This is a genomic window from Flavonifractor sp. An112, from assembly GCF_002161085.1.
GTDB lineage: Bacteria > Bacillota > Clostridia > Oscillospirales > Oscillospiraceae > Flavonifractor > Flavonifractor avicola.
In genome coordinates this window covers 1-55,908 of record NZ_NFLU01000008.1, presented here as the reverse complement: position 1 = coordinate 55,908, position 55,908 = coordinate 1, and the positions used below count along the sequence as shown (strand labels likewise).

The 55,908-nt window shown below is 60.9% G+C and carries 59 protein-coding genes, 1 other RNA gene, 1 riboswitch and 1 other annotated feature (1 of these 62 only partly in view); of the genes, 9 read left to right on the top strand and 51 right to left on the bottom strand.

Annotation, left to right across the window (positions count from 1 at the left end; genetic code table 11):
* Both rnpB and B5E56_RS08590 read left to right on the top strand, forming a co-directional pair.
* Positions 1-346: RNase P RNA component class A (gene rnpB / locus B5E56_RS08595), an RNA gene on the top strand (it extends 105 nt beyond the left edge of the window).
* A 107-nt stretch (positions 347-453) separates the two neighbouring features.
* Complete coding sequence (locus tag B5E56_RS08590; RefSeq protein ID WP_087389361.1) at positions 454-1,086, top strand: MerR family transcriptional regulator; 633 nt, start codon at positions 454-456, stop codon at positions 1,084-1,086.
* Positions 1,087-1,134: 48 nt separating this feature from the next.
* On the opposite strand, the gene B5E56_RS08585 is transcribed toward B5E56_RS08590, so the two are convergent.
* From B5E56_RS08585 to B5E56_RS08560, 6 genes are all read right to left on the bottom strand, one after another.
* The gene (locus B5E56_RS08585) at positions 1,135-1,863 is read right to left on the bottom strand and encodes a YebC/PmpR family DNA-binding transcriptional regulator (RefSeq protein WP_087269581.1); all 729 of its coding nucleotides are present in this window, start codon (positions 1,861-1,863) and stop codon (positions 1,135-1,137) included.
* 71 nt (positions 1,864-1,934) lie between these two features.
* Positions 1,935-2,732 (bottom strand): Nif3-like dinuclear metal center hexameric protein, encoded by a 798-nt coding sequence (locus B5E56_RS08580; RefSeq protein WP_087389360.1) that lies wholly within the window; start codon positions 2,730-2,732, stop codon positions 1,935-1,937.
* Positions 2,720-3,433, bottom strand: coding sequence for a tRNA (adenine(22)-N(1))-methyltransferase (locus B5E56_RS08575; RefSeq protein ID WP_087188763.1), 714 nt, complete (start codon positions 3,431-3,433; stop codon positions 2,720-2,722). The genes B5E56_RS08580 and B5E56_RS08575 overlap by 13 nt, the downstream gene beginning before the upstream one ends.
* 268 nt (positions 3,434-3,701) lie before the next feature.
* Positions 3,702-3,908 (bottom strand): DUF1858 domain-containing protein, encoded by a 207-nt coding sequence (locus tag B5E56_RS08570; protein WP_087188762.1) that lies wholly within the window; start codon positions 3,906-3,908, stop codon positions 3,702-3,704.
* 177 nt (positions 3,909-4,085) lie between these two features.
* On the bottom strand, positions 4,086-5,450 hold the full coding sequence (gene radA / locus B5E56_RS08565; protein WP_087389359.1) for a DNA repair protein RadA: 1,365 nt from the start codon (positions 5,448-5,450) through the stop codon (positions 4,086-4,088).
* A gap of 52 nt (positions 5,451-5,502) precedes the next feature.
* On the bottom strand, positions 5,503-6,210 hold the full coding sequence (locus tag B5E56_RS08560; protein WP_087389358.1) for an N-acetylmuramoyl-L-alanine amidase: 708 nt from the start codon (positions 6,208-6,210) through the stop codon (positions 5,503-5,505).
* A 161-nt stretch (positions 6,211-6,371) separates the two neighbouring features.
* On the opposite strand from B5E56_RS08560, the gene B5E56_RS08555 reads away from it, so the two are divergent.
* Positions 6,372-6,824 (top strand): YhcH/YjgK/YiaL family protein, encoded by a 453-nt coding sequence (locus tag B5E56_RS08555; RefSeq protein WP_242958864.1) that lies wholly within the window; start codon positions 6,372-6,374, stop codon positions 6,822-6,824.
* 188 nt (positions 6,825-7,012) lie between these two features.
* On the top strand, positions 7,013-9,226 hold the full coding sequence (locus B5E56_RS08550) for a C69 family dipeptidase (RefSeq protein ID WP_158098699.1): 2,214 nt from the start codon (positions 7,013-7,015) through the stop codon (positions 9,224-9,226).
* A gap of 49 nt (positions 9,227-9,275) precedes the next feature.
* Here B5E56_RS08550 and B5E56_RS08545 read toward each other — a convergent pair whose 3' ends face one another.
* From B5E56_RS08545 to trxA, 20 genes are all read right to left on the bottom strand, one after another.
* A complete protein-coding gene (locus B5E56_RS08545) occupies positions 9,276-9,881 on the bottom strand; it encodes a manganese catalase family protein (protein WP_087188757.1) in 606 nt (201 codons plus the stop codon).
* Positions 9,881-10,351 (bottom strand): spore coat protein CotJB, encoded by a 471-nt coding sequence (locus B5E56_RS08540; RefSeq protein ID WP_087188756.1) that lies wholly within the window; start codon positions 10,349-10,351, stop codon positions 9,881-9,883. The genes B5E56_RS08545 and B5E56_RS08540 overlap by 1 nt, the downstream gene beginning before the upstream one ends.
* A 137-nt stretch (positions 10,352-10,488) precedes the next feature.
* On the bottom strand, positions 10,489-10,770 hold the full coding sequence (locus B5E56_RS08535; RefSeq protein WP_087188755.1) for a zinc-ribbon domain containing protein: 282 nt from the start codon (positions 10,768-10,770) through the stop codon (positions 10,489-10,491).
* A gap of 71 nt (positions 10,771-10,841) precedes the next feature.
* Positions 10,842-11,477 carry a sigma-70 family RNA polymerase sigma factor gene (locus B5E56_RS08530; RefSeq protein ID WP_087269563.1) on the bottom strand — a complete coding sequence of 212 codons (636 nt, stop codon included), beginning with the start codon at positions 11,475-11,477 and terminating at the stop codon, positions 10,842-10,844.
* 71 nt (positions 11,478-11,548) lie between these two features.
* Positions 11,549-12,904 (bottom strand): phosphoglucosamine mutase, encoded by a 1,356-nt coding sequence (gene glmM / locus B5E56_RS08525; RefSeq protein ID WP_087389355.1) that lies wholly within the window; start codon positions 12,902-12,904, stop codon positions 11,549-11,551.
* Between the two features lie 154 nt (positions 12,905-13,058).
* The gene (gene ruvB, locus B5E56_RS08520) at positions 13,059-14,114 is read right to left on the bottom strand and encodes a Holliday junction branch migration DNA helicase RuvB (protein WP_087269557.1); all 1,056 of its coding nucleotides are present in this window, start codon (positions 14,112-14,114) and stop codon (positions 13,059-13,061) included.
* Between the two features lie 12 nt (positions 14,115-14,126).
* Entirely contained in the window at positions 14,127-14,465 is a 339-nt protein-coding gene (locus B5E56_RS08515) for a DUF6054 family protein (protein ID WP_087389354.1), read from the bottom strand.
* Positions 14,466-14,487: 22 nt separating this feature from the next.
* Complete coding sequence (ruvA, locus tag B5E56_RS08510) at positions 14,488-15,093, bottom strand: Holliday junction branch migration protein RuvA (RefSeq protein WP_087188750.1); 606 nt, start codon at positions 15,091-15,093, stop codon at positions 14,488-14,490.
* 12 nt (positions 15,094-15,105) lie between these two features.
* Complete coding sequence (gene ruvC, locus B5E56_RS08505) at positions 15,106-15,636, bottom strand: crossover junction endodeoxyribonuclease RuvC (protein WP_087389353.1); 531 nt, start codon at positions 15,634-15,636, stop codon at positions 15,106-15,108.
* A 286-nt stretch (positions 15,637-15,922) separates the two neighbouring features.
* The gene (xerD, locus tag B5E56_RS08500; RefSeq protein ID WP_087188748.1) at positions 15,923-16,801 is read right to left on the bottom strand and encodes a site-specific tyrosine recombinase XerD; all 879 of its coding nucleotides are present in this window, start codon (positions 16,799-16,801) and stop codon (positions 15,923-15,925) included.
* A 25-nt stretch (positions 16,802-16,826) separates the two neighbouring features.
* Positions 16,827-17,468, bottom strand: a complete 642-nt coding sequence (locus B5E56_RS08495) for a stage II sporulation protein M (RefSeq protein ID WP_242958862.1) — start codon at positions 17,466-17,468, stop codon at positions 16,827-16,829.
* Positions 17,469-17,913: 445 nt separating this feature from the next.
* Entirely contained in the window at positions 17,914-19,293 is a 1,380-nt protein-coding gene (scfB, locus tag B5E56_RS08490) for a thioether cross-link-forming SCIFF peptide maturase (protein WP_087389351.1), read from the bottom strand.
* A gap of 69 nt (positions 19,294-19,362) precedes the next feature.
* The gene (scfA, locus tag B5E56_RS08485; protein ID WP_087188745.1) at positions 19,363-19,503 is read right to left on the bottom strand and encodes a six-cysteine ranthipeptide SCIFF; all 141 of its coding nucleotides are present in this window, start codon (positions 19,501-19,503) and stop codon (positions 19,363-19,365) included.
* Between the two features lie 58 nt (positions 19,504-19,561).
* Positions 19,562-19,987 carry a TIGR04086 family membrane protein gene (locus B5E56_RS08480; protein ID WP_242955424.1) on the bottom strand — a complete coding sequence of 142 codons (426 nt, stop codon included), beginning with the start codon at positions 19,985-19,987 and terminating at the stop codon, positions 19,562-19,564.
* Between the two features lie 60 nt (positions 19,988-20,047).
* Positions 20,048-20,419: a preprotein translocase subunit YajC gene (gene yajC, locus B5E56_RS08475; RefSeq protein WP_242958861.1), complete on the bottom strand. Its 372-nt coding sequence runs from the start codon at positions 20,417-20,419 to the stop codon at positions 20,048-20,050.
* A gap of 107 nt (positions 20,420-20,526) precedes the next feature.
* The gene (gene tgt / locus B5E56_RS08470) at positions 20,527-21,657 is read right to left on the bottom strand and encodes a tRNA guanosine(34) transglycosylase Tgt (RefSeq protein WP_087188743.1); all 1,131 of its coding nucleotides are present in this window, start codon (positions 21,655-21,657) and stop codon (positions 20,527-20,529) included.
* Positions 21,658-21,763: 106 nt separating this feature from the next.
* On the bottom strand, positions 21,764-23,062 hold the full coding sequence (locus B5E56_RS08465; RefSeq protein ID WP_087389350.1) for a cytochrome c biogenesis protein CcdA: 1,299 nt from the start codon (positions 23,060-23,062) through the stop codon (positions 21,764-21,766).
* Positions 23,059-23,493, bottom strand: a complete 435-nt coding sequence (locus tag B5E56_RS08460) for an RrF2 family transcriptional regulator (RefSeq protein ID WP_087269533.1) — start codon at positions 23,491-23,493, stop codon at positions 23,059-23,061. The genes B5E56_RS08465 and B5E56_RS08460 overlap by 4 nt, the downstream gene beginning before the upstream one ends.
* A 16-nt stretch (positions 23,494-23,509) precedes the next feature.
* Positions 23,510-24,427, bottom strand: coding sequence for a thioredoxin-disulfide reductase (gene trxB, locus B5E56_RS08455; RefSeq protein WP_087389349.1), 918 nt, complete (start codon positions 24,425-24,427; stop codon positions 23,510-23,512).
* Between the two features lie 15 nt (positions 24,428-24,442).
* Positions 24,443-24,757, bottom strand: coding sequence for a thioredoxin (gene trxA / locus B5E56_RS08450; RefSeq protein WP_087188739.1), 315 nt, complete (start codon positions 24,755-24,757; stop codon positions 24,443-24,445).
* Positions 24,758-24,990: 233 nt separating this feature from the next.
* On the opposite strand from trxA, the gene B5E56_RS08445 reads away from it, so the two are divergent.
* Complete coding sequence (locus tag B5E56_RS08445; RefSeq protein WP_087389348.1) at positions 24,991-25,635, top strand: hypothetical protein; 645 nt, start codon at positions 24,991-24,993, stop codon at positions 25,633-25,635.
* Positions 25,636-25,692: 57 nt separating this feature from the next.
* On the top strand, positions 25,693-26,766 hold the full coding sequence (locus B5E56_RS08440) for a tetratricopeptide repeat-containing glycosyltransferase (RefSeq protein ID WP_087389347.1): 1,074 nt from the start codon (positions 25,693-25,695) through the stop codon (positions 26,764-26,766).
* A 93-nt stretch (positions 26,767-26,859) separates the two neighbouring features.
* Here B5E56_RS08440 and B5E56_RS08435 read toward each other — a convergent pair whose 3' ends face one another.
* From B5E56_RS08435 to B5E56_RS08425, 3 genes are all read right to left on the bottom strand, one after another.
* Entirely contained in the window at positions 26,860-29,523 is a 2,664-nt protein-coding gene (locus tag B5E56_RS08435) for an S-layer homology domain-containing protein (RefSeq protein WP_242958859.1), read from the bottom strand.
* A gap of 1,499 nt (positions 29,524-31,022) precedes the next feature.
* Positions 31,023-32,048: a tRNA preQ1(34) S-adenosylmethionine ribosyltransferase-isomerase QueA gene (gene queA, locus B5E56_RS08430; RefSeq protein WP_087389437.1), complete on the bottom strand. Its 1,026-nt coding sequence runs from the start codon at positions 32,046-32,048 to the stop codon at positions 31,023-31,025.
* Complete coding sequence (locus tag B5E56_RS08425; RefSeq protein ID WP_087389436.1) at positions 32,045-33,730, bottom strand: SpoIID/LytB domain-containing protein; 1,686 nt, start codon at positions 33,728-33,730, stop codon at positions 32,045-32,047. Before B5E56_RS08425 ends, queA begins: the two co-directional genes overlap by 4 nt.
* A gap of 98 nt (positions 33,731-33,828) precedes the next feature.
* Positions 33,829-34,001, top strand: a riboswitch (Lysine riboswitch).
* A 152-nt stretch (positions 34,002-34,153) separates the two neighbouring features.
* Here B5E56_RS08425 and asd point away from each other — a divergent pair.
* From asd to dapB, 3 genes are read left to right on the top strand one after another with little or no spacing between them, the layout of a single operon-like run.
* Entirely contained in the window at positions 34,154-35,239 is a 1,086-nt protein-coding gene (asd, locus tag B5E56_RS08420) for an aspartate-semialdehyde dehydrogenase (protein ID WP_087188058.1), read from the top strand.
* 8 nt (positions 35,240-35,247) lie between these two features.
* Positions 35,248-36,141 carry a 4-hydroxy-tetrahydrodipicolinate synthase gene (gene dapA / locus B5E56_RS08415; protein WP_087188057.1) on the top strand — a complete coding sequence of 298 codons (894 nt, stop codon included), beginning with the start codon at positions 35,248-35,250 and terminating at the stop codon, positions 36,139-36,141.
* A gap of 23 nt (positions 36,142-36,164) precedes the next feature.
* Positions 36,165-36,932: a 4-hydroxy-tetrahydrodipicolinate reductase gene (dapB, locus tag B5E56_RS08410; protein WP_087389345.1), complete on the top strand. Its 768-nt coding sequence runs from the start codon at positions 36,165-36,167 to the stop codon at positions 36,930-36,932.
* Positions 36,933-36,967: 35 nt separating this feature from the next.
* Here dapB and B5E56_RS08405 read toward each other — a convergent pair whose 3' ends face one another.
* The 22 genes from B5E56_RS08405 to B5E56_RS08300 all read right to left on the bottom strand — a co-directional run bounded on the left by B5E56_RS08405 (position 36,968) and on the right by B5E56_RS08300 (position 55,620).
* Positions 36,968-38,161, bottom strand: a complete 1,194-nt coding sequence (locus B5E56_RS08405; protein WP_242958856.1) for an AI-2E family transporter — start codon at positions 38,159-38,161, stop codon at positions 36,968-36,970.
* Between the two features lie 149 nt (positions 38,162-38,310).
* Entirely contained in the window at positions 38,311-39,540 is a 1,230-nt protein-coding gene (gene tyrS / locus B5E56_RS08400) for a tyrosine--tRNA ligase (RefSeq protein ID WP_087266440.1), read from the bottom strand.
* A 372-nt stretch (positions 39,541-39,912) separates the two neighbouring features.
* Positions 39,913-40,155: a binding site (T-box leader), on the bottom strand.
* 66 nt (positions 40,156-40,221) lie between these two features.
* The gene (gene recN, locus B5E56_RS08395; protein WP_087389344.1) at positions 40,222-41,919 is read right to left on the bottom strand and encodes a DNA repair protein RecN; all 1,698 of its coding nucleotides are present in this window, start codon (positions 41,917-41,919) and stop codon (positions 40,222-40,224) included.
* Positions 41,920-41,935: 16 nt separating this feature from the next.
* Positions 41,936-42,388: an arginine repressor gene (locus tag B5E56_RS08390; protein WP_087188051.1), complete on the bottom strand. Its 453-nt coding sequence runs from the start codon at positions 42,386-42,388 to the stop codon at positions 41,936-41,938.
* 3 nt (positions 42,389-42,391) lie between these two features.
* Positions 42,392-43,255 (bottom strand): NAD(+)/NADH kinase, encoded by an 864-nt coding sequence (locus tag B5E56_RS08385; protein WP_087389343.1) that lies wholly within the window; start codon positions 43,253-43,255, stop codon positions 42,392-42,394.
* The gene (locus B5E56_RS08380; protein ID WP_087266448.1) at positions 43,252-44,073 is read right to left on the bottom strand and encodes a TlyA family RNA methyltransferase; all 822 of its coding nucleotides are present in this window, start codon (positions 44,071-44,073) and stop codon (positions 43,252-43,254) included. Before B5E56_RS08380 ends, B5E56_RS08385 begins: the two co-directional genes overlap by 4 nt.
* Positions 44,060-45,904: a 1-deoxy-D-xylulose-5-phosphate synthase gene (dxs, locus tag B5E56_RS08375; protein WP_087389342.1), complete on the bottom strand. Its 1,845-nt coding sequence runs from the start codon at positions 45,902-45,904 to the stop codon at positions 44,060-44,062. The genes B5E56_RS08380 and dxs overlap by 14 nt, the downstream gene beginning before the upstream one ends.
* Before the next feature lie 56 nt (positions 45,905-45,960).
* Entirely contained in the window at positions 45,961-46,422 is a 462-nt protein-coding gene (locus tag B5E56_RS08370; RefSeq protein ID WP_087389341.1) for a divergent PAP2 family protein, read from the bottom strand.
* A gap of 8 nt (positions 46,423-46,430) precedes the next feature.
* Positions 46,431-47,312 (bottom strand): polyprenyl synthetase family protein, encoded by an 882-nt coding sequence (locus B5E56_RS08365; protein ID WP_087389340.1) that lies wholly within the window; start codon positions 47,310-47,312, stop codon positions 46,431-46,433.
* A complete protein-coding gene (xseB, locus tag B5E56_RS08360; protein WP_087188045.1) occupies positions 47,309-47,545 on the bottom strand; it encodes an exodeoxyribonuclease VII small subunit in 237 nt (78 codons plus the stop codon). Before xseB ends, B5E56_RS08365 begins: the two co-directional genes overlap by 4 nt.
* Positions 47,546-47,575: 30 nt before the next feature.
* A complete protein-coding gene (gene xseA / locus B5E56_RS08355; RefSeq protein WP_087389339.1) occupies positions 47,576-48,763 on the bottom strand; it encodes an exodeoxyribonuclease VII large subunit in 1,188 nt (395 codons plus the stop codon).
* Positions 48,760-49,692: a DNA-binding protein gene (locus B5E56_RS08350; protein ID WP_087389338.1), complete on the bottom strand. Its 933-nt coding sequence runs from the start codon at positions 49,690-49,692 to the stop codon at positions 48,760-48,762. Before B5E56_RS08350 ends, xseA begins: the two co-directional genes overlap by 4 nt.
* On the bottom strand, positions 49,692-50,180 hold the full coding sequence (gene nusB / locus B5E56_RS08345) for a transcription antitermination factor NusB (RefSeq protein ID WP_087188042.1): 489 nt from the start codon (positions 50,178-50,180) through the stop codon (positions 49,692-49,694). The genes B5E56_RS08350 and nusB overlap by 1 nt, the downstream gene beginning before the upstream one ends.
* A 197-nt stretch (positions 50,181-50,377) precedes the next feature.
* Positions 50,378-50,758, bottom strand: coding sequence for an Asp23/Gls24 family envelope stress response protein (locus B5E56_RS08340; protein ID WP_087188041.1), 381 nt, complete (start codon positions 50,756-50,758; stop codon positions 50,378-50,380).
* Between the two features lie 87 nt (positions 50,759-50,845).
* Positions 50,846-51,430: a SpoIIIAH-like family protein gene (locus tag B5E56_RS08335; protein WP_087389337.1), complete on the bottom strand. Its 585-nt coding sequence runs from the start codon at positions 51,428-51,430 to the stop codon at positions 50,846-50,848.
* Positions 51,431-51,442: 12 nt separating this feature from the next.
* Positions 51,443-51,988 carry a stage III sporulation protein AG gene (locus B5E56_RS08330; protein ID WP_087389336.1) on the bottom strand — a complete coding sequence of 182 codons (546 nt, stop codon included), beginning with the start codon at positions 51,986-51,988 and terminating at the stop codon, positions 51,443-51,445.
* The gene (locus B5E56_RS08325; RefSeq protein WP_087266461.1) at positions 51,985-52,476 is read right to left on the bottom strand and encodes a stage III sporulation protein AF; all 492 of its coding nucleotides are present in this window, start codon (positions 52,474-52,476) and stop codon (positions 51,985-51,987) included. Before B5E56_RS08325 ends, B5E56_RS08330 begins: the two co-directional genes overlap by 4 nt.
* Before the next feature lie 4 nt (positions 52,477-52,480).
* A complete protein-coding gene (locus B5E56_RS08320; protein WP_087389335.1) occupies positions 52,481-53,572 on the bottom strand; it encodes a stage III sporulation protein AE in 1,092 nt (363 codons plus the stop codon).
* Between the two features lie 30 nt (positions 53,573-53,602).
* Complete coding sequence (locus B5E56_RS08315; protein WP_087188036.1) at positions 53,603-53,989, bottom strand: SpoIIIAC/SpoIIIAD family protein; 387 nt, start codon at positions 53,987-53,989, stop codon at positions 53,603-53,605.
* A 2-nt stretch (positions 53,990-53,991) separates the two neighbouring features.
* Positions 53,992-54,186 (bottom strand): stage III sporulation protein AC, encoded by a 195-nt coding sequence (gene spoIIIAC, locus B5E56_RS08310; protein ID WP_087188035.1) that lies wholly within the window; start codon positions 54,184-54,186, stop codon positions 53,992-53,994.
* Between the two features lie 13 nt (positions 54,187-54,199).
* Entirely contained in the window at positions 54,200-54,712 is a 513-nt protein-coding gene (locus B5E56_RS08305; RefSeq protein ID WP_087389334.1) for a stage III sporulation protein AB, read from the bottom strand.
* Positions 54,709-55,620: a stage III sporulation protein AB gene (locus B5E56_RS08300; RefSeq protein ID WP_087389333.1), complete on the bottom strand. Its 912-nt coding sequence runs from the start codon at positions 55,618-55,620 to the stop codon at positions 54,709-54,711. The genes B5E56_RS08305 and B5E56_RS08300 overlap by 4 nt, the downstream gene beginning before the upstream one ends.
* Positions 55,621-55,908: the final 288 nt, after the last annotated feature.

Sequence of the window (55,908 nt, the reverse complement as noted above, 5' to 3'; positions counted from 1 at the left end):
TAGGAAAAGTGCAACAGAAATAGACCGCTGGCCGGTTGCCTCCATGTGGAGGCGGATGCATCACGGCGGCCGCAGGCCGACGTGATACACCCATTTTCCGAAACTAGGAACAGGACCGCCTTCAGATGGAGGCGACCGGCCAGTAAGGGTGGAAAGGCGAGGTAAGAGCTCACCCGATGGCGTGCCAAGCGTCCATCGCTGTAAACTCTATCCGGAGCAACGCCGTGGAGGGACAACAGGCCGGCCCGGCCGTCCCGGGGAGGCGGCTTGAGCGTACCGGCAACGGTGCGTCGAGATAGATGGCTGTCTTAAAGGACAGAACCCGGCTTACAGGCTTACTTGCAGATATGATGGACCGGAGCGTGCAGCTCCGGTCCATCTTTTTTTGCAAAATCCCTTGACTCTTCCCTTACGTCAGATGGTACACTGTCCTTACCCAGGGAGGGATGGCCCATGAAAATGAAGGAAGTATGCGCCCAGACCGGGCTGACAGAGCGTGCGGTGCGGTTCTATGTGCAGGAAAAACTGGTGGTTCCCCTGGCCCAGCGCCGGGGCGGACGGACCTGGCTGGACTTCTCCCCTAACCACGTGGACCGGCTGAAAGCCATCTCCACCCTGCGGAAGGCGGGCTTCACCCTGGAGGAGATCCGCGCCATGATCGAGGATTTTCAGAAGAACGCCTCCGGGGCGGCCTTTTCCCTCCGGCAGCGGCTCCAGGCGGCCATAGACGCCTACGACAAGCTGCGCTTCACCGACACCGCCCAGGCCAGCGGCCTGGAGGATTACGCCGCCCTGCTGGAGCGGGAGGTCAAGGGCCGTCCCATCCCGGAGTCCGACCGGGTCCACACCGGAATGGACAGTTCCAAGCTGGAGGCCTTCTGCATGGTGTGGGCGGTATATTTCATGTTTCGGTTTTACGTCTTTTTGCTGGAACACTTCTCCGACTACTCCGTCCTGCTGCAAGCCGCTGCCTGGAATCCGCTGGTCTTTGTCCTGCTCTTTGTTGTGATCCCCCTGCCCATCGCTCTGGTGCTGGGCAGCAAGGCGGGTAAATGGATCTGCCGCCATATTGAGTATATTCCATGAGAAAGGGAGCCTGCCGTATTTGCGGCAGGCTCCCTCTTTTTCGTAAACTCAGCCCTGATCCCAGTTGTGCCAGACGTTCTGAACGTCGTCGTTGTCCTCCAGCAGGTCAATGAGCTTCTCCATGTTCTTGATGTCGTCCTCATTTTCCAGCTTGACGTAGTTCTGGGGCACCATCTCCACGGCAGCCTGAACGAAGGTGTAGCCCTTCTCCTCCATGGCGGCCAGCACGGTGCCGAAGGAATCGGGGTCGGTGTACACCTCAAAGACCTCGTCCTCCACCTGCATATCGTCGGCGCCGCAGTCCAGGGCGTCCATCATGACGGTGTCCTCGTCCAGGTCCTCTTTCTCGATAATGATGACGCCCTTGCGGTCGAAGGACCAGGACACGCAGCCGGTGGCGCCCAGGCCCTTGCCGTACTTGTCCAGCAGGTGACGGACCTCGGGGGCGGTGCGGTTGCGGTTGTCGGTGAGGGCGTCCACGATGACGGCCACGCCGGAGGGGCCGTAGCCCTCGTACACCACGTTCTCGTAGCTGTCGGTGTTGCCGGAGCCCAGAGCCTTATCGATGGTGCGCTTGATGTTGTCGTTGGGCATATTGGCCGCCTTGGCCTTGGCGATGACGGTGGCCAGGCGGGAGTTATTGTTGGGGTCGCCGCTGCCGCCGGTCTTGACGGCCACGATCATCTCGCGGGCGATCTTGGTGAAGATCTGGGAGCGCTTGGCGTCGGCCGCGCCCTTGGTCTTCTGAATATTATGCCACTTGGAATGTCCTGACATTGGTACTCGTTCCCTTCTCGTCGAAAATCAGCGCATCTAGTTTATCACTTTTTCTGTGGCTTGACAAGCCCTCACAGGTAGGAAAACACCTCTTTATGGGCCTGGGTGGTAAGCACCTCCACCTTGGGGAAGCCGTCGGTCAGCCACTTGGCCAGCACAGGCACCACCACCTGCTCGGTGGGATAGTGACCGGCGTCGATGAGGTTGACCCCCAGAGCCTTGGCGTCCAGGAAGCCGTTGTACTTCACATCGGCGGTGACAAAGGTGTCGCAGCCCAGGGCCAGAGCGTCCTTGAGCATATCGGCGCAGGCGCCGCCTCCCACGGCCACCCGGCGCACCGGGCGGCGGGCATCCACAAAGCGCACCCCGTTTGCCCCCAGCGTCTCCTTCACGAAGGCGGCGAAGGCGGGGGCGTACATGGGCACCCCGGCGGTGTTGCCCACCCGGCCGATGCCGTAGGGCCGGCCGGAGGCATCCACCCCGTCCTGCTTGAGCTGCTCAATGTTGGTAAGACCCAGCTTGCGGGCCAGAGCGTCGTTGACGCCCCCACACACCGCGTCCAGGTTGGTGTGGGCGCACACGGCGGCGATGTTGTGCTCCACCAGGGAGAGTAGGATACGCCCGTCAGGGGTGGCGTCGGTCACCGACTTGGCGGGGAAAAAGATCACCGGATGGTGGGACACAATGAGCTGGCACCCCAGCTGGGCGGCCTCAGCCACCACCTCTTCGGTGATGTCCAGGCTCACCAGCACCTTGTCCACGGCCCGGTCCCCCCGGCCCACCAGAAAGCCCGCGTTGTCAAAGTCCATCTGGAGGGAAAAAGGGGCCAGCCCATCCAAGTATTGATAAATCTCTCTTACGGTTGCCATGACAGCCACTCCTCTCGCAGTTCCAGCAGGCCCCGGTGGGCCCGCTCCATTTCGTCCAGACGCCCGGCGTCGGCGCTCCGGGTGGAGCGGCGCAGCCCCTCCACCGCCCGGCCGGTCTGGTCAATGAGCCGGTTTAAGTATTCGCTCCGCAGAGGGTCGGCCTCCCCCCTGCTCTGCCGGCCCGCCCACAGCTCACCGGCGGTGAGCTCCGGCATGGGTCCGGCCTTTACCTGGAAGGTCGTATAAATGGTATCCCCTTCCCGGGTCAGGATTTCCCGGGCAATGGTGTAGCCGTGCTCCTGGAGCCACAGCCGCAGCTGGGGCTGGGCGCTCATGGGCTGGAGGAGCAGCAGGCAGTCCTCCCGCCACGTCCAGGGCGCGGCGGACAGGATGGCGGCGATGGTCTCGCCCCCCATGCCGGCGATGGCGATGGTGTCGGCCTCGCCGGGGCGCACCCCCGCCAGGCCGTCGCACAGCCGGAAGTCCATCTGCTCGGTCAGGCCGTATTTCTCCGCCGTGGCCCGTGCTCGGTCCAGAGGCCCCTGCCGCAGATCGCAGGCCAGGGCTTTTGTGATGATCCCCCGCTGAAGGAGCCACACCGGCAGATAGGCGTGGTCGGTGCCGATGTCGGCAAATTTGGCCCCCTGGGGCACCAGCTGGGCCACCGAGCGCAGCCGGGGAGTCAGTTCCATGGGACGCATCCCTTCACCTCCTACGAAAAAAGGAGCGGTCTGACCGCTCCTTTTTTCAGTTTATCAAAAGAGCCTCGCAGAGTTCGCGCCCGCAGGCGCGAAAAAAGTCCAAATCTGTTTTCGGCCGCGACAAGTGCGTGGACGAAAACACTGCTCAGCCCGCAAGTGTGGACTCTGTCCGCGCGCGGCGGGCTGCAGCCTTCTCGAAAAAGCGGCTTTGCCGGTTTTTCGAAGCTTTCAAAAAAGGAGCGGTCTGACCGCTCCTTTTTTACGGTTGTTACTGAGCAGCGCCCACGCTGGCGTTGATCTTGGCCAGCAGCTCGTCCACGTCCACGCCGTGGACCATGCAGGCCTCCTCCACGGTCTCGCCGCGGGAAGAGGGGCAGCCCAGGCAGTGCATACCGATGGACAGGAAGATGGGAGCGGTCTCGGGAGCGATGTCCAGGATATCGCCGATGATGGTATCTTTGGTGATCTGAGCCATAAAGGGAATACCTCCAAATTTCTAGGATATTGGTAGTATATCCGATTTTCTCCCTTTTTGCAAGAGAGACTTGCTTTTTCAGAGAAAATTCTGAGAGATGGTTCGATACTCACCCGGCCTTCCCCTCATCCGTCATTTGCTCCGCAAATGCCACCTTCCCCCAGGGGAAGGCTTCCTTTATAAAAAGGCCAGGGCCTCCCGGATGTTGCGCACCTTGATGAGCTGGAGCCCATCGGGGACCTCCAGCTTGGCCCCGGTGCGCTGGGGCACCAGGCATTTGGTGAAGCCCAGTCGGTGGACCTCGCTGAGCCGCTGACCCAGGGCGTTTACCGACCGCAGCTCACCGGTGAGGCCCACCTCCCCGATGGCGGCCAGGTCGCCGGGCACCGGCCGGTCCCGGAAGGAGGAGGCCAGAGCCACCACCATAGCCAGGTCTGCGGCGGGCTCGTCCAGGTTGAGGCCGCCGATGACGTTGATGTAGGCGTCGCAGGAGCTGACCATCAGCCCGCCCCGCTTCTCCAGCACTGCCAGCAGCAGGTTGGCCCGGTTGAAGTCGAAGCCGTTGCAGGTGCGCCGGGGCACGTTGAAGCTGGTGGGGGCCAGCAGGGCCTGGACCTCCGCCAGCACCGGCCGCACTCCCTCCATAACGCAGGTGACGCAGGTGCCGGGGGTGTCCTGGGGCCGCCCGGCCAGCAGCATCTCCGAGGGGTTGGGTACCTCAGTGAGACCGGCGTCCCCCATTTCGAAGACCCCGATCTCGTTGGTGGCGCCGAAGCGGTTCTTGGCCGCCCGGAGGATGCGGTAGGAGTTCTGCTGCTCGCCCTCGAAGTAGAGCACGCAGTCCACCATGTGCTCCAGCACCTTGGGTCCGGCAATGGAGCCCTCCTTGTTGACGTGGCCGATGACAAACACCGTCACCCCCCTGCCCTTGGCCAGATTCATCAGGGCCATGGTGCAGTCCTTCACCTGGCCGATGCTGCCGGGGGCGGCGGACAGCTCTCCGTTGTACATGGTCTGGATGGAGTCCACGATGAGCACGTCGGGCTGGAGGGCGGTCACCGCCTCCACCACGTCGTCCAGGTTGGTTTCCGCCAGCAGATAGAGCTCCTGCCCCCGCACCCCCAGCCGCTCGGCCCGCAGCTTGATCTGCCGCTCGGACTCCTCGCCGGAGACATAGAGCACCTTGGCAAACCGGCATAGGTTCTGGCAGATCTGGAGCATGAGGGTGGACTTGCCGATGCCCGGGGCGCCGCCCACCAGAACCAGGGAGCCCTGGACGGCGCCGCCGCCCAGCACCCGGTCCAGCTCGTTCATGCCGGTCTGGAACCGCAGCTCCCGGGTGGTCTCCACCTCGTCCATGAGCCGGGGTTTGATGCTGCCCCGCCGCTCCCCTGCCGTGGCCACGGCCGCGGAGCTCTTCCGCTTGGTCTCGGCGGGCTGCTCCACAATGGTGTTCCACGCCTTGCAGGCGGGGCACTGGCCCGCCCACTTGGGCAGCTCGTTGCCGCATTCGGTACAGTAAAACATGGTCTTTGCTTTCATGGGTGGATGATCCTCCCTTTATTCTTTGGTGTAGCCGCCCTGTACGGCGGCGTTACGATGTAAAATTGCCCTCATATTGCAGCCACGCCCCGGTGAGAGCGGCGGCCAGCTGGAGCTGATAACCCTCCGAGCGCAGCTTGCCCTCCTCCTCCGGGTTGGACAGAAAGCCGCACTCTACCAGAATGGCAGGGCGTGTAATGTGGTTCATGAGGTAGACCGTGTCCGGAATGGGCTTGGCCTGGCGCTCATTGGTTTGGTCCACCGTCTGCCGCAGCACCTCCTGGGTGTGGACGGCAAACTCCTGGCTTCCCTGGGTGGGGGCGTAAAACACCTGTGCCCCGTGGTACTTGGCGTTGGTGAACATATTCTGATGGATGCTCAGCAGCACCCCGTTTTCCGTCCCCTCCACCATCGCTACCCGGTTTTTCAGGTCAGAGACCTTCTTTTCTCTTAGTGTATCCGCCGACGGGTCGTGGAGAGATATATCCTCCTGCCGCAGCACCACCGGCGATTGGCCGCACAGCCCCAGCAGCAGATCCAGCTTCTGCACGATGGCCAGATTGATCTGGCTCTCCGGTACGCCGGTCAGGGATACAGCGCCCCCGTCCTCCCCGCCGTGGCCTGCGTCCAGCACCAGAACGGGTCGTCCGCTGTCCATAGGCCCCGCGGTCTGTACCGTGCCTCCCGGCCAGAACACCAGATAACCGGCGGTGGCCAGAGCCAGCACCCACAGCAGGGCCCACTGTCCGATCCGCTTCATACCGCTCCCCCCCTTTTCAAGGAAGAATATGCGGCGGCGGGGCGGGATAGAAGAAACCGTCCCTGCTATTCTACCATGAAGCGCCCCGCTTGTCCAAATTTCTGTTGCCTTTTTGCCGCCCTGGGACTAAGATGGAAGCAACAACCATGGAGGTGAGCCCAATGGTCATTGATAAAATGAAAAACGCGCCCCTGTATTACGGTCTGGGCCAGCGGTTCCAGCAGGCCCTGGAGTGGCTGGCCAAGGTGGACCCGGATACCCTGACCCCCGGCCAGAGAGTTGACATCGATGGCGACAACGTGTACGCCACCCGGTTTGACGTGGACACCAAGCTCCCCGCCGACTGCAAGCTGGAGTGCCACCGGGATTACGCCGATATTCAGTATGTGGTATCCGGCACCGAGGGCATGGGCTACTCCCTGCCCGACGCCCCCTTGACACAGCTCAGCGAGTACACCCCCGATATCCAGTTCTTCACCACCGACTGGGACACCCTCACCGTCCGGCCCGGCACCTTCTACATCGTCTGGCCCCAGGATCTCCACGCCCCCCGTGTGGCGCTGGAGTCCCCCGTGCCTGTGAAGGTCATTGTGGCCAAGGTAAAGCTCTCCTGACCGGCAAAAAAGACCGCCCTCATCACCTGGGCGGCCTTTTTTTATGCCTCAGCTGATAAACGCCCTGGATGGGTTGTGAAATTTTATGCAATATTCAATGAAATAATATTTGATTTATGCAGCGGGTGGTGCTATACTCAGAAACGCGTCCAAGAGACGACGGCAAATCTGTAAAAGGGATGAAGCAAATGAAACAGAAACGGTTGAAACAGCTTGGAGCGGCACTGCTGGCCGGTTCCCTGGTGGTAAGCAGCGGCGTCAGCGCCAGTGCCTGCTGTGGTCTGTATGTAGGCAGCCAGCAGTCAGAAAACGGCTCTACCTATGTGGGCCGCTCGGAAGACATCGGCAAGCTGTACGATAAAGTGTTTGAGGTGCGCCCGGCGGCCGATCACGCCGAGGGCGAGATGTATGAAGATACATACGGCTTCTCTATGCCCTATCCCTCCCATACCTATCGCTATACCGTGCTGCGGGACTCCATCGAGCAGGGCGAGTCTGTGGTGGATGAGGACGGCAACCTGGTGCGTGAGGCCTACGGCGAGGTGGGCATGAACGAAAAGGGCGTCTCCGTCAGCGCCACCGTGTCCACTTCCTATAACGCCAATGCCAAAGCCGCCGATCCCCTGGTGGATACCGGCATCTGCGAGATCTCCCTCACCTCCGTGATCCTGATGTCGGCAGACTCCGCCCGGGACGGCGTGGAGAAGCTGGCCGAGATCATCGATACCTACGGCTCCGGCGAGTGCAACTCCTTCACCATCAGCGATGCCAACGAGGTGTGGGACTTTGAGACCCTGTCCGGCCACCAGTATGTGGCCATGAAGATGCCCGACGACAAGGTGTCCGTCAACCCTAACATGGTGGTGATGAACGAGATCGACGTCTCCGACACCGAGAACGTGGTGGCCTCCGCCAATCTGATCTCCCTGCCTCTGGAGAACGGCTTCCTGGTGTCCTCTCAGCAGGGCAAGGTGGCCGATGACCAGATCACCAAGATCGACATCCAGAAGACCTACGGCTCCGAGGACTTCGGCAACGGCCAGTACTTCCGTTACTGGCAGGGCGTCAACTACCTGAACGAAGAGCTGTCCCAGTCCGTTTCCGTGGAGCGGGACGGTGAGGCTGCCCCCGAGGGCCCCTTCAATATGCTCTTTGAGGCCGATCATCAGCTGACCACCTACGAGGTGCTGCGGCTGCTGGCCTGCCGCGGCGAGGGTACTGAGTATGCCGCCGACAATAACCCGGAGAAGAATCCCAACGGCACCGCCATCGGCAACGAGCGCCAGGCCGAGTGCCATGTGTTCGAGATCCGCAGCGATATGCCCGAGGCTCTGGCCACCATCCAGTGGCAGACCATGTCCCGGGCTGAGTTCTCCGTCTACCTGCCCTACTACAGCAACCTGCTGACCGACACCTCCGACATCTTCCAGACCGAGTACAGCCCCAGCATCAAGGACATCGAGGAAGTGCTGGATGATGAGGACTTCCCTGCTGAGACTTCCGCCTACTGGGTATTTACCGCCATCAACGACCTGTGCGACAATGACCGGGAGCGCTATGGCGCCAACGTGAAGCTCTACTGGGAGAACTACCAGAAGGCCCTCATCGAGCAGCAGGAGGCGGTGGATGAGGATATGGAGCGCATCTACGCCTACAGCCCTGAGCTGGCCGAGGAAAAGGCCACCGCTCTGGCCAAGGCTGTCTCTGAGGAGGCCTTTGAGAACGCCAAGATCATCCTCACCGAGCTGCGTGCCTTCATCGCCGCCGACCAGGCCGGTGAGCTGACCGAGGAGGACGTGTTTACCCCCTCTGTTCTGACCGAGAACAAAATGCCCACCTACTCCATGGATATGGCCTACAGCTTTGACGATGTGGACTCCTCCGCCTGGTACGCCGACGCGGTGTCCTATGTGGCAGAAAACGGCATCATGAACGGCGCCGGCAACGGCACCTTCGCTCCCGACACCGTGATGTCCCGGGCCATGCTGGTACAGGTACTGTACAACCTGGAGGGCAAGCCTGAGGCTGCCGACTGCACCTTCACCGACGTTGCGGCGGATGCCTGGTATGCCGATGCTGTGGCCTGGGCTGCCGACGCCGGTATCGTCACCGGTGTGTCCGACACCACCTTTGCCCCCGATCAGATGATGACCCGGGAGCAGATCGCCACCATCCTCTATCGCTATGCCGCCTACAAGAACTATGATGTGACGGCGTCCAACGATCTGAGCAGCTACACCGACGCCGGCCAGATCGGCTCCTATGCCGTTGAGGCCATGCAGTGGGCCAACGGCGCGGGCCTGATCACCGGCAGCACCGCTACCACCCTCAATCCCCTGGGCAGCGCCACCCGGGCGGAAGTGGCTACCATTCTCATGCGCTTCCTGGAGAGCGTGGGCTAATCACCCTTCCTATGACAAGAGGCCGACCCTGATGGGTCGGCCTCTTGTGTTATTTCTTGGCGGTATCGAAGGCGGGGTTGGTGAAGTAGACGTTCTTCTGGTCCATCTTCTCCTTGGCCAGGCGCACCGCCTCGCCGAAGCGCTGGAAGTGGACGATCTCCCGCTCCCGCAGGAAGCGGATCACGTCGCTGACGTCGGGATCGTCACTGAGGCGCAGGATGTTGTCATAGGTGACCCGGGCCTTCTGCTCGGCGGCCATATCCTCGGTGAGGTCGCAGATCACATCCCCCTTGACGCCGATGCTGGCGGCGTTCCAGGGGGCGCCGGAGGCGGCGGTGGGATAGATGCCGGTGGTATGGTCCACAAAATAGGGAGCGAAGCCGCCCTCTCTCAGCTGCTCCTGGGTCAGTCCCCGGGTAAGCTGATGGACGATGGCACCGATCATTTCCAGGTGGCCCAGTTCTTCGGTACCGATGTCGGTGAGCAGGCCCTTGAGCTCGGGATAGGGCATGGCGTACCGCTGGGACAGATAGCGCAGAGAGGCGCCCAGCTCGCCGTCAGGTCCGCCGTACTGGCTGATGACCCAGGCGGCCAGCTTGGGGTTGGGGGTCTTGATGCGCACGGGGTATTGCAGCTTCTTCTCGTACTGGAACATTACTTGGCCCCTCCTTCCGCGGTGTAGTTCCAGGGCCAGTCGCCCTCCAGCCAGGCGGCCCAGCTGTCGGCGCTGGCGGCGGCATTCTGGGTCAGGGGGCCGTGGGCGGCCTCATACTTTTTGCGGGCCTCGGCCTCCAGGGCGGCGTACTTCCGGAAGAGCTGGAAGGCCTCGGCGTCGTCCTGGTGGGTGTCCAGGTAGAGGCCCAGCTCCTGGAGCATGAACTCCAGGGCCTGGAGCTCCGCCAGCTGGGTGCCCAGCACCTTCACCGCCTCCGCCTTGATGCGGAAGGGCAGGTTCAGGCCGGGAAACAGGGTGCCGTTGGCCAGGGCCTCCTGCTGGGAGTAGCGCTTGGGGTTATTGGGCTGAAACGGCACATAGGGGACGGCCAGGGGGGCGCACTCAGGGAGCGTGCCGCAGCTGTCGTCACAGATGCCGGGATTGTTCTGAGGGTTGTTCTCAGGATACAAGGGGTGTCCCTCCTCCTATGGATTGGGACGGGACGGGAGCCCCGTCCAGAACATCCTATGCGGAGGTTGGAAAAAAGGCACCATTCAGTCAATAGAAAAAGGCCGTCCCGAACGGGACGGCCTTTGGGGTATGCAGATTAGTGCTGCTCGCCGCGCATACGGGCGAAGCAATCGCTGCAGTAAACAGGACGGTCGGACTTGGGCTCGAAGGGCACCTTGGCCTCGCCGCCGCAGGAAGCGCAGGTAGCGGTGAAGTACTCGCGGGGGCCGCGGGAGGCAGCCTTGCGGGCGTCACGGCAGGCCTTGCAGCGCTGGGGCTCGTTCTGGAAGCCGCGCTCGGCGTAGAACTCCTGCTCACCGGCGGTGAACACGAACTCCTGGCCACATTCCTTACATACCAGAGTCTTGTCTTCGTACATGATGTTACCCTCTCTTTGCTTCTTTGCCCAGGTCCGGATGATCCATGTGCTGGGTCAGTGTAATATTGCGATCAGCCTTTGCTGATGTCGCCGGAAGAAGTTTGCTGCGCCAGCTTGCGCCGGATACGCTGCACCGCGTTGTCCACCGATTTGGGGGACTTGTTTACCTCGGCTGCAATCTCGGAGTAGGACAGACCGTTCAGATACAACCGAAGTACGCTTGCCTCGAAGCCGGACAGCTGACCGATCAGCGCCTCCAGACGTTCCCGGAAGGATTCCCGGCTGAGGAAGATCTCCTCCGGGTCTGTTCCCTGTCCGTCAGGTGCGCTGAACGCCAATGGATCGCCGTTCCCACTAAAAAGAGGGGTTCCGAACGAGACGGAGTTGTTCAGCGGTATGTGCTTATCTCTTGCTGCTGCTTTGATAACGGAGAACAAACGGTTTTTGATGCACACCTCCGCATAGGTGCGGAAGGAGGCGGCCTTTTCCGGGTCATATTCCCGGATAGCGGCCAGCAGCCCCACCATTCCCTCCTGGATCAGGTCCTCGCTGTCTCCGCCGGCCAGAAAATAGGGCCGGGCGCAGATGCGGACCAGTCGGTTATAGCGCACCACCAGGTCCTCTTCGGCCTGACGATCGCCGGAAGCGGCCAGGGCACACAGGGCCTCATCACTGGGCTCCTGCGGTTGGAAATAGTCCTCTTTCATGCCGTTTCTCCTTGCACATTATAAGCGTTGATACCTGAATTTGTCAAGTGTTTGCCAGAAATATTTCAGTTTCAGCCCCGATTTTTTATGACATTTGCCAAGAGCTCTGCAACTTTCTCTGCATCCTCCTGGCTCTGGGCCTCCACCATCACCCGCACCAGGGCCTCGGTGCCGGAAGGACGGACCAAAATCCGTCCGGTGCCCGCCAGCAGCTTCTCCTGCTCTGCCACGGCGTCCATAATGGAGGGGTCGTTCATGATGGCCTGCTTGGCGGCATTGTCGGCCACCGGCACATTGATGAGAGTCTGGGGGTAGCGCTTGCAGCCCTCCACCAACTGGGAGGCCTTCTTGCCGGAGCGGCGCAGCAGAGCCAGGAACTGCAGGGCGGTAAGCTGGCCGTCGCCGGTGGTGGCGTATTTGCGGAAGATGGTGTGGCCGGACTGCTCGCCGCCCAGGACCCAGCCTTCCTCCTCCATCTTCTCCAGCACGTTCCGGTCACCCACAGCGGTGCAGAACAGCTCCATGTTGTGCTCCCGGCAGAAGACGTGCAGGCCCAGGTTGCTCATGACAGTGCCCACGATGGCGTTGCCGGGCAGCTTTCCCTGCTCCAGCAGCTCCAGGCCGCAGGCGGCGATGACCTGATCGCCGTCGATCTCCTCGCCGGTCTCGTCTACCATAAGGCAGCGGTCGGCGTCGCCGTCAAAGGCGATGCCCAGGTCGTACTTGCCGGCGGTGACCATGGCCTTCAGGCCGTCCAGATGGGTGGAACCGCAGCCGTTGTTGATGTTCACGCCATCGGGGTCGGCGTTGATGATGTCGGTGTGCAGGTCGGGGAAGGAATCGAAGAGCCGGCCGGCGGTGGCGGAGGCAGCTCCGTTGGCGCAGTCCACCAGGATCTTCAGGCCGGACAGGTCGGAATCGATGGTGGATACCAGGTGATCGATGTAGTCCTGGCGCTCCTTCTGGTCGGCGTAGGTCACCCGGCCGATGTCGCCGCCGGTCTTGCGGGGTACGGGGACCTTGTTGAGGATAATGTCCTCAATCCTGCCCTCCAGCTCGTCGGGCAGCTTGAAGCCCTGGCTGTTGAAGATCTTGATGCCGTTGTGCTCAAAGGGGTTGTGGGAGGCGGAGATGACGATACCGGCGTCACAGCCGCTGTCCACCGTCACCCAGGCCACGCCGGGAGTGGGGATCACGCCCAGGTGGAGCACGTCGGCGCCGGCGGAGCACAGACCGGCCACCAGCGCGCCCTCCAGCAGATCGGAGGAGATGCGGGTGTCCTTGCCGATGGCGAACCGGGGACGCCCCTCCCCTTTCGCCTGGGCCAGCACATAGGCTGCCGCCACGCCCACATCATAGGCCAGTTCTGCGTCAAGACCGGCGTTGACCACGCCGCGAATCCCATCGGTTCCAAACAGTTTACCCATGCTAGATTACCTCTTTCTACCGAAATCATCCAAACGATATTGGAAAGTTCCTATTTGCCTTGTAGGGGCCGATACCCTCATCGGCCCGCGCCTGCACACCGGGCAGTCGTGGGTTGTCTACAAACTTATATCATCACTTTTTATATCATAGACACTAAAAGCTCAGCTGCTCCATTCCCACCCCGCCGGGGACGGCCAGGCCCAGGTGCTCATAGGCCCGCCGGGTGACGCACCGGCCTCTGGGCGTGCGGGTGAGGAAGCCCATCTGCATCAGATAAGGCTCGTATACGTCCTCCAGGGTGACAGCTTCCTCGTTGATGGTGGCCGCCAGGGTCTCCAGACCCACCGGGCCGCCGCCGTAGTGCTCAATAATGGAGCGGAGCATCCGCCTGTCGATGGCGTCCAGCCCCAGGTGATCCACCTCCAGGGCGGACAGGGCCACGTCGGCCACCTCCCGGGTGATGACGCCCCCGGCCTTCACCTGGGCGAAGTCACGCACCCGGCGCAGCATCCGGTTGGCGATCCGGGGGGTACCCCGGCTGCGCTTGGCGATCTCCATAGCGCCGTCAGGCTCGATGGGCACATCCAGGATGCCCGCCGACCGGGTGACGATGAGGGCCAGCTCCTCCGGGGTGTACAGCTCCAGCCGCAGGGTCACACCAAACCGGTCCCGCAGAGGGGCGGACAGCTGGCCCGCCCGGGTGGTGGCTCCGATGAGGGTGAATTTGGGCAGGTCCAACCGGATAGAGTTGGCAGACGGTCCCTTGCCGATGATGATATCGATGGCAAAGTCCTCCATGGCAGGATACAGGATCTCCTCCACCGACCGGTTGAGCCGGTGGATCTCATCCACGAACAGGATGTCGTTTTCCGCCAGATTGGTGAGCAGGGCCGCCAGATCGCCGGGCTTTTCGATGGCCGGGCCGGAGGTGATGCGGATGTTGACCCCCATCTCGTTGGCAATGATGTTGGAGAGGGTGGTCTTACCCAGACCAGGGGGGCCGTGGAGCAGCACATGGTCCAACGGCTCGTTCCGCATTTTGGCAGCCTGGATAAAGACCTCCAGGTTGCCCTTGGCCTTGGCCTGACCGATGTATTCGTTTAAGGTTTTGGGCCGCAGGGAGCCCTCGTTCTCGTCATCCCGGGTGAGGGATGTGGTCACCAGAGGCTCCTCGGTCTCAAAGCCGTCTTCAGAAAATGCAATGCTCAAAGTCTCACTTCCTTATCCACGCCACCCGTCCAGCAGCTCCTCCACTTTGTCCAGGAAGGCGCCCTCCCCCAGGGTGTTGATCTTGAACAGCATGGCCTGACTGCCGCCGGAGGTAATGGCGGACAGGAACAGATGGGGGCCGTTGCCCACCAGAGTCAGGTTCAGGCTCACCCGGTTGCCTCCCATGAAGCTGTACCGCTCATACACCCGGACGGCCACCCGGAAGGAGCCGCTGTGGTAGTCGCTGCTGTCCTCCCAGCTGGCGGAGGAGCTGCCGTTCAAAATCCCGTCGTGCAGATAGTCCAGCAGTCCGTCAAAGCTGCCGGTGAGGTTTCGTTCCAGTTTGGCCATGGTGGTTCCTCCTTCCGGGGGATTACCCCTTCATCATTTTCTTGAGGGCCTGCTTGATGATGTCCTCCAGGCTGAGGGTGTCCACGTCGATGCCCTTGAGAGCCATGCCGATCTCGGTCTGGGAGTAGCCCAGCACCGCCAGAGCGGCGGCCGCCTCGGAGGACTTGTTCTCCGGGATCACCGTGACCCCGGTGCCGCCGTAGCTCTCACCAACCGGGCTGATCTGGCCCTTGGCCAGCTTATCCTTCAGCTCCAGGATGATGCGCTGGGCGATCTTCTTGCCGATGCCCTGGGCCACGGTAAGGGCCTTCTCGTCCCCGGTAATGATGCTCATGGCCAGGGACTCGGGGGTGGCGGAGGACAGGATGGACAGGGCCGCCTTGGGTCCCACACCGGATACCGAGATCAAGAGCTGAAAGCAGTTGAGCTCGTTTTCCGTAGCGAAGCCGTACAGCTCCATGGCGTCCTCCCGGACGTTCAGGTGGGTGAAGAGCTTGGCGCTCTCCCCTTTCTTCAGCCGGGCCAGGGTATTGTTGGTGGTGCGGCAGGCATAGCCCACCCCGCCGCAGTCAATGACCGCCAGATAGGGGGCGGTATGGGCCACGGTTCCTTTCACATAGTAAAACATAATCGTAAACTCCTAACGGCGTGTCTCATACCGGCCGCTGCCCGGCCGGTTGGCGTCGGGGCTCTGGAGCCGGGAGGTGTACGAGCGGGCGTGGCACAGAGCGATAGCCACCGCATCGGCGGCGTCGTCCGGCTTGGGGACAGCTTTCAGGTTCAAAAGCCGCTTTGTCATGTCCATAACCTGCCGTTTTTCCGCCTTGCCGTAGCCCACCACTGCCTGCTTCACCTGGCTGGGGGTATATTCGTAAATGGGCACCTGGTGCCGCTCCGCCGCCAGCAGCAGCACACCCCGGGCCTGGGCCACGCCGATGCCGGTGGTGATGTTGTTGTTGAAGAAGAGCTCCTCGATGGCCATGGCCTCCGGCTTGAATTGCTTCAGCAGCAGGTCCATGTCATTGGAGATCTGGAGGAGCCGGGCGGGCAGGGCCTCACCCGCCGGGGTGGTAATGGCCCCGCACTGGACCAGCCGGGCCCTCCCCCCCGCCGTCTCCACCAGGCCGAAGCCCACGATGGCGAAGCCGGGGTCGATGCCTAAAATCAGCATAGCGTCGGTTTCCTCCCTGTTTTCCATACAGAGAATATTGTATCACGGCCTTGAAACGGGCGCAAGGAGGAATTAGGCCCGCCCCGGGGCGCAAAAGGGCCTGCTGCAAAATAGCTGTTTTGCACAAACCTGTCATTGCGAGCCAGTGCGCACACTGGCGTGGCAATCCGTTTCCCCGGCAAAAGGGACGGATTCCCACGAAAAACGGCCGCCCGGTGGGCGGCCGTTTTTCTCGGAATGACGGGTCTTTGTACGAGCTGCACATTTTGCAACAGGCCCTGGCTGTTTACGCTCTGGGATGGGCTTTGTTGTACACGTCCTTCAGCTTCTGGCTCACCACCTGGGTGTAGATCTGGGTGGAGGAGATATCGGCGTGGCCCAGCATCTCCTGAATGGAGTGGAGGTCGGCGCCGTTTTCCAGCAGATGGGCGGCAAAGGAGTGGCGGAGGGTATGGGGGGTGATGTCCTTCTGAATGCCCGCCTTCTCCTGATAGTGCTTGATGATCTTCCAGAACCCCTGGCGGCTCATCCGCTCCCCGCTCATGTTGACGAAGAGGGCCTTCTCGTCGGGGTGCTCCACCATCTGGGGCCGGACCCGGTCCAGATAGTTCTGCAGGGCCCGCACCGCCGCCTGGTACAGGGGGATGATCCGCTCTTTCCCCCGGTTGGCGCACCGGATGAACCCGGCGGACAGGTTGATGTTGTCCAGATTCAGGCCGATGAGCTCGCTGACCCGGATGCCGGTGGCGTAGAGCAGCTCCAGCATGGCCTTGTCCCGGCAGCCCTTGGCATCGGAGGGGTCCGGCTGCTCCAGAAAGAGCTCTACTTCCCGGGAGGTAAGGATGTGGGGCAGCTTGCGCTCTACCTTGGTCTGGGACAGACCCCGGGCGGGGTTTTCGCCGATCTGGCCGATCTCCATCATCCAGGAATAGAAGGACTTGAGGGAGGCCTGGCTCCGGGTCACGGTGGCAGCAGACTTGCCCCGTGCAGTCATGCTGCGGGTATAGGCCTCCACATCGGCGTGGACTGCCTGAGTGGGAGAGATTCCCTCCTCCCCCAGCCAGTCCAGGTATTGGCGCACATCACGCAGATAGGAACTCAGCGTATTGGGGGACGCCTTTTTTTCTTCGGTCAGAAATCGTTCGTATCCACTGAGATATTCCATCCATCCAACACCTTCCCGTTTCTCTCTATCGGTTCAAAAGAGCGCCTGCCGCGCCGGAAAGCAGAGCGGGCACCACAGTCCGCTCCAGCAGAATACACACACAAACAGCGCCGAGACACAGCGCACATCGGACCAGACAGTCCCGGCCCCACAGAACCCTGCCCTTTCCCTCTCCCCGGACCCGGGCGGCCAGGGCGCGGGCGGACAGGATACTCTGTACCCCCAGCACGAAGAGAGCAGGCAGAGACAGCACCCCGCCGACGCCAAACACCAGGCTGGCCAGCAGCCAGCCGGCGCCGCCGAAGGCCCGCACAAAGGAGGCGATGGAAAAGGCCAGCAAAAATCCCCGCAGGGCGAAGAGCACCGGCAGGCCCAGCACACCCAGCGCAGTGAATCCCAGCAGCAGGGCAAAGAGGGGCCAGCGCAGCGTGTCCCAAATCTGAGCCCACAGCGCGGGAACATCTACGGCACCCTCCTGTGCGGCCAGCAGAAAGGCCTCCAGATACTGATTCAGGCTGGCTTCACCAGCGCCGCCCACCTGGGCGGCCAACAGACAGCCTGTCAGCCCACCGGCCAAAAAACAGGCCGACAGGATGATCAGTGCCGGGACGATCCAGTCCCTGGGCACATTCCAAGCGGCCACAATGGTCCTGCGCAAAGGCTTCACCTCCCAACAGAAGCCTATGCGCCAGACTGGTAAATCAGACCTGCCTGTTTATTTCTTGGTATAATCATAGCTTAACACGGAGCATCGTGCAAGGTGCGGCAAGAAAAAAAGTCATTTTTGTCGATTATGCCGAATACTTATGTTAAGTATATTATGTCTACCATCGTATCAGTCAGCACGGCAGAGCCCGACAGCGGCCCTCTCTTCCCCTGATTTTTCCAGGAAAATGAGTCTTTATTACGACAAGGAAAATCCCTTGTCATCCTGTTTTGCCAGCCCCTCCCCTGTGCGGAACGGTCTATCGGCCAGGGGTTGCTCTCAATTGTCACTCATCCCGGTAAAACAGAGAAAAGCCCTGCTGCTCAAGGGTTTCCGCCTCGAACAGCAGGGCTTTCTGCACTGATTACGTCGATTACAGATAGTATAATTACGTTTTGTATACCCCCTAATCGGCCATACCGGCATCGATGGCCTTGAGGGCGATGGCGCACTCCAGACGCTTGCGCTCCAGTTCACAGCCCACCTTGTGGGGGTGCTTTATGTCGCCGCCGACAAGCAGGTTGGAGGCAGAGCAGCCGCCGGAGCAATAGAACCGGGCCCAGCAGTGGGCGCACTCCTCCCGGGTGTAGACGTTAAGACCGGCAAACCGGCTGGACAGGCTGTTGTCGAAAGTGCCGTCCTTCACGCTGCCCAGCTTGTAGTCCTCGTTGCCCACGAACTGATGACAGGGGTAGATGTCGCCGTCGGGGGTGATGGCCACATACTCGCAGCCGGCGCCGCAGCCCCGCAGCCGCTTGATGACGCAGGGGCCCTGCTGAAGGTCCACGTTGAAGTGGAAGAAGTTGGTCTCCCGGTGGTCCTTCAGATACTCAGCCAGCTTCTCATACTCCGCCTTCAGCTCAGGCAGATCGGACTCCTGAATGGCGTAGGGGTCGGTCTCCTTCCCTACCACCGGCTCCACGGACACGTTCTTGCCGATGGCGGCCAGCTCCTTCACGTCCTCGGCGAAGTCCTTGTGGAACCGGGTGAAGGTGCCCCGCAGATAGTAGTCCTTGGTGCCCCGTCCGGCGATGAGCTTCTTGAACTTGGGCACGATGACATCATAGGAGCCCTTGCCGTTGATGGTGGGCCGCAGATCGTCGTTGACCTCCTTGCGGCCGTCCAGGGACAGCACCGCGTTGGACATCTCACGGTTGATGTACTCGATGTTCTCGTCGTTCAGCAGTACGCCATTGGTTGTAATGGTAAAGCGGAAGCACTTGCCATGCTCCTGCTCGATGGAGCGGGCATATTCCACGGTGGCCTTGACGGTATCCATGGCCATGAGGGGCTCGCCGCCGAAAAAGTCCACCTCAATGTTGCGGCGGTTGCCCGACTTGGCAATGACGAAATCGATGGCCTTTTTGGCGGTTTCGATGTCCATGGTCATGCGCTTGCCGGTTCCGAAGTCGCCGGTGGAGGCGAAGCAGTACTTGCACCGCAGGTTGCAGTCGTGGGAGACGTGGAGGCACAGGGCCTTCACCAGGGCCTGCTGCTGCATGGAGGCGGCCTTGTCCCGATCGATGTAGTCGTCGGCCTCGAAGAGCAGGCCCTCCTTTTTCAGCTCCCGCAGCTCCTCCCAGGCCTCGGCCAGGGCGGCGGGATCATACTGAGGCAGGGCAGCGGCCAGAGCCTCGGGCAGGGCCCCATCCAGGCTCTCCCCGTTCTCCTCCCGCTCCGCCAGAGCGGTGAGCAGGTCGTGGGTCAGCTCGTCCAGCACATGGACGGCGCCGCTGTTCACGTCAACGGCGATGCGTACGCCGAGACACTGAAAGGTATGTACCATAAATTTTTGTTCCTTCCTCAGGGCATGGAAAAGGGTGGGCCTACACGCCCACCCTTGCCCTGTTGTTTGTTACCGGTTCTCGCACTTCTGGTTGGCCACGGTGCAAGAGGTCTTACAGGCGGACTGGCAGGAGGTCTGGCACTCGCCGCAGCCGCCGTGGGCGGCGCTCTTCTTCAGAGTAGCGCCGTTGAGCGTCTTGATATGCTTCATTCTGATTTCCCTCCCAAATAGAGACTTTAGGTCATTATACCATAGGGTCTTTCCAATTTCAACGCTTTCTGCGTTTTTTCCGCTTGCTCCCTCGATTGCCGCTCCCCAGCAGACCGGCAGCGGCCCCGCCGCACAGGGACCCGCACAGCAGGCCGATGCCCCCCGACTCCAGAGATACATCCCGGAAGCACAGGGCTCCCAGGGTGAGCACCAGCAGAAAGAGCACCCCTCCGGTGAGCAGTCCGGCGGCCAATCCCCCGCCGCAGCGGCTCACCGCCAGCAGGGCGCCGCAGAAACCGCCCAGCACACACCCCACGATGGTGATCTGATACGTCAGGTCCATGTCCAGCAGACCGCCGGAGATGGCCACCGACGCTCCCAGCAGGAACAGCATACACACGCCCAGGGCCAGTAGCCCGCCCAGCAGGATACCCAAAGCGCAGCGCAGCAGCTTGGCGCCCTGGTCCTCCTCCTTTTTACCCATAAAAACACCCTCCCTTACCACAGGTTCCTGATGAAACCTATGCCGGGAGGGCGTTTCTTATTACTTCTTGTCCTTGGCGTCCTTGGTCTCGCCGGGGCCTTCCTCAGTAGTCTGAGTGCCGCGGGTGGACACAGCCCACTTGGTGAACTCCATGCGCACGCGATCAGAGCTGGTCTCGATCACGATGGTGTTCTCCTTCACCGCGCAGATGGTACCTACGATGCCGCCGATGGTGGTGATCTGGTCACCCACGGACAGCTCGGAACGCATCTTGGCAGCGGCCTTCTTCTTCTTGTTCTCAGGACGGATCAGCAGGAAATAAAACACCGCGATGAGCAGTACCAGCGGGATAACCATGCTCAACATACTACCTGCCCCACCAGCATCAGTGCCGGTGCTGGACAACATCGCGTTGGTGATCTGTGCTGTCAATACAATCCCCTCCGATTTCAACTTTGACGCCATGCGTCATCAGTGGAATATTATAAAACGATTTGCAAGTTTTGACAAGTGTTTTTCGCCATGATTCACAATTTGTTTTAGATTCGTCCGGCCAACTTCTCGGAATATTCCGCCCGGAAGGCCGTGAATTGACCGGCATCCAGAGCATCCCGGATGCGCTGAGCCAGTTTATTATAGAAATACAGGTTATGCATAACGGCCAGGCGCATAGCCAGCATCTCGTCCGCCACGAAGAGGTGGCGCAGATAGGCCCGGGAGAAATTCCGGCACACCGGACAGTCGCAGTCGGGATCGATGGGCCGCTCATCGGTCTTGTACTTCTCGTTGCGGATGTTCATGGCTCCCGACCAGGTGAACAGTTTGGCGTGGCGGGCGTTGCGGGCGGGCATGACGCAGTCGAAGAAGTCCACGCCCCGGGCCACACCCTCAATGATGTTGGAGGGGGTGCCCACGCCCATGAGATATCGGGGCTTGTCCGCCGGCATATGGGGCTCCACCGCGTCGATGATGTCGTACATCACCTGGGTGGGCTCCCCCACCGCCAGGCCGCCGATGGCATAACCCTCGCAGTCGATCTTGGCGGTCTCTTTCATGTGCCACACCCGCAGATCGGGGAAGGTGGCGCCCTGGTTGATGCCGAAGAGCATCTGATGGGGATTCACCGTGTCGGGCAGCGCATTGAGCCGGTCATGTTCTACCTTGCACCGCTGGAGCCAGCGCAGGGTGCGCTCGCAGGAGGCCTTGGCATACTCATAGGTGGCCGGATTCTCTACGCACTCGTCAAAGGCCATGGCAATGTCGCTGCCCAGGTTGGACTGGATCTGCATGGACTCCTCAGGCCCCATGAAAATGCGGCGGCCGTCGATGTGGGAGGCAAAGGTGACCCCCTCCTCCTTGATCTTCCGCAGGCCGGACAGGGAGAACACCTGGAACCCGCCGGAATCAGTGAGGATGGGCCCGTCCCACCGCATGAACTTGTGGAGGCCTCCCATCTGGCGCACCACCTGGTCGCCGGGACGCAGGTGGAGGTGATAGGTGTTGGACAGCTCCACCTGGCAGCCGATGTCCTTCAGGTCAAAGGCAGACAGAGCCCCCTTGATGGCGCCCTGGGTGCCTACATTCATAAAAACCGGCGTCTGTACCGTGCCGTGGGCGCAGGTAAAGACGCCCCGGCGGGCCTTTCCCTCGGTTTTGATCACTTCAAACACAATAAAACCCCTTTATTTTGCAAGTGTTACTATCATACCAGAAAGCGGAGGAAATGACAACGCCTCAAAACCAGAAAGAGCGGCGCATAGCGCCGCTCTTCCCTGTTTACTTCACGCTGTCCATGGTCTGCTGCACCACCGACTCCATGATGGACGCCGTCATGGCTCCCGGCACATAGCCGTACACATTGCCGTTGACGTCAATCATAAAGGTGGTGGGAAAGGCGGAAATGCCGTAATAGGCCAGAGTCATGCCGGTATCGTCCATGAGCACCGGGAAGGTGTAACCGTTGTCCTCCAGGAACTGCTCAATCTCCTCCTGAGACACGTCCTGGCCGCCGGGATTGGCCACCGCCAGCACCACCAGATCCTCGCTGTTTTCTCCATAATTCTCATACAGCTTCTGGATGTCTGGCATCTCACTCTTGCAGGGGCCGCACCAGGTGGCCCAGAAGTTGAGGAACACCGTCTTGCCCTGATAGTCGGACAGAGTGTGGGTGTTGCCGTACTGATCGGTGAGGGTAAAGTCGGGGGCAGCAATCTCAGGCTTGGGCGTGGGCTCAGCAGAAGGCTCGGGAGAGGCGCTCTCCGCAGGCTCCGGGGTCTGGGTGGCCTCCGGCGTGGGAGAGACGCTTTCGCTCTGGGTAGGCGTCTCGGTTACGCCGGTCCCTCCCCCAATGCCGGACAGATAGCCGGTGATGCCATTCATAAAGCCGGTGAAGGTCATGATGCCCATAAGGACCAGCAGGGCCGCCCCCACCTTGCCGGTATACTTGACCACCTTCTGATGGGTCTTGAAGAAGTTGAGCACCGTGCCGGTGAAAATACCCACCGCCAGGAAGGGGATCACAAAGCCGGCAGTATAAACGGCGATGAGCAAAAAGCCCTTGCCGGCGCTTGCGGCGGAAGAGGCCATCAGCAGCACGCTGCCCAGAGTGGGGCCCACGCAGGGAGTCCAGGCAAAGCTGAAGGTGAAGCCCAGCACCAGGGCCACCAGGGGGTTCATGGCCCACTTGTCCAGTCGGAAGGGCAGCCGGTGCTCTGTCTCCAGCGCGGCGGCCTTGCCGAAGAAGCCGAACTGATAGACACCAAAGAGGATCATAATGATGCCGCTGATGCGGGCAAAGAGGGTCTGATTGCCGCTGAAGAAGCGGCCTGCGGCGGTAAAGCCCAGCCCCAGCACAAAGAAGGCGAAGCTGACACCCACCACAAAGAACAGGGTGTTGACCAGCACCTTGCCTCTGGGATAGCGGATATTGCCCTTCTCATCCACCGTCCGGGCCCCTCCCGCCAAATAACCCACATACAGAGGCACCAGCGGGAGCACACAGGGCGAAAAGAAGCTGAGCAGGCCCTGGATAAAGACGGTGAGCACCGGTACGCCGGTCTCAAGCTGCAAATTCATAGGGGTTCTCCTTTTTGTATGGATTCCAGTTGTCCCTCCAGGTCGGAGAGGCGGAGCTGGGCCAGCCGCGCCTTGCAGCGCCGGTCCAGATCGTCAAACAGGTGGTCCATCACCCCGGCCATGCCGGAGGCCACCATACAGCCGCAGTCCACGCCTCCGCCGCTGTGCCAGGCGGGCTCCACGAACCGCACCTCCAGGGCGTCGGCCACCGTGTCCAGGGTCACCTTCTCCGGATCAGCCACCAGCTGATAGCCGCCATCGGTGCCGGTGCGGGTGGTCACCAGCCCCGCCTTTTTCAGCTTGGCCATCACCTTGCGGACCCGGGCCGGGTTGGTGCAGATGTTGGCCGCCAGCTCTTCGCTGGAGAGCAGACATCCCCGCTTGTCCAGATAGATCAGGGCGTGGACCGCCACACAGAACAGGCCGTTCATGGAATGGGATTCTCCTTTACACGCGTTTCAGCAGATAGTCCTCCGCCCAGTGGGCGGCGTTGGCGCCGTCGGCGGCGGCGGTGATGACCTGCCGCAGAGCCTTGGTACGCACGTCTCCGGCGGCAAACACACCGGGCACGCTGGTGCGGCAGCTCTCGTCTGCCACCAGATAACCCGCCTGATCGGTCTCCACCTGTCCGGCAAAGAGGGCGGTATCGGGCACCCGGCCCACCGCCACAAAGAGGCCGTCGCAGGCCAGCTCGCTTTTCTCGCCGGTGACCACATTTTCCAGCTCGATACCTGTCAGGCGTTTTTCCTTGCGCAGGTCTGTCACACGGGTGTTCCAGAGGATTTCCACCCCGGCCTCCTCCAGGGCCTTGTGGTACACCGCCGAAGCCCGCAGGCTGTCCCGCCGGTGGATGAGATAGACCTTCTTGCACAGCTTGGACAGGTAGAGGGCGTCCTCCACAGCGGTGTTGCCACCGCCGTTTACTGCAACCACCTTGCCCCGGTACATCATTCCGTCGCAGGCGGCGCAGTAAGCAATCCCTCTCCCCCGCATCTCGCTCTCGCCGGCGAGGCCCAGCTCCCGGGGGTAGGCTCCGGTGGCCAGGATTACCGCGTCGGCGGTCAGGTCCCCCTCGCTGGTGTGGAGCACCTTGGGAACAGCAGTTAAGTCGGCCCCGGTGACCTCGGCGTATACGGTTTCCGCCCCATACTTCCGGGCCTGCCGCTCCATCTTCTCCCCCAGCTCGAAGCCGTCCACCCCATCGGGGAAGCCGGGGTAGTTGTCGATCACTGAGGTGGTGGCCATCTGGCCGCCGGGGGACAGCTTCTCCACCACCGCTGTCTTGCGGCCGCTGCGGGCGGCATACAGGGCCGCCGCATAACCGGCGGGGCCGCCCCCTACGATGAGGATTTCATACTGCGCCATGCCGTCCGCCTCCTTTTACAGTCCCATCCAGTCGATGATCTGAGCCTTGGAACCGGGGTTCACAATGGGCTCCCCCGTCTCCCCGTTCTTGAAGAGGAACAGGGTGGGAATGACCTCCACCTCAAACTGCTCCTCCAGCTCCGGCTCCTCGTCAATGTTGATCTTGCCTACCACCAGCTGGCCGTCAAACTGCTGGGCGATCTGGTCCAGCACCGGGCTGATCCGGCGGCAGTAGCCGCACCAGGGGGCCCAGAAGTCCACTAGCACCGGCTTGTCGGAATGAAGCACTACTTCTTCAAAATTGGCTTTGGTAATGGTAATGGGAGTCATATCCATCGTCCTTTCTGTTCCGAATAGCAGGCAATCGCCTGACTGTATGATATGCTTTTAACTGTAACTTTATTTGTTTCATTTCTATACTGTAACTATATCAGTTACAGTTAGTCTTGTCAACCCCTTTTCCTACTTTTTTGCTGGGCGTTCCAGCGGCGCACCTCCCGTCAGGCAAACGCATAGGCTGTCATGTGGCACAGCCACAAGCCAAGCGGATAAAGGAGTACAATATGAACCACTATCTTCCCTCTGATCGGGAGTGGAAACGGAAACAGGAAGGTGGGGCCTGCTGCTGTCCGCCAGGCTGCTGCCCGCCGCCCTGTCCCCCTCCCTGCCCCGTGCCTGGTCCCACCGGACCTACCGGGGCTACCGGTCCCACTGGTGCTACCGGGCCTACCGGGCCTGCCGGTTCCGGCGCCGCCGGTGCTACCGGCCCTACTGGACCCACCGGGCCTACCGGACCTGCCACCCCCGGACCCACCGGACCCACCGGCGCGGCAGGTGTGACCGGACCCACTGGCCCCCAGGGTATTCCCGGACCTGACGGCGCTACCGGTCCTACCGGACCTCAGGGTATCCCCGGCCCCGATGGCGCTACCGGTCCTACTGGCCCCACCGGACCCACCGGCCCTGCCGGTACCGCGGGTACTGCCGGCGCTACCGGTCCCACCGGACCCACCGGCCCTGCCGGTACCGCGGGCACTGCTGGCGCTACTGGTCCTACTGGCCCGACCGGGCCTACCGGCCCTGCCGGTGAGACCAACGCCGCCGCCACGGTCACCACCCTGCAAACCAGTGCCAGCCTGACCGACGCTATCAACGCCATCAACCAGATTATCCAGAATCTGAAGGCCGCTGGCCTGATGGAAACCTGATCCTGCGGGAGGGGGGCAGTCTGCCCCCCTCTCCTTCTGTGAAAGGAGAAGGCACTTATGAAAATTGTAGTCTATGCCATCTGCAAGAATGAGGCCCAGTTTGTGGACCGTTGGATGGACTCCATGTCGGAGGCCGATCAGGTGGTGGTACTGGACACCGGCTCCACCGACGACACCGTGGCCCGTTTGGAGGCCCGAGGAGCCGTTGTCACCGTGGAGACCATTTCTCCCTGGCGGTTTGACACTGCCCGCAACCGCTCTCTGGACCTGGTGGATGAGGACGCCGATATCTGCGTATGTACCGACCTGGACGAGGTGTTCCATCCCGGCTGGCGGGCTGCTCTGGAGTCGGCCTGGACGCCCGGCACAGGTCAGGCCCGGTACCGCTACACCTGGTCCTTCCGGCCCGATGGAGCCGATGGCGTGGTGTTCTGGTACGAGAAGATCCACCGCCGCCACGGTTATCGGTGGGTCCATCCGGTTCATGAGATCCTGCGCTGGGAGGGGCCCGGTCAGCCCGGCCTCATGGTAACTGCGCTGGGGGTGCAGCTGGATCACCACCCTGATCCCTCCAAATCCCGGGGCCAGTATCTCCCTCTGCTGGAGCTGTCGGTACAGGAGGAACCGGAAGACGACCGCAACGCCCACTATCTGGGCCGGGAGTACTTTTTCCATAGCCGGTGGGACGACTGCATTGCCACCCTCAAGCGGCACCTGTCCATGCCCACCGCCACCTGGAAGGATGAGCGGGCAGCCTCCATGCGGTACATTGCCAAGTCCTACATACAGAAAGGGGACCCCGCCCAGGCCAGAAGTTGGTTTTTCCGCGCCGCCGCCGAGGCCCCCCATCTGCGGGAGCCCTGGATGGATCTGGCCACCCTTTGCTACCAGCAGGAGAACTGGGACGGGGTGCTGTATTTTACCGGTGTCGCTTTGGCCATCACCGTCCGACCTGATACCTACATCTGTGAGGCGGAGGCCTGGGGGCCACTTCCCCACGACCTGCGGTGCCAGGCCTATTTCCGCACCGGGCGCATCGGCCCCGCTCGGGAGGAAGCGCAAAAGGCCCTGGTCCTCTCCCCTACCGACCCCCGGCTGGCGGGCAACGTGGAAATTCTGAGCCGAATGTGAGCAAAGCGCTGAACCAAAAAAGATCCCGCAGAGGTTGACACCTCTGCGGGATCTCTCTTTCTGCCACTAAGCTCATGCAGCAGCTTTAAGTACTCAACCAAGGTCAGCCCAGGTTTCACCGTCGGTGTCCTTGGTATAATCGTGGGTGTTGGTGGCCTCCATGATCTCATAGTAGCCCCACACATCCTTCGATACATCGGGGAACTGCCGAAGCTCGTCCGTATGACTGTCCACGAAGGCCTCGTCAGCGGAGCGGCCCAGCATACGGTTGGTAATGGCCGTCACCTCGGAGCGGGCAATGTTGTTGTAGGGCCGGAAGGTCCCGTCCGTATAGCCGTTGATCCAGCCGTACTGAATGGAGCCTACCACTTCCTCGTAGAACCACTCATCCTCGCTTACATCGGAGAAGATATTCTCGCCATCCAGTGCGCCGTTGGTGAAACGCATGGCAATGGCGGTAAACTCCGCACGGGTGATGGTGCGCTCCGGGGCAAACTTGCCGTTGCCGATTCCCTCCACGATGCCCAGGGAGGCCAGTGCCTGCACCGCGTCACGGTACCAGGCCTCCTCAGGCACGTCGGTAAAGGTGACGGTGACCGGCACATCCTGATCCTTCAGCAGATTGTAGAACATCTGGGCCACCTCGGCGCGGGTCATCTTGTCGGTGGGGCCGAAGTTGCCGTTGCCGTAGCCCTGCAAATAGGCTCTGTGCTCCTCGGTTTCCAGCCAGTCAGAAACACCGCTGTTATCCGGATCCGCGGAGTCCAGGCTCCACTTGGCATAAAGCGTTACGGAGGAACGGTTCACCTTGACATCCTCCTCCACGCGATTGGTCAGGCTGCTGTCCAGATACCATCCCTTGAAGATGTAGCCTTCCCGGACAGGCACCGGCAGCTCGTCGTAAGCCTTCACCCAGGAGCGGGACTTGGATTCCGACTGGATCTGCTGGCCGCCATTGGTGTTGTAGCGGAGGGTGTAGGTGTGGGAGTTAATGATCTCTTGCTCATATACAAGCACAAAGGGAGAGAAGGAACCAGTCTCAAACTGAATGTACTGCTTGTCGTTTACTGTTACAAGCTCGGCATCCAGCACATCCGGACCGTTCTTGCTAAGCTCATCGCCCAGATTATTATAATTACGATCCAGCGCATCAAAATGCACCACGTAGAAGTCTTTGCTGGTGTCGAAGTCGTCGGGAACCGGCCAGTAAATGCTGAGCTTCTCATTTTCACCCAGGCTCAGGTATGCGTTGCCGTTCTTGGTGTCCACCAGGTCCAGGTACTGCTGCTTGTAGACATAGTCTCCGGCAGGGATCTTCCCGGTCATGTTTTCCTGGATATATGCCTTCAGCACACCGTCATCCAGGACCTCATCCACCAACAGCTTTACGCCGTCGGTATCGGACAGCTCCACATTGCTGCCGTTGATGTAGTAGGTAACGCCGCCTTTCGGCAGTACGGCAGAAATATTGGAGGAGTTCAACCCGCTTTCCGCGGCGACAATATCTGTCGTAATATTCTCGCTCGTCAGGCCGCGGATCACTAGTTGGCCTTCTGTTCCTTCAACTTTACAGGTATATGTTTGGCCGTTGATCGTAATCTTTGCAGTGACCTTGTCAGCTGTTACTTCATCTGTGTAGATACTCATATCATACGCCTTGTACTGCTCATTGCTGTTGGGCGTAAACTGATCGCTGGTAATTATTTCATCTGTGATCTGATCGGTCAACTTCAGGCGAACAGGAATGTTCCCAGTCCCCTCGCCGGGCACAATGCGGTAGATGTAGCGAGCGGCCTCGACGCCTGCCACATCCGTACTATGGGCAGTTGTGCCGTATAGGCTAAGATTCCATTCTTTTTTGTCGCCGTTCCCATCGTCATAGGTCAGCACAAGCTTATCCGACAGATTTTCTGCATTGGCATAGCCACCCAACTCCTCGTTCATCCAATCGGGCAGGGTGATAAAATATCCTGGCTCCGGCATACCATTGGCAGTTGTTGTCGTTTGACCTTCGCCGTCCACCACACCGGTATAGCCCTCGCCGCCGGTGTAAATAGTGATGTCCGCGGGGGTGATGGTGATGGGGGTGATATCCTCCACATCTACATTCATAACATAACTTCTGTCGGTTGCATTATCACCGGCAATAAAGTTATGCCCAGATTTATAAAACCGCTTGGCCGTCCCGTTGTTTTCAACATAGTAGCCGAAGATCTCTACCAGATAGTAATCTCCGTCCGCCCGGATATCAGAGGTATTGCGGATCGGGATCTCGTTGTTATCTGTAAATACTCTGTTGTAATTGCTGGAGTTTGTCGCCGTGGAGAAGAGCTTAGGTTCGGTTTCACTCCGGGGACCGTTCACACCGTCGTCCTTCTCATCCCACCAGCAGTATTTGAAATAGACATAGGTACCGCTTTCTTTGGCTTCCTCAGTTGCCAGGGGATGGGTAACCTGTACGCCGACAGTGCCGGGGTTCTCCTGGTCCACAGTGACGGTGAGGTCCGGTACACCAGAGCCGGCGTCCTTAACCACACCGCCATTTACCATGTATTCCACGGTGGGCTTAGAAAGCACAGTGCTTCCCGTGACCGTGACGTTCAGATCATCTTTAATGGTACCTACCACATTAGAGGTCGATGTTAATAGCTTGCTGCTGCCTTCGATCTGCCAACCGTTGTCATATCCTGGTATAGCAGCAGAACCGGCATCCGGCAATACATATCCGGCGGTTTTATTCCATCGCCCGCTAGCCACATCCAGCTCATATGCGATAGAGACATTAAACAACTTTTGGGCAGTGCGTATCTCAATTCCGTCTGCGTCAATAAAATGCAATGTAACCGGAAAAGCTTCCTTGGCATAGTTAAAACCGCTGGAAAAACTGCTGTCATGAGTGGCTGCCTCAGCATTCTTATATATTAGCAGTCCGTTATTTCCATATTTAAAAGCATTTGAAGCATAGCCCGTAAAGCTACCATCCTTTACCTCGCGCTCCAATGTAAGCTGGGAAAAAGCAGAGGAATAGAAAGCCTCACTTCCTACAATATCAACGGAGGCAGGAATGCTTCCTACAATGGATGCTGAAGGGGTGAATGCACTTTTAAACGTCTGCTTCCCGATTACCTTTAGCCCGGAGGGCAGCTCAAAATCGGCGGTCTCACTGCCGCCCGCGGTACGCACAAACTCCAGGCCTGTACAACCGTTGAACACAGAACCAGAACTGCCGTTACTCGTGCCCAGCACCTCGAGGGTCTGAGGCAGGATCACGCCAGTCAGGCCGGTACAGCCGCTGAAGGCGCTCTTTTCGATGGTCTCAACCTTGGTATTGGACAAATCCAGTACGCCCTGCAGAGCTGTAGCGCGCATAAAAGCTTGACTGTTAATTTTCTTAAGGCTAGTAGCATTGGAAAAATCCATCTGCAAGCTATATCCGCTTCCAAGACGAAAACCTCCATAACCATCGCCAAGTTCAGTGATGGAGTCGGATACCTCTAATTTCAGATAAAGAGTACTCCCATCTTGGGGTTTGTTGGTATTCAGCCACTCTTGTGAAATTTCTTCCAAAATAGTTCCCGAAATAGTGAGCGCTTCCTCCGGCACCACCATGGGATCATCCGCTGTAAGGCCTGTTCCGTCTCCCTCAGGCGCAGCTATCGCTGTCGTTGGCAGCAGCCCAACAATCATGCACAGAGCCAAACATATTGCCAACAATCGTTTCTTCATTTCATCAATTCCTCCTTTTGAGTTTTATAAAAGGCTATTTCCGACACAAATTGCGGTTGCTTTCCTGGTCTTATGTGCCGGCAATAGGAATTCATCACTCTTACCGCATTGCACCTCCTGTCACAAAACATATACCTTGCCTATCATATGTGTAATATTGTACCCTAAAAAGGTGCGAAAAGGCAAGATAAAACTGCTTTCCTCCCAAAGATTGCTGTGACAGAGTCCGCAAAAAGCAGCAAAAAACAAACAATTCGACCATTTTCACATTCCAAAATCACAGTTCCGCATAAATTCCATATTTTTATAGTCATAACTTAATCTATATTTTATGGTAAATAATTATTTTTGTGATATCACTCAACCGGTGGTGCTGGACACCGGCTCCGCCGATAACGTCGCGGCTCGTTTGGATGACCGGGAACTCTTGCCCTCTCCCCTTCCGATCCCCGGCTGGCGGGCAACGTGGAGGTACTGAGAAGGATGTAAAAAAGGCCTGCCGTTTTACTACGGCAGGCCTTTTGGCTGTTTCAGCAGATAAACATGGCGTCTCCGAAGGAGAAGAAGCGGTATTTCTGCTCTACCGCCTCCTTGTAGGCGGCCAGGATGCGCTCCCGGCCCGCCAGGGCGGACACCAGCATGATGAGGGTGGATTCCGGCAGATGGAAGTTGGTGATGAGGCAGTCCAGCACCTTGAATTTGTAGCCCGGATAGATGAAGATATTGGTCCATCCGGCGCTCTCCTTCAGGGTTCCGTCCTCTGCCGCCCAGCTCTCAATGGTGCGGCAGGAAGTGGTGCCCACGCAGATCACCCGGCCTCCCTCGGCCTTGGTGCGGTTGATGGTCTCGGCGGTCTCGGCGGAGATCATGCAGTACTCCGAGTGCATCTCGTGGTCCAGGATATCCTCCTCCTTCACCGGGCGGAAGGTGCCCAGGCCCACATGGAGGGTCACATAGGCCAGACGCACCCCCATGTCCTCCACCTGCTTGAGCAGTTCCTTGGTGAAGTGGAGACCGGCGGTGGGGGCGGCGGCGGAGCCCACCTCCCGTGAGTAGACGGTCTGATACCGCTCCGGGTCGTTAAGCTCGGCCTTAATGTAAGGAGGCAGAGGCATCTTGCCCAGCTGCTCCAGCTTTTCCAGGAAAATGCCCTCATAGTCGAAGCGGACCAGCCGGTTGCCGCCCTCCAGCACCTCGGTGACCTCGGCGGTGAGCTGGCCCTCGCCGAAGGACACCTTCGTACCCGGACGCATCTTACGGCCGGGCCGCACCAGGCACTCCCAGGTCTTATTGCCCCGGTCGATGAGCAGCAGCACCTCCACCGCTCCCCCACCGGGCTCCCGGTGGCCGATGAGCCGGGCGGGCAGCACCCTGGAGTCGTTGAGCACCAGGCAGTCTCCCGGTCTCAGCAGGGTAGGCAGATCGAAAAAGTGCATATGCTTCGTTTCGCCGGTGTGCTTGTCCAGCACCAGCAGCCGGGAGGAGTCCCGCTTTTCCAGAGGAGTCTGAGCGATCAGCTCCTCCGGCAGGTAAAAGTCAAAATCAGACGTCTTTATGGCTTGCGCACCTCTATTCCAGTATAGTAGAAGGTCAGGATATCCTGATAAGTATAGCCCTGCTGGGCCATGGCATAAGCGCCCCACTGGCTCATGCCCACGTTGTGGCCCCAGCCGGAGCCGGTGATGGTGAACACAGCAGAGCTGTCCCCGCCGCTGCCGCCGGAGGGCGCGGCCTGGGTCACCTGGCCGCTGCCGTCAATGATGTACACGTCGCCGCTCAGCTTGGAGGTGGAACCGCTGCCGTCGATGGCATAGGCCCCGTCCAGGCTGCCGAGGGTACCATTTCCGTTCACCGTGTAGCTCCCTCCCCCGCCGGACGAGCCGCTGCCGGCGGAGCTGGACACGGTGTAATGGATGGACCGCAGCCCCAGGAAGGTGCGGCAGTCGTCCCGGATCTTGCTCCAACTCTTGCCGGAGGAGTCGGTGAAGGTGATCTCAATGGCATTGCCGGTGGGGCTGGTCTTGGTGACCTTGAAGTCCACGATGCCCGAGTTGGTATAGCCCTTGGAATTGAGCAGGTCGGTGAGCTCCTGGGCGGTGTAGGTCACCGTCCAGTTGTAGTTGGGGACCTTGCTGGCCACCGACGCTTCATAGGGGTCGTACTTGCCGATGAGGTAGGCCACGTTGCTCCCCCACACATTGACGGCGCTCTCGGTGGCGCCGCCGTCGTGAGAGGAGTATACCGCCTCAATGAGGGAGCCGTTGTACCAGGCGTATTCGCCATAAGTCTCCTCCACCGCCTTGCTGCTGTTGGCCGTCACCTCGTCCATACCGTAGTACACCTGACAGCAGGTGGAGTTGCAGATGTCGAAGCCCTGGCTCTTGTGCTTGCTGGCGGTGTAGTTGCGGTAAGCGTAGGTACGGGCACTCACCGCCTGGGCTTTCAGTGCCTCTGTGGGCCAGGAGGAGCTCATCTCCCGGACAATGACTCCCTGTACATAGTCCTCCAGGCCAATGACATTGCTCACCGTCAGGTTGCCGCCGCTCACCCGCTGATACTGGAAGCCGCCGTAATAGGTACAGCCCCGGAAAATGGTCTCGGTCTTGACGCTGTCGTCCAGGCCGGGCTTGATGCCCAGACACTTGGAGGCGCTGTCAAACTGGAAGAGGATCTGGCTGGTGCCCGTCTTGACCACCGACACCCCGGCGCTGGAGGTACCAACCACCTCGGCGTCCCCAAGGCCAAGGCTGGTCTGGGCGGCCTGGGCAGATTCCTTGTCCAGGTAGGCCCCCACTCTGGCCTGCCACGTCCCGTCGATCCAGGCCGCAAAGCCGCCGGAATAGGCGGAAGCGGCCGCGGCAGCCTCGTCGTAGGAGCTGTAGCTGCCGGGCAGCTTCAAATGCCAGCAGCCCACGGCGATATTGGAGGTAATGGTGTCGTAATAGCCGCTCCACGTCCCCACCTTGCCGTAGTAGACATTCTGGGTTTTGACCACCGAGATGGCGGTCTCACTGGTGGCGGCCAGCTGCTGAAACACCCGGTTGTCGTCATAATAGCCCAGCCGGTACCCGCTGCCCACATCGTTGAGCAGGTTGGCGCCGGGCAGGGCGTTGGAGCCGTAAAAGATACCCACTTTAATGGTGGGGTCCACCGCCACCGAGGCGGCGGAGGCCGGCGCCTGGCTCAGTGGAAGGGCAATGGCCAGGGCCAGGGCTGCAATCTGCACAATTTTTTTCATCTTTCCCGTTTTCATTTGGCGGAAATCCCATCTCGCTTTCGTTGACACTTTGCCAGAACTTGTGGTACAATTTTGCAAACTAAATAGCGAAATTACATTTGCAGGATAGAGGCGCGGCTCTTCAAGAGTAGCGTGGTGAGGGTGCCGGGCCCGGTGAACCGCGTGAAAGGGGAGGCCGCCGAAGGGACGCTCCCGGTGGTGCGTTTGCCTGGTCGCCCGGATAAGATCCGTTCGACTGTCGCCGCACACGCGGCGGAGTGCTGTCTGCTTTTGTCTGGTATGGTCGGGGACGCGCTGTCCCTGTCATTATAGTACAAAATCAGCAGTTCTGTAAACTGCTGATTTTCTTTTTCTTTTCGCTATGAGTTTCCGGTCTGAGACAGGCCGGTGTTGGAATAAACTTTGAGCAACGGAGGTATGGTCATGGAAAAATACAAAGTAGGCGTCATCGGCGGCACCGGTATGGTGGGCCAGCGTTTTGTTTCCCTGCTGGAGAATCACCCCTGGTTCCAGCTCACTGTCATTGCGGCCAGCAGCCGCTCCGCCGGCAAGACCTATGAGGAAGCCATCGGCTCCCGCTGGGCTCTGGAGAATCCCATGCCCGAAGAGGCCAAGAAGATGGTGGTCATGAACGCGGAGGCCGATATCGAGGCCATTGCCTCCCAGGTGGATTTTGTCTTTTCCGCCGTGGATATGAAGAAGGAAGAGATTCAGGCTCTGGAGGAGGCCTACGCCAAGCACGAGTGCCCCGTGGTCTCCAACAACTCCGCTCACCGCTGGACGCCCGACGTGCCTATGGTGGTGCCGGAGATCAATCCCGAGCATATCAAAGTCATCGAGGACCAGCGAAAGCGACTGGGGGTGGAGCGCGGGTTCATTGCCGTTAAGTCCAACTGCTCCCTCCAGAGCTATGTTCCCGCCCTGCACCCCCTGCGCGGCTTCGGCCTGAACCAGGTGCTGGTCTGCACCTATCAGGCTATTTCCGGCGCGGGCAAAACCTTCGACACCTGGCCTGAGATGGTGGACAATGTGATCCCCTACATCGGCGGCGAGGAGGAGAAGAGCGAGCAGGAGCCCCTGAAGCTGTGGGGCAAGGTGGAGAACGGGGTCATCGTCAACGCCCAGTCCCCCGCCATCACCGCCCAGTGTCTGCGGGTGCCCGCGTCCAACGGCCATATGGCCGCTGTGTTCGCACGCTTTGAGAACAAACCCTCTATGGAGGAGATCAAAGAGATCTGGGCAAATTACAAGGGCCGTGCCCAGGAGCTGGCCCTGCCCTCCGCTCCCAAGCAGTTCCTGCACTACTTTGAGGAGCCCGACCGTCCTCAGACCCGGCTGGACCGGATGACCGAGGGCGGCATGGCGGTCTGCATTGGCCGTCTGCGTCCCGACACGCAGTACGACTATAAGTTCGTCTGCCTGTCCCACAATACCCTTCGCGGCGCCGCGGGCGGCGCAGTCCTTCTTGCCGAACTTCTGTGCGCGGAGGGTTACATTTCAAGGAGGTAACCCTAATTATGAGAGAGCCTGTTTTTACCGGAGCCTGTTCCGCCATCATCACCCCGTTTGACCACAGCGGCGCCATCAACTACGATCAGTTCGGGAAAATCATCGACGAGCAGATCGAGCGGGGCCTGGACGCCATCTGCGTCTGCGGCACCACCGGAGAGTGTTCCACCCTGACCATCCGGGAGCACATTGCCGCCGTGGAATACTGTGTCAAGCGGGTGAACGGCCGGGTCAAGGTCATTGCCGGCGCGGGCAGCAACGATACTTCCGCCGCCGTCTACCTGTCCCAGCACGCCCAGGACTCCGGTGCCGACGCCCTGCTGCACGTCACCCCCTACTACAACAAGGCGTCCCAGACCGGCCTCATCAAGCACTACGAATACATTGCCGACCGGGTGGATCTGCCCATTATCCTCTATAATGTGCCCTCCCGCACCGGCGTTTCCTTCACCGCCGAGACCTACAAGGTGCTCTCCCAGCACCCCAACATCAACGGCGTCAAGGAGGCCAGCGGCAACTTCTCTCTGCTGGCTCACACCCTGGCCATCTGCGGCGACGACTTCTATGTCTGGTCGGGCAACGACGACCAGGTGGTCCCCATGATGAGCCTGGGAGCCAAGGGCGTGATCTCGGTGGTAGCCAACATCGCTCCCGAGGTCATGATCCAGATGACCCACCTGTGCCTGGAGGGCAAGTTTGACCAGGCCGCCGCCCTTCAGCTGGGCTACATGGACTTCATTGACGCCCTCTTCCTGGAGGTCAACCCCATTCCCATCAAGGCTGCCATGAATCTGGCGGGCTACGACATCGGCTCCCTCCGCCTGCCTCTGTGCGATATGAGCGACGGACCGCTGGAGACCCTCCGTCAGTCTATGGTCAAGGTGGGACTGCTCTCCGCCTGAGCCACTGGGAAAGGATGTTGGAAATGCTTCGTTTGATCCTCTCCGGCTGCAACGGCCGGATGGGCCGGGCAGTGGAGCACCTGTGCGCCGCCCAGCCCGACCTGGAAATCGCCGCCGGATTTGACCTGCTGGGGACTGGCGACCGGGACTTCCCCGTGTTCTCCTCCCCCGCTGAGTTCCAGGGGCAGGCTGATGCCCTCATCGACTTCTCCTCCCCTGCCGCCCTGCCCGCTCTGCTGGACTTCTGTTTGCAGCGGAACATCCCGGCAGTGCTGGCCACCACCGGCTACTCGGAGGAGCAGCTGGCCGCCATCGGCCAGGCGGCGCGGGTCATCCCCGTGTTCCGCTCCGCCAATATGTCCCTGGGAGTCAATGTGCTGCTGGCCCTGGTACGCCAGGCAACCGCGGCTCTGGGGACGGACTACGATATTGAGATCGTGGAAAAACACCATAATAAAAAGGTGGACGCCCCCAGCGGCACCGCCCTCATGCTGGCCGACGCGGCGGCATCCGCTCTTCCCTACCAGCCCGACTATGTGTGTAACCGCCACAGCGTCCGCAAGGCCAGAGACAAGGAGGAGATCGGCATCTGCTCTGTCCGCGGCGGCGGCATCGTGGGAGATCACGACGTGATCTTTGCCGGTGAGAATGAGGTCATCACCCTGAGCCACTCCGCCATGAGCCGAGAGGTCTTTGCCTCCGGCGCCATCCGGGCGGCCCGATTTCTTGCCGGTATGGAGGCCCCTGGTCTCTACTCCATGACTGATCTGGTCCAGGCCACCCTTTCCTAACAGCAAAAAAAGACCGCCCAATGGGCGGTCTTTTTTCATTCTTTGTCCGGCGGTGTTTGGGGCTGCTCCTCCAGGGGCTTGCCGTTGCCGTCGATTTTTTTTGCCTTGAGACGCTTGTTGACCCACTCCCGAACCAAAGCATAGAGCACAGCGAAGGTAGGCACGCCCAGGATCATGCCAGGGAAGCCAAACAGGCCGCCGCAGGTGACAATGGAGATGAGCACCCAGATGGCGGACAGGCCGGTGCTGTCGCCCAGGATCTTGGGCCCCAGGATGTTGCCGTCAAACTGCTGCAATCCGATGACCAGGGCAAAGAACCGCAGGGCGGCCCAGGGGTCCACGATCACCAGAATAAACAGACAGGGAATGGCGCCGATGATGGGGCCAAAGAAGGGGATCACATTGGTGACGCCCACGGTGACGCTGACCAGCATGGGGTAGGGGATCCGGAAAATGGCGCACAGGATGAAGCAGAGCACGCCGATGATGGCGGAATCGATGATCTTGCCGTTGATAAAGCCCACGAACACCCGGTTTGCCTGACCGCATACCCCCAGCAGCCAGTCGGACCGGCGCTTGGACACGGTGGCGTAGAGGAGCTTTTTCAGCTGGGGTACCAGCCGATCCTTCCCCGCCAGCATATAGATAGAGGAGATCAGGGCGGTGATACCCGCAATCACGCCGCTGCCGATGGCAAAGCCCACATCCAGCAGCTGGGGCAGGGCCTCCGCCGCTTTTGCGGTCATGTTGCTGATCATGTTTTGGAAGTTACCGAACATATCGTTGATGGCGTCGGCATCCAGATCAAATTGCTCGGTCAGATCCTGCACCAGCTGATCCAGGCTGGTCAGGTAGGTCTGCATATTGCCCGCCAGGTCCTTGACGCTCTGTACCACCTGAGGCACGATGAGCCCCAGCAGAATGGCCACCACCGCAAAGGCCAGCACATAGACCAGCAAAATGGACAACGCACGCTTAAACCGGTGGTTGGGAAAGAGTTTTCGCTCAAAAAAGCACATGGGGGTATTGAGCAGATAGGCAATGGCAAAGCCCACGATAAACGGGGACAACACCCCCATAAACTGGTTGATTCGGACAGTTACTACGCTGAAATGGTTCAATCCCACATAGAACAGGATGGCAACGATGAGCACAATGAGCAGCTGCACATGGCTGCCATCCAGGATGTACCATTTCTTCTTGTTCTTCGGGTCCTCTTTTTCCGGCACAGTGCCTTCCTCCTTTGCAGCCGCCACACACATTGCCGGGGCGGTAAGCCTTCCAACAGGTTTATTGTATCATGCCTGTTTGTCGCCTGCAACCAAAGTCAGGTAAAATTAAGAAAGGGGCTGCCCCACTGACGGCAGCCCCTGAACACTCAGCCCTGCAGAGAGGCCCGGTGGAAGACCTTCTTGCCCTTCTTGATCATGACACCGTCGCCGGAGAGCTGCTCGGCAGTCACGGCAGTGTATACGTCCGTTACCTTCTGGCCGTCCAGCTCCACGCCGCCCTGCTCGATGAGGCGGCGGGCCTCCTTCTTGGAGGGTGCCAGCTTACAGGCCAGCATCAGGTCCAGGATACCGATGGCGCCGTCGGTGAGCGCACCGGCCTCCAGGGCGGTGGAGGGCACGTTGCTCATATCGCCGCCGCCCACAAACAGGGCCTTGGCAGCATCCTGGGCCTTTTGGGCCTCCTCCTCGCCGTGAACCAGCTTGGTCAGCTCAAAGGCCAGGATCTCCTTGGCGGTGTTGAGCTGGCTGCCCTCCCACTTGTCCATCTCGTCGATCTGCTCCAGAGGCAGGAAGGTGAGCATCCGCAGGCACTTGAGCACATCGCCGTCGCCCACGTTGCGCCAGTACTGGTAGAACTCGTAGGGGCTGGTCTTATTGGGGTCCAGCCACACGGCGCCCTTGGCAGTCTTGCCCATCTTCTTGCCCTCGGAGTTGAGCAGCAGGGTGATGGTCATGGCGTGGGCGTCCTTGCCCAGCTTGCGGCGGATCAGCTCGGTGCCGCCCAGCATATTGGACCACTGGTCGTCGCCGCCGAACTGCATATTGCAGCCGTAGTGCTGGAACAGATGGTAGAAGTCGTAGGACTGCATGATCATGTAGTTGAACTCCAGGAAGGAGAGGCCCTTCTCCATGCGCTGCTTGTAGCACTCAGCCCGCAGCATATTGTTGACGGAGAAGCAGGCGCCCACCTCACGGAGCAGCTCAATGTAGTTGAGCTTGAGGAGCCACTCGGCGTTGTTCACCATCTGGGCCTTGCCCTCGCCGAACTCGATGAAACGCTCCATCTGCTTCTTAAAGCAGTCACAGTTGTGCTGGATGGTCTCCGGGGTCATCATGTTGCGCATATCGGTACGGCCGGAGGGGTCACCGATGTAGCCGGTGCCGCCGCCGATGAGGGCGATAGGACGGTTGCCCGCCATCTGGAGCCGCTTCATCAGGCACAGAGCCATGAAGTGACCCACATGGAGGGAGTCGGCGGTAGGGTCAAAGCCGATGTAAAAGACGGCCTTGCCCTCGTTGATCATCTTGGAGATCTCCTCCTCGTTGGTGACCTGGGCAATGAGGCCACGGGCCTTCAGTTCTTCGTAACAAGTCATGTTCATTCTCCTTTATCTCAATGGTGTAGTCATCAGTATAACCGCTTTCCGCAGTGGGGACACTTGGCGTCGTCCATGTCGTGGAGGATTCCGCAGTGGGGGCAGGGGACCTGAGCAATGCCCGATCCCTCATCCTGAGAGATGCTTCCCGACAGATAAAAATCTAGGTGTTGGCAGCTCTGGCAACACCATAGCTCCACAGGCATTAAATCTTCCATCCCGTTCCGCTCAAGATTCCCTCTCAAATGCCAGCCCGGCACACCTTTTTTCAGAAAATGCTGTCCAATGCAAGCCATCTCCCCGCCGCAGCGGGTACAGACATTCCGATCCACAAAATCCCCCTTTCATGCAAAAAGCCCTCTGTCCGTTCGGACAGAGGGCGTAAAAACGCGGTACCACCTCTGGTTCTCCGTTTTCTCACAAAAACGGCCTCATGCCGTGCCAACACACGGCGGCGCGATAACGGGCGCACCCGACACGGCCCTACTGGGGGTCTCCCCTGTTCAGGCGGCTGCTCCAGAGTGTATTTCCCAGCCTGTCCCCTCCCCCTCTCACCAAACCGGGGGTTCTCTGGGCGGGACGGGGGTTGGTACTTCTCCCTGTCATCGCAGTGTCATATTGATGAGGATTATAATCGCTCTTGCTCCGTTTGTCAAGCAGAAAAGGGGTACTCAACAAAATCTAGCTTTTGTGTAGTTTCTTGTAGGCCTCCGCACTGTCCAGCAGCTCCCCAGCGGCGCCAAGGGTGGCGTCCGTGATGTGCTCACCGGAGGTAAGCCGGGCCAGCTCCTCGCACCGGCGCTGACGGGTCAGCCGCTCCACCTGGGTATAGGTCCGGCCGCCCCGCTCCCCCTTCTCCACGGAGAAGTGGACGTCGGCCATGGCGGCCAGCTGAGGCAGATGGGTGACGCACAGCACCTGCTTGGCGCGGGCCACATCGGCCAGCTTTTCCGCCACCTTCTGGGCCGCCCGGCCGGACACGCCGGTATCCACCTCGTCAAAGACCATGGTGCCCACCTGATCGTTTTCCGCCAGCACGTTTTTCAGGGCTAGCATGATGCGGGCCAGCTCACCGCCGGAGGCAATCTTCTGGATGGGCTTCAGGTCCTCGCCTACATTGGCAGACATAAGGAACTGCACCTCGTCCATGCCGGTGTCATCCATAGCGAACTCCCCCGGCTTGGGTCCAAACTCCACCTGGAACCGGACCTTGGGCATATCCAGCTGGGCCAATTCGCTCTGAATCCGCTGTTCCAGCGCCTTGGCCGCCTTCTTTCTACTCTGGCTGAGGGTCTCCGCCGCCTTTCTGGCGTCGGCCAGGGCTTTGGACTGCTCCTTCTCCAGCCGGGCAATGGTATCGGTAGAAAACTGGATCTCATCCAGTTCTTTTTTACAGCGGTCCAGATAGTCCAGCATTTCGTCCACCGAATCGCCGTACTTCTTCTTCAGCCGGTGAAGCACATCCAATCGGCTCTCGATCTGATCCAGCTCCCCCGGCTCAAAGTCGAAGGCGTCCCGCAGATCCCGGATCTGCTCGGCAATGTCGTCGGCGGCGCAGCGGAGTTCCACCAGCTTTTCCAACAGCTCGGCGGCCTGGGTGCTGATGCGGCCGGCGGCATGAAGAGACTGCTCCGCCTCCCCCAGCAGGGCAGCGGCTCCTTCCCGTTCATCATCACCGGACAGGGCCAGATGAGCCCCTTCCACGCTCTCCATCAGCTTGCCGGCGTTGCGCAGCAGATCCCGCCGCTCCGTCAGCTCCTCTTCTTCCCCGCTCCGCAGTTCAGCCCGTTCCAGTTCGCCGATCTGAAATTCCAGGCTGTCAATGCGCCGGGCCTTCTCCGCCTCGTCAATCTGGAGGGCGGAGATCTCCCGCCGGATGGCGGCCAATCTATTATAGCAAACCCGGTAGGCATCCAGATCCGCCCCGGTGGCTCCAAAGCCATCCAGGTAATCCAGGTGACACCGCTCGTCCAGCAGCTGCTGGCCGTCGTGCTGGCCGTGGATATTGAGCAGTAAGCGGCCCAGCTGCCGCAGCTGGGAGACGGTGATGAGCCGGCCATTGATGCGGCAGATGTTCTTTCCGTCTGGCTGGATCTCCCGCTGGATGAGCAGATTGCCCTCCTCGTCGGGGCCTACGCCGTTCTCCCGGAACCAGTCCAGCTCTGGCAGGCCGGTAAACACCGCGTTGACCAGGGAGGACTTTGCCCCGGTACGGATCAGATCTCGGCTGGTGCGCTCCCCGATGATGGCCCCGATGGCATCCACCACAATGGACTTGCCCGCGCCGGTCTCGCCGGTGAGGACGTTAAAGCCTTTGTCAAACTGGATGTCCGCCGTCTGGATCACCGCAATATTCTCAATGTGAAGCAGAGAGAGCATGGTATCACCTGTCCATCTATTTCAGCATGGCATGGATCTCGTTGCAGAAGGAGGCAGCATCCTCATTGGTGCGCATGATGAGGATGGCGGTATCGTCTCCCGCCAGGCTGCCCACCAGGCTGGAAATATCCATGCCGTCAATGGCGGCGCAGGCCGCAGAGGCCAGACCGGGCATGGTTTTCAAAACCACGATATTCTGAGCCACATCAAAGGAGGTAACGCCCTCCTTGAAGATGGTACGCAGCCGTCCCGCGATATTCAGGGAGGCCTTCCGCTCCGAAACGGCGTAACGATAGGTCCCGTATCCGGTCAGTTCCTTAATGAGGTGGAGTTCCTTGATGTCCCGGGAAATGGTGGCCTGGGTGGACTGCACCCCCCTGGCCCGCAGCTCCGTCAGAAGCTGATCCTGGGTATCAATATCCTGCTCCGCAATGATCCGCAAAATCTCCTGCTGCCGTTTCGCTTTCATGGCTTACGCACCTCCCAATTTATGATTCAAAATCTCATAGAATGTCCGGCCGGTCACCCGAACCAGTCTGGTTTTGGATTTGGACATCTTGGTCTCCACCACGTCGCCGCCGTTGAGCTTGAAGGCTTTGCCTCCATCCACCGACAAAAAGGCGGTCTTGCGGGCCATCCGGCCCAGCTTGATGGACACCGTCCGCTCATGGCCCAGCACAAAGGACCGGGCAGACAGGGCGTGAGGACAGATGGGCGTGACAATGATGTTTTCCGCCGTGGGCTCCACGATGGGGCCGCCTGCCGACATGGAATAAGCGGTAGATCCGGTGGGAGTGCTGATGACCACACCGTCGGCAGACATCTTGGTAATGGTGGTCTTATCCCCCAGCACCTCCAGGTCCACCACCCGTGCCACCGCCCCCTTGGTGAGGGCAGCGTCGTTGAGGGCGATGTCAGAATAGATCACCTTGCCGTCCCGCCGCACCGTCACGTCCAGCATCATGCGGTCCTCCACAGCATACTTTCCGGCGGGCAGCTTGGAGAGCATGGACAGTTCCCCCAGTTCCAGCTCCGCCATGAAGCCAACGCTGCCCAGGTTAACGCCCAGAATGGGCACATGGTGCTGGTTGGCGTCCTTGGCTGCATGGAGGATGGTGCCGTCTCCGCCAAAGCACACCAGAATATCCGCGTCCTTCAGTTCCTCCTCGGTCTGCTTGAACTGGATGTGCTTGGGGAATTCGATGTTTCCCCCCTCCACCGCAAAGGGCAGGCAGATGGCGGTCTCCACCCCGGCGGCTTTCAGAATCTTCTCCGCCGCCTGGGCGGCCTTCAATCCCCGGTCCCGATAGGGGTTGGGGCTCAACACTACTTTCATTGTCCGGCTCCTTCCAGGGCCGCGTGGGATGCCTCTACCAGGGCTGCCGGATCGCCGGTCCAGGAGGCTCCGCCTCCCCCGGCCAGCAGGTGTCCCAGGTACTCAATGTTGCCCTCGGGTCCTCTGATTGGTGAAAAGGTCATATCCTTTACAGTAAAATCCGCATCAGCGGCGTTCTTAAGAAATTGTTGGATCACTTCCAAGTGGACAGCGGGGTCCCGCACCACGCCCTTCTTGCCCACCTTTTCCCGGCCGGCCTCAAACTGGGGCTTCACCAGGCACACCGCCTGGCCGTCCGGCTTGAGCAGGCCACGGAGGGCAGGCAGAATCAGCTTCAGGGAGATGAAGGACACGTCCACGCTGGCAAAGTCCAGCTCGTCGGGAATCTGCTCATGGGTCAGATAGCGGGCATTGGTCCGCTCCAGACACACCACCCGCTCATCGCTGCGGAGGGACCAGGCCAGCTGACCGTAGCCCACATCCACGGCGTACACTTTGACCGCTCCATTTTGGAGCATACAGTCGGTAAAGCCGCCGGTGGAGGCGCCGATATCGCCGCACACCGCCCCGTCCAGGTGGATGCCCTCAAAGGTTTTCATTGCCTTTTCCAGCTTCAGGCCGCCCCGGCTCACATAGGCCAGGGTCTGGCCCCGCACCTCTACAGGCGCATCCTCGGGGATCTGGGCTCCGGCCTTGTCCACCTTCTGCTCTTTTACATAGACCTGGCCGCTCATAATGATGGCCTGGGCCCGCTGACGGCTCTCCGCCAGCCCCCGCTCCACCAACAGCACGTCCAGTCTTTTTTTAACAATTGCCATGTCCGCAGACCTCCAACGCTGTTTTATACAGGGACGCCCCATCCAGGCCGCACAGGGTTCTCAGTTGGGACACAGGCCCGTGGGTGACAAAGCCGGGCCCGGTGTTGACCATGGCCACCTTTGCAGCAACACCCCGCTCCAGCAGCTTTGCAGCCAGCCGCTGCCCCACACAGTTGCCTGGGGCAGCTTCCTCTGCCACCAGCAGCCGCCCGGTTTCCGCCGCCGAGGCTGCCACCGGCGCCCCGTCCAGGGGCGTGATGGTATTGAGCTTGAGTACCTGGGCCTGGATACCGTCGGCCTCCAGCCGCCGGGCACAGTCCAGCAGCGCATTGACTGTGATACCGTAGCCTGTCAAGGTAATATCCTTGCCAGCACGCAGCACTGCGGTGCTGACCAATCCGGAATCGTCCTGATAGTCCCCCTGTCCACCCCGGGGATAGCGGACCGCCACCGGCCCCTTTACCTCATAGATGGCATATCGGAGCATCGACTCCAGCTCAGCATAGCTGGAGGGGCACAGCACTGTCATGCCGGGCACCGTATCCAGAAAGGCAGGGTCAAAGACACCGTGGTGGGTCTCACCGTCCTCTCCCACCAGCCCGGCCCGATCAATGGCAAAGACCACATGAAGGCCCTGAAGGGCTACGTCATGGATCAGCATATCGTAGGCCCGCTGAAGGAAGGAGGAATATACCGCAAAGACCGGGATCATGCCCTGCTTGGCCATACCGGCGGACATTGCCACCGCATGGCCTTCGGCAATGCCCACATCAAAGAACCGGTCCGGGAATCGGGCGGCAAAGGTGTTGAGTCCCGTTCCTCCCTGCATGGCGGCGGTAATGGCGCACAGTCTGGGGTCCTCCTCCGCCATCTTGCAAAGGGTCTGTCCAAAGACAGCGGAGAAATTGGTACCGCCGCCCTTCAGCACCTCGCCGGTCTCCACACAGAAGCGGCCCACACCATGGAATTGATCGGGGTTGCGCTCCGCTGGTGTGTAGCCCTTTCCCTTTACAGTTCTGACATGGAGCAGCACAGGGCCTTTCAGGTCCCGGGCATACTTGAGCAGCCGGGTCAGCCGCTTCACATCATGGCCGTCCACCGGCCCCAGGTAGGTAAAGCCCATATCCTCAAAGAGACTGCAAGGCAGCAGGGTCTCCTTGATGGCGGTCTTGACCTTGTGGGTCACTTTGTAGATCCCACGCCCCAGAGCGGTAGCTCCCATTACCTTCCGGTAACCCCGTTTGAAGCGGAGATACTGGGGCTTAAGCCGCTGACGGGCCAGATGGTCGGCCACGCCGCCCACGCTCTTGGTGATGGACATCCCGTTGTCGTTGAGAATGACGATAAGGGGCTCCTTGCTGTCCCCTGCGTCAGACAGACCCTCATAGGCCAGGCCGCCGGTGAGGGCCCCGTCACCAATCAGGGCCAATACACTGTAATCTTCATGCTGTAAAGTTCTTGCCCTTGCTATTCCGAGGGCCACCGACACTGAGTTGGAGGCGTGGCCGGCGATGAATGCGTCGGTGTCGCTCTCGGAGGGTTTTGGATAACCGGCCAGCCCGCCGAAGGAGCGCAGGGTCTCCATGGCGGCATTGCGGCCGGTGAGGATCTTGTGGGCGTAACACTGGTGGCCCACGTCAAACACCAGCCGGTCCCGGCCGGTATCAAATACCCGATGAATGGCAACGATCAGCTCCACCGCCCCCAGACTGGAGGCCAGATGGCCGCCGGTGCGGGAGACCACATCCAGGATGCGGGCCCGCAGCAGACCGCAGAGAGCAGCCGCCTCATTGTCGGTCAGGGCGCTGAGATCGTTGGAACATTGCTCCAGACTAAGAATGGTAACACCTCCCGGTGAAGGATCAAATCAACAAATCAGTGGGGCTGTCAACTCCACTGCCAAGCGCCGAACAAGCCCACTGCCACACCCAGTACACCACCCATCAGGACCTGGAAGGGCGTGTGACCCAGCAGTTCCTTCAGCTCCTTGCCGAAGAGGGCGGGCTTCATCTCCGTCCAGTGGTCCATGATATAGTTGAGGATCTTGGCCTGCTCCCCCGCCGCCTTGCGGACGTTGGCGGCGTCATACATGACCACGATGGCCACCACCGCCGCGATACTGAACAGGGGCGAGCCCCAGCCGTACATATAGCCCACCGCCGCGGCGCAAGCGCATACGAAGGCGGAGTGGGAGCTGGGCATCCCGCCGCTGGCCACCAGATAGTGCCAGTCCAGCTTCTTTTTTGTGCAGAAGGTAATGATGATCTTCAACACCTGCGCAATGAACCAGGCCAGGATCGCCAGGTTGAGGATCAGATTGCCGGTGAAAAAGTTTACTACGTTTCCCATGATGCGCCTCACTTCTCACGGCTTGCCAGGGAGCGGGCCAGCCAGCACAGGCTGTCGCCCTCATCCCCAAAGATGGACAGGGCTTCCACGGCCTCCTCGGTCAGTTTCTCCACCAGATGGCGGCACTCCTCCACCCCTTTCAGGGTCACGAAGGTGTTTTTCTCGCTCTTGGCGTCGGAGCCCACCGGCTTGCCCAAGGTGGCCTCGTCACCTACCACATCCAGGATGTCGTCCTGGATCTGGAAGGCAAGGCCGATCCGCTCCGCGTAGCGGCACACGGCCTTCCGCTGTTCCTCACTGCCGCCGGCCAGCACGCAGCCCATCTCGGCGGCGGCCCGGATGAGAGCCCCGGTTTTGAGCCGCTGGAGCTCCTCCACCTCGGCAAGACCCATGGCGTGGCCCTCGCCGGCCATGTCCAGCACCTGGCCGCCCACCATACCCTGGGCTCCGGCGGCCCGGGCCAGTATCCCCGCCGCCTCCAGCACCCGCTCCGGCGGCAGGGTCACAGACGGGTCCAGCATCCACTCAAAGGCCGCGGTCAGCAGCGCATCTCCCGCCAGTACAGCGGTAGCCTCGCCATATACCTTGTGGTTGGTGGGCCGGCCCCGGCGCAGGTCGTCGTCGTCCATGCAGGGCAGATCGTCGTGGATCAGCGAGTAAGTATGGATCATCTCAATGGCCCCGGCAAAAGGCAGCGCTTTCTCCGGATCGCCGCCGCACAGCCGGCAGCTCTCCAGCAGCAGCACCGGCCGGATCCGCTTGCCGCCTGCCAGCAGACTGTAGTACATGGCGTCGTAGAGATCCCCACGGGGCGCCCGGCCCTGGAAGCAGTGGCGCAGCCATTCCTCCGCCTGAGCCCTGTGGCCGTCCAGTCTCTCCTGTTCCGTCATACCTGTCCCTCCTCAAACGGCTCCTCTGCCGGCTGACCATCCGGCCCTGCCAGCAGCTTGCGCACCTTCTGTTCGGCACTGTCCAGTTGGGCGGAACAGCCGCCCAGCAGCCGGGTCCCCTCCTCAAAGAGGGACAGAGCCTCCTCCAACGGGGCGTCTCCCCGCTCCAGCCGCTTCACGATCTCCTCCAGCCGGCCCATAGCCTGCTCAAAGGTCAGTTTTTCTTCCGCCATGTCCTTAAGTCCTTTCCAAAAGCAGTCAAGTTAAACCACTTGACAGGATATCTCGCCATCGGCCACCCGCAGCTTCAAAGGGTCGCCGGGGGCCACGTCGGTCACAGACCGGACCACACCGCCGTCCGCCTTTCGGGGGATGGCGTAGCCCCGGCCCAGTACCTTCAGAGGGCTGAGGGCGTCCAGCTTGGAGGCCAGCTGTCCAAAACGCTGCCGCTCCCGGTTGAGAGCGGCGTTCAGTCCTGCCGCCAGCTTCTCCCGCTGGTAGTCCAGTACCATCCGCTTGTCGTCCACATAGTTCATAGGGTCCTGAAGGGCCCGGCACCGGGCCGCCCGGTCCAGATCCTTTCGGGCGGACTCCAGCTTGCGGCCCATGGCCTGGGCCAACCGCCCCTCCATCTGCCGCAGCCACACCGCTACCTCGTTCTGGTCGGGTACTGCCAGCTCGGCGGCGTTGGAGGGGGTGGCCGCCCGCAGGTCGGCTACAAAATCGGCGATGGTCACGTCAGGTTCATGCCCCACCGCAGAGATCACCGGAATGGCCGAGTGATAGATGGTGCGGGCTACGTTTTCGTCATTGAAGGCCCACAGATCCTCCATGGACCCGCCGCCCCGGCCGGTAATGATGAGGTCGGCCACCTGATGCTGGTTAGCCCAGGCAATAGCGGCGCAGATCTCCCCGGGGGCCTCCGCCCCCTGGACCCGCACCGGCAGGAGAAAAACCTCCGCCATGGGCCACCGGGCCCCCAGGATGCGCAGCATATCCCGCACCGCCGCGCCGGCGGAGGAGGTAATGAGAGCGATGCGCTTGGGGAATTTGGGGATGGGCTTTTTGTGGGCGGGGTCAAACAGTCCCTCCGCATACAGCTTCTGTTTCAGCTGTTCAAAGGCCAGATGCAGATCCCCCACTCCCTCCGGGGTCAGGGAGGTACAGTACAGCTGGTACTGTCCGTCCCGGGGAAAGACCGCCACCCGGCCGAAAGCGATGACCTTCATGCCGTTTTCCGGCCGGAACCGGAGGGACATGGCCTCCCGCTTGAACATAACGCAGCGGATGGCCCCCTCCCCGTCCTTCAGGGAAAAATAGTGGTGGCCAGAGGGATAGGCCTTGTAGTTGGAGATCTCCCCCCGGACATACAGGGCGGTCAGCTCCCGGTCCCGGTCCAGCAGGGATTTGATATACTGGTTGACCTGAGAAACCGTGTAGATATGGCTCATGTCAACTCACCCGCCTTTACAGCCCGCCAGGTGAGGATGGCGGTACCCATGGCGTTGTCGGTGGAGAACCGGGGCTGGGCAAACACCGCTCCCAGAGGCTCCATCACCTGCCGCAGCAGGGAGTTGGAAGCTACACCGCCGGAGCACAGCACCGGCAGGCCGGGATACTGCTTCAGGGCGGCCAGGGTGGTGCGTCGCACCACGTCGGCCACCGTCAGCAGGGCAAAGCGGGCGATGTCTGCCTTCTCCGCCCCCTGCTCTGCCATAGCCTTCACCTTATTCTCCATACCGGAGAGTGAAAACGTAAAGTCATTTAGCTTCACAGTAAATTTCTTGGCCTGCCCCGCCTGAGCCAGCTGGTCCACCGCCTTACCCGCCGGGAATGGCAGGCCCAGCAGCACGCCGGTGCGGTCAATGAGCTGTCCGGCGGAGATGTCGCTGGTGCCACCCAGCAGAGTGGCTTTCACATTGACCCCCTCCGGCTCCACATGGAGCAGCTCGGTGGTGCCGCCGGACAGGTGCCAGGCCAGCATAGGCCTGTCCAGCAGATCCATCCGGCCCGCCGACCAGGCGGCGGCGGCAATATGGTCCTGCTGATGAGAGCAGGCAAAGAAGGGCACATTCAACGCGGCAGCCAGGGTACGGCCCTGGCTCTCCCCCGCCAGGAAGCAGGGCATATAGGACCCTTCCACCGCCCGGGGCCGGGTGGAAGCGCCCACGGCAACAATACCATCCAGCCAGCCGCCCTCTCTCAGCTGGGCAAAGCGGTCGGGCAGAGCCTTGACGTGCTGGAACAGGGCGTCGCTCTGCCGCAGGCCCAGCTCGCCGGGGCGCACTTCCAGCAGGCGTCCGGCGTTCTCGCCCCCCTCGCCGTCAAAGACGGCGGCGGAAGTGGTGTAGTTGCTGGTGTCGATGCCCAGGGTACGCATCAGCCCTCCGCCTCCGGCTGCTCCTTCAGGCCTACCGGGTCAGGGATGTGCTCCCCCCGGACGAAGGAGCCCAGAATACCGTTGACAAAGGAGACCACCTCGGGCTCCTCGTAGTGCTTCACCAGCTCCAGGGCCTCGTTGATGGCGGCGGCATTGGGGATGTCCTGCATATACAGGATCTCATACATCGCCACACGCATAATGGCCACGGCCACCCGGTTCATACGGGAGAACTTCCAGCCGATGGCGTACTTGGAGATATACTCGTCCAGCTCGGGGGCGTGGTCATAGACCCCCTCTACCAGACGGGTGATGTAGGTCCGCTGGGCCTCGTTGGGGAATTCGGCATACAGGGGCTCCTCCTCCCCGATGAGGGCGAAGGTCTTGCGGTTGAGGGCCTCGTCCAGCAGCTCCCGGGCGGTCTGCCCGGTGAAGCCCAGTTCAAAGGTCAGGTGGACGGCGATCTCTCGGGCGGCGGTTCTGGTCATGATGGGTTCCTCCATTCCGGCATGATGAGCCGGTGATATTCACAGTTATTATGATTATACATCAACTGTATGCAAAAAGGAAAGAGATATTTCAAAATTAGACTCCAGATTCCAGCCCCTTTTCCTGGGGCAGACCGGCCAAAACACACAAAAGGGCCTGTTGCTTGCTCTGCAACAGGCCCTTGGTCTGGCTTGATTTACTTGTGTTCCTTTTCAAATACGATGCCGGCCACATGGACATTGACGTGTTCCACGGTCAGGCCGCTGGTATTTTCAATGGCGTTAAAGACGGCGCTCTGCACCTCTTTGGCCACGTCAACGATGGTATACCCGTATTTGACCAGCAGGGACACGTCTACCCGGACGCTCTCCCCCACCATAGTAATGCGGATGCCCTTGGACAGATTCTTCTTTGCGCCCAGCAGCTCCGCGATATCGCTGCTCAGATTGGTGGACAGACTGCCCACGCCCTCCACTTCCGTGGCGGCGGCCGCCGCGATCACAGCCAGCACATCCTCGGAGATATGGATGTTACCCAGTTCGTCAGGCCGGGAGATATATTCCTTTCCATCGCCCATACCGGTCACGCTCCTTTTGTGTACTATGGGACCATTTTACCACAAATCAGAAAAAATACAACTGATTTTTGGCGGGGACCCTGGGGCTCAGGGCTGGGCTTCGATGATGGTGATGGCGCTGGCCTCCAGGCCGGTCTCTTCGGTGACGATCTCGGTGATGCGGGCCACATCGGCGTCGGTGAGTCCCTCCTCGGTGTCGGACACCACCACGCTGACGCTGCCGTCGCTGATGAAAGCCACGCAGTCGGCGTACCCCTTGGCGGTGACCAGATTTTCGATCTGGGCCTCGGACACGGTGTAGTCGGCCAGGGTCTGGATAGCCTCACCGGTCTCCGCCTTCATGGTCTCGGTGGCGTTGGTGTCGGCGGCGGCCTCCTGGAGGATGGACAGGGCGCTGTCTCTGGCCTGCTGGCGGTTGAGCCGGGCGGCGTCAAAGTAGCCGCTGCTCTTGTCCGTGGCGGTGGGCGCTGGCGAGGCCGAGGGGTCCGCCGAGGGTGCGGGACTTGTTTTAAGCAGCGGGTCGGCGCTCTGCATGGACACCAGCTCCGCCTCGCCCAGAGTCTTGCCCGCTTCCTCGCTCTGCCCCTTCTGATAGGACCAGTTGAGATACACCGCGCCGCACACAAAGAGCACCACTGCGGCCACCACCGCGTTTCGTTTCCATACGTTCATACTGTTACTGCCTCACTTTCCTTTTGATACTGCGATCTGATTGGCCCCCAGCCCGGTGAGGGCGGATACCGCCTCCACCACCTGCAGGCGTACTGCGGGGTCGTCCCCGCCGGAGCATACCACAAGAGCCCCCTGATATTGGGGCGAAAGCTGTTGGAGGATCACCGGTTCCTCATAGCCGGAGCCCTTGGAGAGCACCACCGTGGACTGGGAGGACTCGCTTCCCTCCTCCCGCACCGAGTTCTGGGTATCCTGGGCCAGTACCTGGCCCGGTCCGGACCGCAGAGTGAGCACCACCTCTGCCTGCCCCACCCCGTCCATCTGAGACAGGGCCTCCTCCAGCCGTCCCTCCAGTTCCTCCGTTCCAAATTCCACCTCCTGGGCGCTCTGCTGTCGGGTCTGGGTGTTCTCCCCGCCTCCGCTCAGGGCGGGCAGGGCCATCATGATCACGCCCACTGCCACCACCAGCAGTGCGTATTTATACCGCTGGAACAGCTCCATGAGCCGCCCCTTGTACAGGACCAGCCCGTTTCCTTTCTCCGGTTCTCGCCGGTTCATTCCGCTCCCCCGCTTTCGTAATACTGCCGGTCTGCCGGGATGGCAAAATCGGCCTCAATCTGCTCGGTGAGGGCCTCCCGCTCCTCCCGGGACAGCTCCCCGGTGATGGTGACCACCTTGGGGATGGGGTATTCCGCCGCCTCGTCGGCCTCCACCTGCACCGTGCAGGTGATGCCCAACGCTGCCGCCTTGTCCTGAATATATGCGGCGGACTGGGCTTCTATGATGTCCATCATCAGGGTTTTATTCTCCTCCTCCAGCGCCTGAGCAGAGTATTCCGCGTCCAGGCGGTATTCCGTCATGGCCCGGGTGAGGGCCGAACCGTCCAGGCTTATCAAGGGCTTCACCACGGCCAGCAGCAGGAGCAACCCGCCGGCCAGCCTGGCCGCCCGTTTTGGCCCCCCTGCCGGGGACAGGCCCTCCGCCAGGGCCAGGATCATGGCCGCACAGGTCACCCCCATCAGCCATTTTCCCAAAAATTCTACCATCGTCTCACCCCCCTGCCAGCGACACGGCGGAGATCATGGAGATGAGCAGCAGCAGGGCGCAGGCCCCGGTCATCCCCAGGATCAGTCCAAAGGCCCCGCCGATCTGGTCGATGAGGGAGGCCACACGGCTGCCCGACAGGGCGGCGCTGAGGGCGGAGGACACCTTATAGGTCAGATAGTGAAAGCCCAGCTGGAGGAAAGGCACCAGACAGATGCCGATGACCACCAGCATCCCGAACACACCCACCGTATTTTTCAGCACCCCCGCTCCCGCCAGCACGGTCTCCGCCGCGTCGGACAGAATGCCGCCCACCACCGGCACCATGCTGGACATGGTAAACTTGGCGGCCTTGACGGTGAGGGCGTCGGTGGTGCCCGCGATGACCCCGCTGATGGTGAGATAGGTGACAAAGAGGATGAGGGTACCGGTGAGCACCGTGGTCACCGCCCACTTGAGGGTAGCCGCCATCCGCTTGAGGCCATCGTTGCCCACCGCAGCCCAGGCCACACAGGCCGCGATGTAGGTATACACCAGGGGCAGCAGTACACGGTTGATCAAGGTGATGAGCAGGTCGGAAAAGAGCATGGTGGCCAGCTGCCGGGCCACCGCCCCTCCCGGGGACCCGGCGGCGGAGGCCGCCGCCGTCACCGCGGGCAGCAGCAGTTTGGAGAAGCTGTCCATATGCTCGATGGCCTCCCGGCCCATGCCGATGAGGGAGTTGGCGTCAGCCGCCGCAATGGCGGTCACCGCCAGGGCCCCCACCAGAGCCACCCCATTGACCGGCCCCTGGCCCGCCCCCATGCCCTCGGCCAGAGAGCAGAAGAGCACCACCGCCAGCAGCAGGGCCCCGCTGCGCAGGGCTTTGCGAATCACACCCCCCAGCTCCGCGCTGCCGGTATCCAGAATCTGGTCGATGCTGTCGTCCAGATCTAACCCGGCGGACAGGTCGGCGTCAGGCATCCACTCCTCCCCGGCGTTCTCCAGCCCCTCCAGGTCCAGGGCAGCAGACTGAGCGTCCAGCACGCCCTGACTGGCCCAGGCCGTCCCCGTCAGTACCGTCAGCAGCACCACCAGCACCGCCAAATGCCGTATCATGGTCCCTTCCTCCTCTTTTGTACCAACTTCTCACAGCAGCTGTGCCACCGTGTCCAGCACCGCCCGCAGCAGGGGCAGGGCGGTACACAGAGCCAAGGCGGAGCCGGCCGTCTCGGTAACGGCGGCAATGCCCCCCTCCCCCGCGTCCTTGCATACCTGGGCGGCAATGTGGGTGAGGATGGCAATGCCCACCGTCTTGATGACGGGGGCCACCACCGCAGGGGACAGCCCCGCCATATCCTGCAGCTCCTCCGCCATGGCCACCACGTCCTCCACCGCCCCCAGGGCCAGGCCAAGCACCACAGCGGCGGCGGCAATGGAGAGCACCAGAGCCAGCTGCCGGGCGGTGCCCTTCACCATCACGGCACACAGAGCACCCAGGACGGCCACCGCCCCCACCTTCAGCATGGTCTCCATGGCTACAGACCGAACAGGTCCTTGACCAGATCAAACAGCCCGCTGATCTGCTGGACCACCATCATAAGTACCACCACCAGCCCCGCCAGGGTAGTCATGGTGGCCTGCTCGTCCCGGCCAGACCGGGAGAGCACCTGATTGAGCACCGACACCAGAATTCCGATGGCGGCGATTTTAAAGATCAGATCCACATCCATGTTTTTAACTCCTTTAAAGCAGCAGAATGACCAGCAGCCCGCCGCAGGTCAAGCCCAGCACCTGATACATCCTGCCCCGCTTTTCCCCGTCCTCCCGGGCAAGTTCCGCCTCCCGGGTCAGTTCCGCCACCGCCCGGGCCAGAGCGGAGCGCAGGCCGGATTCCTCGAACCGGCCCAGCACCTCCCCCAGCTCGTCCATCACGGCGGCAGACCGGCCTTCCAGATCCAGCGGGGTATCCTCCAGAGCCTGCCGCCAGATCTCCGCCAGGGAGCGCTCCCCCAACTCCTCCATGCCCTTCCGGCAGTTGGCAAACAGCTCTCCCACCGGCGGCGGATAATCATCAGCCAACTCCTCCATCAGCTGGGGCATGGGCGTAAGGCGGAAGGAGATCTCCCGGTCCATCTGCTCCAGCGCCCCGGCCAGCTGCCGCAGCACCCTGGCCCGCCGCTTCAGCCGCCGGTGGGCGTCAAAACCCAGAAAGGCCCCGCCGCCCACCGTCAGCAGGGCGCCCATCAGCCGGATCACAGCTGGTACACCTGACAGCTCCGCCCCTCCGGCCCCCGGGAGAGCACCGCCAGCTTCTGAAAGCAGCGGTTTTCCAGCAGAGGCCGGTACAGAGGCCGGGTCTTCAGGTCCTCCAGGTCGGCGGCGTGGGCGGTACAGAGAAGGCGCACGCCGCAGTTGGCTGCCAGCAGCAGGGCAGCGCAGTCCTGGGGCGCGGTGATCTCGTCGGCGGCCAGCACCTGGGGATTCATCCCCCGCAGCAGCATCATCAATCCCTCCGCCTTGGGACAGCCGTCCATCACATCGGTCTGCCGCCCCACGTCAAACTGAGGCAGGCCGTTGTACATGGCCGCCAGCTCCCCCCGCTCATCGGCCACCCCCACCCGCAGGGGCGGGTGGCCCGTTCCGTCGGAGAGCCTTCGGATCAGATCCCGCAGCAGGGTGGTCTTGCCGCCTCCCGGCGGGGACAGGATGAGGGTGCTCTGAAAGCGATCCCCCTCCCACAGCCTGTCCGCCACAGCGGCGGCGGCTCCCGGCACCTCACGGGCGATGCGGATGGCCAAAGAGGACAGCTGCCGCAGATTGAACACCGCGCCATCCTTCACCACCGCGCTGCCGCAGATACCGATGCGGTGGCCGCCCGGCACGGTAAAAAAGCCGCTTCTCATTCGCTCCATGGCAGTGTGGGCGGAGGCCCGGGTGGCGATCTCCACCACCAGGCTCAGGTCCGCCGGACTCACCGGCTCACCACCGGGCAGGGGCCGCTCCCCCGTAGGGCACACCACCGTCATTGGCCTGCCCGCCCGCAGCCGCAGCTCCTCGGCCACCGCCTGACTGGACTTGTCCAACCCCTCCGCCTGCCGCCGCATATGGGGCGGCAGCAGGGCCGCCGCCTGTAAATACCGCGTTACATCCCCTTGTTCCCGCATAGCGTCACATCCTTCTTTGGTGTCTGCAACATACCTATGAGGGCCCGTCCCCATTTATGACCATGAAACTTCATGCGCTTATGGGCCGTCCCGGCCCATGCGCTTTGATTTCATGGCCGTGCCGCTGAAAGCGGCACATGGCCAATTTTGCTATGCTTTTGCATAGCAAAAAGGGCCTGTTGCAAAATAGCTGTTTTGCACAAACCTGTCATTGCGAGCCAGTGCGCACACTGGCGTGGCAATCCGTTTCCCCGGCAAAAGGGGCGGATTCCCACGAAAAACGGCCGC

Coding starts and splice junctions, on each gene's coding strand:
- B5E56_RS08440 (WP_087389347.1), top strand. CDS start 25,693: ATGAAAATTGTAGTCTATGCCATCTGCAAGAATGAGGCCCAGTTTGTG.
- B5E56_RS08570 (WP_087188762.1), bottom strand. CDS start 3,908: ATGGCTCAGATCACCAAAGATACCATCATCGGCGATATCCTGGACATC.
- B5E56_RS08315 (WP_087188036.1), bottom strand. CDS start 53,989: ATGGAGACCATGCTGAAGGTGGGGGCGGTGGCCGTCCTGGGTGCTCTG.
- ruvC (WP_087389353.1), bottom strand. CDS start 15,636: ATGCTGATTTTAGGCATCGACCCCGGCTTCGCCATCGTGGGCTTCGGC.
- B5E56_RS08590 (WP_087389361.1), top strand. CDS start 454: ATGAAAATGAAGGAAGTATGCGCCCAGACCGGGCTGACAGAGCGTGCG.
- glmM (WP_087389355.1), bottom strand. CDS start 12,904: ATGGGTAAACTGTTTGGAACCGATGGGATTCGCGGCGTGGTCAACGCC.
- B5E56_RS08350 (WP_087389338.1), bottom strand. CDS start 49,692: ATGCGTACCCTGGGCATCGACACCAGCAACTACACCACTTCCGCCGCC.
- B5E56_RS08380 (WP_087266448.1), bottom strand. CDS start 44,073: ATGGCAATTGTTAAAAAAAGACTGGACGTGCTGTTGGTGGAGCGGGGG.
- radA (WP_087389359.1), bottom strand. CDS start 5,450: ATGAAAGCAAAGACCATGTTTTACTGTACCGAATGCGGCAACGAGCTG.
- recN (WP_087389344.1), bottom strand. CDS start 41,919: ATGCTCTCTCTGCTTCACATTGAGAATATTGCGGTGATCCAGACGGCG.
- scfB (WP_087389351.1), bottom strand. CDS start 19,293: ATGGTACATACCTTTCAGTGTCTCGGCGTACGCATCGCCGTTGACGTG.
- B5E56_RS08550 (WP_158098699.1), top strand. CDS start 7,013: ATGAAACAGAAACGGTTGAAACAGCTTGGAGCGGCACTGCTGGCCGGT.
- trxB (WP_087389349.1), bottom strand. CDS start 24,427: ATGGCGCAGTATGAAATCCTCATCGTAGGGGGCGGCCCCGCCGGTTAT.
- B5E56_RS08445 (WP_087389348.1), top strand. CDS start 24,991: ATGAACCACTATCTTCCCTCTGATCGGGAGTGGAAACGGAAACAGGAA.
- xseB (WP_087188045.1), bottom strand. CDS start 47,545: ATGGCGGAAGAAAAACTGACCTTTGAGCAGGCTATGGGCCGGCTGGAG.
- B5E56_RS08330 (WP_087389336.1), bottom strand. CDS start 51,988: ATGAACCGGCGAGAACCGGAGAAAGGAAACGGGCTGGTCCTGTACAAG.
- asd (WP_087188058.1), top strand. CDS start 34,154: ATGGAAAAATACAAAGTAGGCGTCATCGGCGGCACCGGTATGGTGGGC.
- B5E56_RS08530 (WP_087269563.1), bottom strand. CDS start 11,477: ATGAAAGAGGACTATTTCCAACCGCAGGAGCCCAGTGATGAGGCCCTG.
- B5E56_RS08385 (WP_087389343.1), bottom strand. CDS start 43,255: ATGAAAGTAGTGTTGAGCCCCAACCCCTATCGGGACCGGGGATTGAAG.
- B5E56_RS08390 (WP_087188051.1), bottom strand. CDS start 42,388: ATGAAAGCGAAACGGCAGCAGGAGATTTTGCGGATCATTGCGGAGCAG.
- B5E56_RS08300 (WP_087389333.1), bottom strand. CDS start 55,620: ATGCGGGAACAAGGGGATGTAACGCGGTATTTACAGGCGGCGGCCCTG.
- B5E56_RS08335 (WP_087389337.1), bottom strand. CDS start 51,430: ATGAACGTATGGAAACGAAACGCGGTGGTGGCCGCAGTGGTGCTCTTT.
- B5E56_RS08560 (WP_087389358.1), bottom strand. CDS start 6,210: ATGAAGCGGATCGGACAGTGGGCCCTGCTGTGGGTGCTGGCTCTGGCC.
- nusB (WP_087188042.1), bottom strand. CDS start 50,180: ATGACCAGAACCGCCGCCCGAGAGATCGCCGTCCACCTGACCTTTGAA.
- B5E56_RS08580 (WP_087389360.1), bottom strand. CDS start 2,732: ATGGCAACCGTAAGAGAGATTTATCAATACTTGGATGGGCTGGCCCCT.
- dapA (WP_087188057.1), top strand. CDS start 35,248: ATGAGAGAGCCTGTTTTTACCGGAGCCTGTTCCGCCATCATCACCCCG.
- B5E56_RS08555 (WP_242958864.1), top strand. CDS start 6,372: ATGGTCATTGATAAAATGAAAAACGCGCCCCTGTATTACGGTCTGGGC.
- B5E56_RS08425 (WP_087389436.1), bottom strand. CDS start 33,730: ATGAAAAAAATTGTGCAGATTGCAGCCCTGGCCCTGGCCATTGCCCTT.
- B5E56_RS08585 (WP_087269581.1), bottom strand. CDS start 1,863: ATGTCAGGACATTCCAAGTGGCATAATATTCAGAAGACCAAGGGCGCG.
- B5E56_RS08320 (WP_087389335.1), bottom strand. CDS start 53,572: ATGATACGGCATTTGGCGGTGCTGGTGGTGCTGCTGACGGTACTGACG.
- B5E56_RS08465 (WP_087389350.1), bottom strand. CDS start 23,062: ATGAATTTGCAGCTTGAGACCGGCGTACCGGTGCTCACCGTCTTTATC.
- B5E56_RS08535 (WP_087188755.1), bottom strand. CDS start 10,770: ATGTACGAAGACAAGACTCTGGTATGTAAGGAATGTGGCCAGGAGTTC.
- dapB (WP_087389345.1), top strand. CDS start 36,165: ATGCTTCGTTTGATCCTCTCCGGCTGCAACGGCCGGATGGGCCGGGCA.
- scfA (WP_087188745.1), bottom strand. CDS start 19,503: ATGAAGCATATCAAGACGCTCAACGGCGCTACTCTGAAGAAGAGCGCC.
- B5E56_RS08340 (WP_087188041.1), bottom strand. CDS start 50,758: ATGGGCGATGGAAAGGAATATATCTCCCGGCCTGACGAACTGGGTAAC.
- B5E56_RS08370 (WP_087389341.1), bottom strand. CDS start 46,422: ATGGGAAACGTAGTAAACTTTTTCACCGGCAATCTGATCCTCAACCTG.
- B5E56_RS08575 (WP_087188763.1), bottom strand. CDS start 3,433: ATGCGTCCCATGGAACTGACTCCCCGGCTGCGCTCGGTGGCCCAGCTG.
- B5E56_RS08515 (WP_087389354.1), bottom strand. CDS start 14,465: ATGGCCAAACTGGAACGAAACCTCACCGGCAGCTTTGACGGACTGCTG.
- xerD (WP_087188748.1), bottom strand. CDS start 16,801: ATGGAATATCTCAGTGGATACGAACGATTTCTGACCGAAGAAAAAAAG.
- tyrS (WP_087266440.1), bottom strand. CDS start 39,540: ATGACTTGTTACGAAGAACTGAAGGCCCGTGGCCTCATTGCCCAGGTC.
- B5E56_RS08545 (WP_087188757.1), bottom strand. CDS start 9,881: ATGTTCCAGTACGAGAAGAAGCTGCAATACCCCGTGCGCATCAAGACC.
- spoIIIAC (WP_087188035.1), bottom strand. CDS start 54,186: ATGGATGTGGATCTGATCTTTAAAATCGCCGCCATCGGAATTCTGGTG.
- trxA (WP_087188739.1), bottom strand. CDS start 24,757: ATGACTCCCATTACCATTACCAAAGCCAATTTTGAAGAAGTAGTGCTT.
- ruvA (WP_087188750.1), bottom strand. CDS start 15,093: ATGTTTTACTATGTGAAAGGAACCGTGGCCCATACCGCCCCCTATCTG.
- xseA (WP_087389339.1), bottom strand. CDS start 48,763: ATGAGCCATATCTACACGGTTTCTCAGGTCAACCAGTATATCAAATCC.
- B5E56_RS08460 (WP_087269533.1), bottom strand. CDS start 23,493: ATGAACGGCCTGTTCTGTGTGGCGGTCCACGCCCTGATCTATCTGGAC.
- B5E56_RS08325 (WP_087266461.1), bottom strand. CDS start 52,476: ATGGTAGAATTTTTGGGAAAATGGCTGATGGGGGTGACCTGTGCGGCC.
- B5E56_RS08365 (WP_087389340.1), bottom strand. CDS start 47,312: ATGACGGAACAGGAGAGACTGGACGGCCACAGGGCTCAGGCGGAGGAA.
- B5E56_RS08480 (WP_242955424.1), bottom strand. CDS start 19,987: ATGGGTAAAAAGGAGGAGGACCAGGGCGCCAAGCTGCTGCGCTGCGCT.